Below are 55,397 nucleotides of genomic sequence, written 5' to 3'. Positions count from 1 at the left end.
CGCGGCGGTCATCAGTGCAATACGTGTAATGCGCAGGGTCTGTGCTGTCTTCATGCTCGATCTCCTTGTTGAGGAAGTGACAGCCACTGTTCTGCACATCGCGTGCCAGATCGCCCAAATGACGCGTGGACAGGGCCTCGCGGCGGTTTTCCGCGCCGGGGCCACGTGGGCGACGCGCCCGACCGGTAAAAACACGGCACGCGTTGTAAATCGGCGCACATGGGGAGCCACGCATGCGTTACCTGTATGTCTGACAGATGCCCTAAAGATGCCATAACCCCCACTTTTCCCCCACATTCTCAACCTCCGAGGGCTTGGCACGGCCATTGCGACTCTGGGCCTGCGGCAGCCTCGCCGCGACATGGAGACTAGCAATGGGACAGCAGCAACAGGGGAACCAATCCCAACCGGGCCAGAAGCAGCAAGAGCAGCAGCAACCCGGCCAGCGCGGTAACCAGCAAGGTGGCAGCCAGGACCAACAACGCCAGGGCGGGGGCCAGATGGGCAACCAGGACCAACGCGGTGGCCAGCAGCAACAGGAGTCCGGCCGTCAAGGCCAGCAAGGTGGCGGTCAGCAAGGCGGCCAGCAAGGGCAACAAGGCCAGCAAGGTGGCCAGAAGGACCAGGACAAGAGCCGCCAGCCGTAAGTCGGCTTCCTCTTCGTCTTTTCGGACCCCGCGCGGCATTTCCACGGTTGCCGCAGTGCGCTGAAGTTCAAGGCGCGCAGATAACTCGGGGTCCACCGCCGGGGCACTCGCAAGGGTGCCCCGGCGTCTTTCGTGGGATTCCCTCTATATATATAGGCAGCGCGCCCGGGCGAACCGTCAGGCGAGCCGGCTGGCCACGCGGCCGATGGCCTGCCGCCAGACCTCGCGCTCGCGCGCCAGGTAGTCGGAAGCCTGCGCGCCGGTGAGCGCCAGCGGCTCGGCGCCGTCCTGACCCAGACGTTGCCGCAGAGCCGGCGTGCGCAGCAGCCGCGTGAAGCGGTCCGCCAGCGCCGCGCAGGCGCGCGCGGACATGCTGGGCGCCGCCAGCACGCCGTACCAGGCGTCCTGCCGCATGCCGGGCACGCCGGCCTCCTCGAACGTCGGCACGTTCGGCGCGAGCGGGCTGCGCGCGGCACCGGTCACCGCCAGCGCGCGCACCTTGCCCTGACGCATCAGCGGCAACGCGGCCTGCAGCGTGCTCACCAGCAGCGCCACGTGTCCGCCCTGCAGATCGACCAATGCGCGCGCACTGCCGGGATACGGCACGTGGTTCATCGACACACCCGCCTGCTGGCAGATCAATTCGCCCACCAGATGGGCGCTGGAATGAATGCCGAGGGAAGCGTAGGCCAGTTCGCCGGGGCGCCGACGCGCTTCGGCCAGCCGGGCCTGGAGCGTCTGCGTGGCAGCGGGCGCTTCCGCGGAGGCCAGCAGCACGTGCGGCGTGGTGGCGACGATGGCCACCGGCTGCAACGGCGTGGCCGGCGGCTCGGGCGCGGCGGCCAATAGCGGGCCGATGCTGACCGAGCCTACCGTGCCGAGCAGCAAGGTGCGCGGGCCGGACGTGGCGCGCGCCACCTCGTGCAGGGCGATCTGGCCGGCGGCGCCGGGGCGGTTCTCGACGATGGTGGGCACGCCGTCCGTGGTCAGGCTGTCGGCGACGAGACGGGCGATATGGTCGGCACCCCCGCCGGCGGCATAGCCGACCAGCAGGTGCGTGGTGTCTGCGCCACATGCGGCGCGGGGGAACAGCGGGAGTACCGCCAGTCCGGCCAGTCCCGCCAGACCATGGGTCAGGCGGCGGCGGGCCCGGTCAGGCGGAACCGGAGGGAACGGCATGGATGCAGGGGCGCGAGTCGAATAGCTCGCGGCATGCTAGCACCAGCCCGCCCTGCCCGCCTTGGGGGCAAACCCCGTCTTGCCCAGGCCCTCACAGCTGCGGTGCCCGGCACACGGCGCCCGCCGCGTTGGCGGCTGGTTCCATGCCGAACACCGCTTGCGCGCCGCACTGCGAGCCGAACATGCGCGCCTGATCGTGCCCCACGCCCACCACTTCAAAGGCGCGATGGCGGCTGGTCTGGCCCGGCTTGGCGAGGAATTGCTCGTAGCGCTGGTAGGCGCGCCCGCGCTGGAGGCGCGTGGGGCCTTCGGCCTCGGCGCCGCATGCCTTATCGAGCACACGGTGATTCGGATCGTTATCCTCGCTACCCACCATATAGGTGACCTGCCGCTGCATGTAGCGCTGGTAGAGCGTCATGCCATTGGCGCCCTTGGCGTAGGCCACCATGTCCTGCATGCCGTAGCGGTACTTGTCGTAGTCCGCGCAGGTCGTGGTGCTGTACGGCGCGAAGCGCTTGAGATCAGGCGCCACCGGCCGGTCCGGCGTGAAGTAGAGATAGGACGAGGGATTGGCCACCACGTAGCGCAGATCGATGCCGCCCGCGCGCACGCGCTCGTCCACGTTGTTCAGCACGGCGTAGCGGTGGACGATCTGGGCGCCGCCCGAATGGCCCGCCACGGTGACCTTGTTCACGGCGGGGAAGCGCGACTTGTCCGTGACGAAGGCCAGCAGGTCGTCCAGCACCTGGAGCGAGCTGACGCCGGCGCCGGGGCCGGACACCGCGTCTTCGCCGCCGATCCAGCCTTGCACGGTCCAGACCGGCATGTTGTCGAAGTGCTTGGCGGCATCGGGCGTGCCGGGGAAGTTCGGGGCGATCAGCAGCACCTCTTCCGGCTTGCGGCCGCTGGCCTGGAGCAGTGCGGCGCCGGCTGCGTAGTAATCGTCGCCATTGCGCTGCAGGCCGTGCTGCACGAATACCACCTCGCGAATGCCGCGCAGGTCCGCCGTCAGCGGATGGTTGGCGTAGACCGGGAAGTCATAGCCGGCGCCGCTGCCCAGGTGCACGCGCTGCCATTGGGGCTTGGCGGCGGATGTGACAGGTGCTTCGCCAGAGGCGGAAGGCGCCGGGGGCTGGCTGGCGCAGCCGGCAGCAAGCGCCGCCGTGGCGGCCATCAGCAAGGTGAATCGGGCGAAGCGTGGCGCGCCGGGCATGGTGTCTCCTTGGTCTTATGTCTGCCGTATCCGGCAAAACGCCAATACTAGGCTGGCCGGGCCCGCTCGTAAAATATATGCTTTCGGCATCTGCCATATTCACGACATATCGGACCACCGATGGAACTGAGACACCTGCGTTATTTCCTGGCCGTGGCCGAAACCGGCTCCGTGACCCGCGCCGCCGAGCAGCTGGGCATCCAGCAGCCCCCGCTCTCCCAGCAGTTGAAGGCGCTGGAGACCGAGCTGGGCGTGTCCCTGTTCGACCGCCAGCCGCGCGGCGTGGCCCTTACCGCCGCCGGGACCGCGCTCCATGGCGACGCCGTGGAGTTGTTCGCCCGTATCGAGCAAATGCGCGCGCGCATGCAGCGCATGGCGCGCGGCGACGAAGGCGCGCTGGCCATCGGCTTCACCAGTTCGGCGGCGGCGCACACGCTCACCCCCGAGGTGCTACGCGCGTGCCGGCGGCAGTTTCCGCGCGTGACGCTCTCCCTGACCGAGCGCAACGCGGCCGAAGCCATCGAGCAACTGGCCGATGGCACGCTCAGCGCGGCGCTGCTGCGCGCCCCGGTGCAACACCCGGAAGGCGTGCGCTTCGACCTCCTGCTCGAGGAGGAAATGGTGATCGCCCTGCCGCTGGACCACGCGCTGCTGCGCCGCCGGGCGGCCGAAGGCGTGGCCGCCGGCACGCCGGTGTCACTGCGCGAACTGAAGGGCGATCCGTTCATCCTGGTCCGCCGGCCCGGCGCGCCGGGCATGTACGGCGACCTGCTGCGCGAATGCGAGGCGCTGGGCTTCACGCCGCGCATCGGCGCCGAGGTGGAACGGATGCTGACCAACCTCAATCTGGTGGCGGCTGGCGCCGGCGTGAGCGTGGTGCCGGCGTCGATGGCCGGGCTCAACCGCCACGGCGTGGCCTACTGCCGCATGGTCGAGACCGACCGCCTGCGCGCCCCGCTCACCCTTGGCTACCGGGCCAACGACGCCGACCCGGCCGTTGCGGCGCTGGTGGCGCTGACCCATCGGATTGCGGCCAAGCACAGGAAGGATCGGGACGCGGTGGGCGAGGCGTTGCCGGACTGAAATCGGCCCTTCAGTAATGTCGGCCTTCAACGCGTGACTAGGCGTCCTAGCGCGCCTGGCGCCGCAGGATCACATGCGTAGCCTTCTCCGACGCTACGGATTTCACGCATTGGTATCCCAGCGCCACCAGGTCAACCCCGTCGAACAGCGACTCTCCCCGCCCAAGCAGGACCGGGGAGATTGCAATGTGCAGCTCGTCAATCAGGCCCTCGCAAAGATACTGCCGGATCGTATGCGCCCCACCGCCGATCCGCACGTCCATGCCGGCAGCGGCGTCGCGTGCACGGTCGAGCGCCTCGCGAATGCCGCCTGTTATGAAGTGGAACGTGGTGCCGCCTTCCATCTCGATGGAAGGCCGAGCATGATGGGTCAGGACGAAGACCGGAACGTGGTAAGGCGGACTATCTCCCCACCAGCCTTTCCAGCTTTCGTCCGGCCAATCCCCACGAATGGGTCCGAACATGTTCCGCCCAAGAATCCAGGCGCCGACATTCTGAAAGCTTCGGGCGGCGAAATCGTCGTCAATCCCGGTCGTACCGCCTTCCTTGCCGAACAAGGCTTGCTGGAAGGTGCGTGTCGGGACTAGCCACTGGTGGAGTTCCGTCCCGCCAACGCCGAGCGGATGGCTGAGGTCTTGGTTCGGACCCGCTCCGTATCCGTCGAGCGAAATGGTGAAGCCTTCAACGCGAACGCGTGCCATCGTTTTCCTCCGTGTAGACGCCTGACAGGTGATACATAAGTCATCCTGTTGTTCAGATGCGGGACTGGATCCACAAATTGTGCCATTGGACGGTGCGACGATGCAGCGGAAAAGGACAACGCCTACGCCAAGCGCAGATCCCGCAACATATCAAGCACGTGTTGCGTCGAACGCTCAACGTACCCCGCACGATGTGCAATGCCGAGCCGACGCCACAGCGCCGGGCGCAACGGACGCATGACAATGCGCGTGTCGGGCAATGGCGACGTCGCCTCATGAGGCAACAGCGCGGCGCCGTAACCTGCCGCTACCAGACTCTTGATCGCGTCGTTGTAGTTGAGCTGAATGCGAGGCGCAGGATGACACCCCCCGGCTGCGAACCACTCCGCAGTCAGACGTGAAAGACGCGTGGTCGCGTCATTGAGAATGAGAGGTTGGGCCGCGAGCCAATCAGGCGTGACGCGAGCCGGACACTGCCAATGCGCCGGCACAAAGGCCATCACGGGGTCGCGCCGCCAAGGCTTGATCACGAGTCCAGCCACCGGGGGCTGAGGCAGTGCGACCAGCCCAACGTCCAGCGTCCCATCCGCCAGTCGGGACAAGGTTTCATGTGAAGTCAGCACCGCAACCTGAATGTCGATGGCGGGATGGTGCTGGCGCAGCACTTCAAGCGCTTGCGGCAACAGATGCGCGATCGCGCCAGTCGACGCACCGAGCCGCACGCGCCCTTCGAGCCCTTGCACCTGGCGTTGAATATCATCCAACGCCTGCTCCGCATCGGCCAGCAGTCGACGCGCGCGCTCCACCAGCACCTCCCCTATCGCCGACGGCCTGACATGTCCGCGCTTCCGCGACAGGAGTGGCGCCCCAATGCGGTCTTCCAGTTCAGCGATATGAAGGCTGACCGTTGGCGGCGCCAGGTGCAATGCACGCGCCGCTTCGGCAAATGAGCCGCGGTCTGCAATGGCGACCAGCGTGCGCAGGCGGTCCAGGCTGATCTCTCGCATGTCGGCGTCCAGGTTCAGGAAAACTGAATGTTCAGGTTATGAAATTCAACTTTCTCTATTGTAGTGGTCCACGCAATATGAGGCTTCTCTCTATTTCTTACAACCCAAAGTCAGCGGAGTCTTTCACGTATGAGCTCTCCCGTTGTTTTCATCGATGGCGACCAGGGCACAACCGGCTTGCTCATCCACGAACGGCTCCGTAACCGGACCGACATCAGGCTGATTACGCTTGCTGCTGCGGAGCGCAAGGATTTGCGGCGTCGCGCAGAAGCCATCAACGCCTGCGACATCGCCATCCTCTGTTTGCCGGATGCCGCCGCGCGCGAGGCAGTGGCCACCATCGTCAATCCTGCGGTTCGCGTCATCGACGCAAGCTCCGCCCACCGTACACAGCCGGACTGGACTTACGGATTTCCGGAGATGGCGCCGGGGCAGGCCGAGCGCATTGCCAACGCACGTCGGGTCACCAACCCTGGGTGCTATCCGACCGGTGCGATTGGCCTGCTGCGTCCGTTGGTGCAAGCGGGGCTGATACCGGGCGATTACCCCATCAGCATTCATGCGGTATCGGGCTACTCCGGACGCGGACGCGCCGGCGTGGAGGAATATGAGGGGCCGGGAGCCGCTAACGCGCCTTCATATCAGGTCTATGGCCTGGAACTCGCGCACAAGCACACGCCGGAGATCCAGCAGCACGCCGGGCTCGCGCAGCCGCCCATTTTCGTCCCTGCATACGGAGCGTTCCGCCAGGGCATCGTGCTGACGGTGCCGCTAACGTTGCGGCTGCTGGCACCCGGCGCAAATGGCGCCACGTTGCACGCCTGCCTCGCGCGCCACTATGCCAAGACGGACCACGTACATGTCTTGCCGCTGCAAGAATCGAGCGCCGTAAAGCAGCTGGATCCGCAAATGCTGAACGGCACAAACGACATGCGCTTGAGCGTATTTCCCGGCATGGAGCACGGGCACGTCCTCCTGTCTGCGGTCTTCGATAATCTCGGCAAGGGCGCATCCGGCGCCGCAATTCAAAACCTGGACCTGATGCTCGCGTAGAAGACGCGTCGCGCATTCGTCCAGCATGCGATGAAAAAAAACCGCCGCGAGTCTTGTGAACTCGCGGCGGCTTCTTTGACAGTCGTCAGTGCAACCGATATCAGTAATCCCACTGCACCGGCACGAAGCGGTAGGCATCACCGTTCTTCGCAATATGACCGATGGACGGGAACGCGATGTGCGCGGCGGCCAGCATGGAGCCGGTTTCGGCGGCTTCATCGAGCAGCGCGATGCGGACTTCCGTGGCCACTTCAGGCTCGTGCTCGAAGCCGTTTTGCCATGCGGGATGCTCGAAGCCGACCTCGAAGATCGCGTCGCCGACGAACGTCAGCTTCTCGCCCTTCGATGCGACGTCCACCACGCAGTGTCCCGGCGTGTGGCCACCGGTCACGCGCGCCGACACGCCCGCCGCCACTTGCACGGTCTGGCCGAACTGCACGATGTTCTTGCTGTAGAGTTCCACGAACGTTGCGGCGGCCTTGCGGAGCGCGGGCGGCACCGCTTCCGGCATCACGGTCTTGCTAAAGTCCGGGTTCTTCCAGAACTCCACTTCCGCGGCCGCCACGTGAATGCGCACGTCCGGGCGCAGCTTGGCCTTGACGCCATCCACATTCAGCCCGCCGACGTGGTCCATATGCATATGGGTAATCACGATGTCGGTGATGGCTGCGAGGTCGATGCCAGCCGTTTCCAGGCGCAGCACCGAGCGACCGGCGCGCGAGAAGTATTCGAAACCGTCGCCCACACCGGAGTCGACCAGGATCAGGCGGTCGCCGCTGCGCACGAGGGCGATATTCAGCGCCCAGTCGAACATGTCGCGCTGCAGGAAGCGATCGTCGAACCATTCGTTGCGGTCGGCTTCCTTCACGTTGGTGGACATGGTGGAGGTCGGCAGCGGCAGAACCCCATCGCTGATCAGCAGGACGTCGACGTCACCCACGCGCACGGCGTAGCGGGAAGACACGAGTTCGCCAAAACCTTCTTTGCCAACGTTGGCGATAACCGGCTGCACATTGTGGATTGTTTCGCTCATTTTCAGTAGTCCTGTTGGTTTGCGTGGGGTGAGCCGCGTGAGGCGGCGCGGTGGACGAGAACGACCGCGAAATTCGCGCGCTTCGTTGTGCTCGCGATTCGACCTACCGTGTGACGCAGTGTAGTCAGGCGGAGCCGGCGCCAGTAGTATCGTGAAGGCCCTCAGCATGTTGTCCTGGCGGCAACAATCGCCGGCCTTCGTGAGACACTCGGCTGTATCAACATTTGAATTCGACTATGGCGGATATCGAACGCGAAGCCCTTGGGGTATTAACGCTTGCGCCTCCCGTTGCTTCCGATGGCCTCCCACCGGACGCCACGGGTTTCTCCATCTCCGTGCGGCATGTCACGGTGACGTTGCCGGACGGCAGGACGCTCCTACACGATCTGAATGACACCTTCCAGCGCGAGCGTACCGGCTTGCTCGGCCGGAATGGCGCGGGCAAGAGTGTGCTGGCGAGGGTGTTGGTCGGTTTGTTCCAGCCGGAGACCGGGCAGGTCACGCGCCATGGCACGGTCGCCTACGTGCCGCAGGAAATCGTCCCCGCAAAAGGCGCGACGGTTGCCGATGTCGCCGGATTGACACCAATACTCGATGCGCTGGCGCGAATGGAAGGCGGTACGCCGCATCCCACCGACTTCGATTTACTCGATGGACGGTGGCATATCCGCGCCAGTCTGGAGCAGGCGCTGACGGACAGCGGACTGCCGCACCTGCACCCAAAAGGGCTGGCGGGATCGCTGAGCGGTGGCGAACTCACCCGCGTGGCGTTGATAGGGGCCTTCCTTTCCGACGCCGAGGGCCTGGTCCTCGACGAACCCACGAACCACCTGGATCACACCGCGCGCGAATGGCTGCGTGACAAGTTGCAGCGATGGACCGGCGGCCTGATTCTCGTCAGTCACGACCGGGAATTGCTGGACCTGATGGACCGCATCGTCGAACTGACACCGGGCGGGATGCGCAGTTACGGCGGCAATTACACGCTCTATCAGGCTCAGCGCAGCACCGAAGCGGCGGCGGCGCAGGCTTCGCTCAACCGCGCAAGGACGGATCGCGACGCCGCCGAGCGTGCGGCGCAGCGTCAACATGACGCGCAACAGCGCCGCACCGCACGTCAGACGAAAGGCGCAAAGGACGCGAATCTTCCGGGGATCGCCATGGGCCGCCGCAAGGATGGCGCAGAGGTATTTGCAGGCCGGCAGCGACTTCGCCAGCAGGACGTGCAGTTCAAGCTCGACGAGGCGGTTCAATTGGCAGCACGTCGAATCGAGCCCGACAAAGCTGTCGCACTTATCCTGCCAGCAACTGCCATTGCGGCTGGCAAACGCGTGATCCATCTGGAAGACGCCGTCGCGCCGTTTCCGGAAGACAGTGCGCCCCTTACGCTGACGCTGGCGGGACCCGTGCGCGTCGCCGTGACCGGTCCGAATGGCAGCGGCAAGACAACGTTGCTGAAGATGTTGGCGGGCACCATTGCCCCGGTCTCTGGCATTTGCCAGACCAGCGTGCGCAGCGCATGGCTCGATCAGCGAGCGACCAGCGTGTTGCCACCCCACCTGTCGGTTCTCGAACGCCTGCATGAACTGGAAACGCCGCTGCCGGACGGGGTATTGCGCAGCCATCTTTCGCTGCTGGGCTTGAACGCCGACCTTGTGAACCTGCCGTCCGGTGCGTTGAGCGGCGGTGAGCGACTCAAGGGTGCGCTGGCGTGCGTGCTGTGGAGCACCGAGCCCGCGCAACTGCTATTGCTGGACGAGCCGACCAATCACGTCGATCTGGAATCCATCCAGGCGGTAGAGCAGGCATTGGACGATTATCCCGGCGCCCTGGTCGTGGCCTCTCACGACACACGTTTCCTGCAGTCGCTTCGATTGACGCACCGGCTGGAGTCAGACGGAAGACATTGGAAGTTGATAGCGGAATGAATCGCGGGCGGGGGCCGGCGCTACCGCCCAAAAAGGAGCGCTAAAAGCGGGCCATCAAGGCCCGCCTTTTCGTCATCACCGCATCACATCAATTCAGTAACCCCAGCTCGAACCGTCCCGCCGACGTACCGATCAGCAGGCCACCGTTCGACAGGTACGACGCCACCACCCCGCCCGAGGCGTCGAGCACGCCAGCCACCGGCTGGTTGTAGGTCAGCACGCCCGAGGCGCCGTCGCGCACGATGGCCGTGGCGTTGAGGTCGGCGCTGACCTGGCTGCCATCGGTACCCATCAAGCGATACCGGCCATCGGCCGCGCCCGCCGTCAGCGGTGCCGTGGGCTGCGAGGCGTACACGTTCATCCCGTAGGCCGTGGCCGAGCGCGTGAGGACCAGCGGCACCGGCTTGCCGTTGACGATGCCGCTGATCAGCGACCCGCTCAGCACGCCGTCGCCGGCGGCGATGGTGCCGCCCACGAAGTAGTCGAACGCGTTGCGCGCCGGGTTCCAGACAATGTAGCCCTTGCTGGTGTTGGCGCAGGCCGCGTCATAGACCATGAAACCGCCCGCCGCCGTTGCCGAGCAGGTCTGCCACGTGGCTGCCGACGAGCGCAGCCGTGCCGAGCCGGTACGCAGTGTCACCGCGCCACCCGCCACCGCCGTCTGCACGCCATTGACGTTGTAGATGTCGGCCACCGCCTTGAAGTCCGACGACACGGTCTGGAAGGCCACCAGCGGCAGGAAGCCAGCGCCCGAGAGCGGCCTCACCCCGCCCGCCAGCACCCCGCCGCCGGTGAAGGTGAAGTTGGCGCCGTTCTCGTCGCTGGCATAAGTGCACCCGCCCTGCGAGACAAGCTGGCCGGTGCGCGTCACGCCGGCGGTCCGTTGCAGGCTGGCATCGATCGTCACGGTGTACTGGAGGGTGGCCGGGTCCACACGCACCGACAGTTCCTCGCCGTTGGTATTGCCGCCCTTCCACGTGGTGGCCACGGCCGGCAGGTTCAGGCAGGACTGCACGATGCCCGACGCGCCCTCGCAGGTGAAGTTGATGGACGCGTCCTGGCTGCCCGAGCCCTTGTACTTCGGCCACGCCGGGTACTGGCACAGCGGCCGCGTGCGGCCATAGGTGCCGGCGTTGGTGTCCATCACCGTACGCTGGCCCGGCGCCACGCCCATCTCCACCCAGTTCTCGAGTGCGGTCAGGGAGTTCCACGCCGGCAGGAAGCTGCCCGTGCCATGGCCCATGCCCGGCACCGTGTAGAACGTGATGCCCTGGTCCACCGCCGCCTGCCCCACCCGCGCGATCACGGCCTTGTACCAGGCGATGGTCGAGTTGGGGCTGATGACCTCGTCGGCCAGCCCGTGCAGCAGGATCAGCCGGCCGCCCTTCGCCAGGAACGCGGACAGGTCCGGGTTGGTGGCATCGGTCAGCGCCGAGACGGTCTGCACGCGCGAGGTCCAGCTACCCGGGCTGGCGGGGTCGAAGGTCAGCGCGTCGAACGTGGCGGCGCGGGTGACGAAGTACTTCACCCACTGGTCGCCGGTCAGGTACATGTTCGAATCCGCCGTGGTGGCCGGATTGCCGGGCACCGGCCGCGTGCCGAGGTCACGTGTGGTGAACGGCCCCGCCACCAGCGCGCCTTCCAGGATGTTGTAGCCGCCGGCCACGGTCACGCCGTTGGCCAGCGGGTAGGTCAGCTGGAGCGGCTGCTCGATGGTCTTGACGGTGGCAATCTGCGCATCCGAGAGACAGGTGTCGCCCGTGTCCGTACCGCCGGGGCAGCGCAAATTGGCCAGCACCTGCATCGCGCCCAGACGGCAGCCCTCGACATTGCTGACCACCTTGTCGGCCACGCCGTCCAGCGTGTCGCAGGCGGCCATGGCAGCGGCTTGCACCATCAGCGTCTTGTTGATGTTGAGCCAGCCGGCGCCGCCGTTCAGGTAGAGCGCGCGGCCCACGGCCACGTTGGAGAGGCGCGTGCCGGTGTAGTTGAGCGCCGGCTCGTTGGCGATGACGCCGTCGTAGTCGGCCGGCCAGCGCTGGATGTAGCTCAGCGCATCCCGCCCGCCCGTGGAGGTGCCGAGGAAGTACGCCCGCGTGGGCGCACGGCCATAGCGCTGGCGGATCATCGCCAGGGCCACGTCATGGGTTTTCTTGAGCGTGTCGCCACCATAGTTGGCGAGCTGCTCGTCGTTGGTGGCGAAGCGGCCATCGGTGATGCTGGTGCTCTGGTGGCCGGAATCATCGCCCCAGGTGGCGTAGCCGCGCGCCAGCGGCGCCGGGTCGTCCGGCAGCGCGAAGCGTACGGTCTCGGTGCCGTCGATCAGCGTGCCGTCGAACCCGCCGCCGCCGAACTGGATGCCCTTGCCGTTCCACTGCGTGGGCAGGTTCACCGCGAAGTTGATGTTGGACGCGGCAGCGTCCACGGGAGCGATGGTGCCGCGCACCTGGCAGTACTCGCCGAGCGTGTTGCCGGTGGCATCGGCGACAACCAGCGTAGCCGCCTTGACCGTGGCGCCGCCCGAGGCCAGCGTCAGCGCCGAGGCCGGCAGGCTGGCGCCGTTCAGCGCGTTGCAGGCCTCCAGCGCGCTTAACGTCGGCTGGGCCGGCTGGGTCGGGATGTCGGGGTTGTCAGTGCCGGGGGCGCCGGTGCTGGGCGCCCCGCCCGACGCCGTCGGGGCGTCGTCGCCACCGCCGCACGCGGCCATCAATGCAGTGGCCGCACAGGCGGCCGCCAGCAGCGCCAGGCGCCGCCGGACGTTCGATCCGGATGTCATGTTGTGGTCTCCTCCAAGCGCATGCGGTGCTTGTGCCGCATGTTGGAGCGAGACGGTATCACCGGCTTGGTGCTACGTAAAATATATGTCGGATGGCGCATCCATACTTCATGAATATGGATGGATGGACGTCAGTCCTGCGGCGTAGCCTGGAGCCGGGTGATGTCGAAGCCCTTCGCCTCCAGCCGGCGCAGCAGCGCCTGATAGGCGCCGGAATCCACGGTGGGCGTGCGGGAAAGAATCCAGAGGTAGTCGCGGCCCGGCTCGCTGACGGCAGCAAGCGTGTAGCCGGGGTCGAGGTCGATCACCCAGTAGTCGCCCCAGACCCACGGCAGGAAGGACAGCCACGCCGGGGCGAATCGCACCTCCAGCTTCGGCGTGCCGGCCTCGCCGACCGGCCGAGCCACGCCGGTGGCGTCATCGCTCGTCCCATCCGCCTTGCGGCAGCGGTTCACCACATCGACGCGTCCATCGGACCGCGCCGCGTACTGCGCCGTGGTGTGGCCGGCGCACTGGCGCTGGAAGCGGTTCGGGTATTTGGCGATTTCGTACCACGTGCCCATGTAGCGGGCCACGTCGAGCGAGGCGATGGGCGCCAGCGGCGCGGCCGGCTCGGCGCGCGCCGGGACCAGCGCGGCAGTGGTGAGGGCAACGAGGGCAGCAAGCCCGAGCACGACACGCTTCATGGTGGACCTCCGAGGGGCGATAGCGCCATTGTCGCGTGCCATCGCCGCCCCCTGCTGTCCGCCGGCAGACGACTTGCGCCTCGGCAAGCGTCCTACGCCGGCAGCCCCACGTAGTTCTCGGCCAGCGCCCGGCAGGCAGCCTCGGAGCCGACCAGATAGTCGAGTTCGGCCTGCTGGATGCGATGCGCGAACGCATCGGCATCGGGGAAGCGGTGCAGCAGCGCGGTCATCCACCACGAGAACCGCTCCGCCTTCCACACGCGCCGCAGGCATTTCGCGGAATAGGCGTCGAGTTCGGCCGGATCGCCGTGCTGGTACTGGGCGATCAGCCCGTCGGCGAGGTACAGCACGTCGCTGGCGGCCAGGTTCAGCCCCTTGGCGCCGGTGGGCGGCACGATATGCGCGGCATCGCCCGCCAGGAACAGGCGCCCGAAGCGCATCGGCTCGCAGACGAAGCTGCGCAGCGGTGCGATGCTTTTCTCGATGCTCGGGCCGGTGACCAGCGCCTGCGCGGCGGCGGGGTCGAGCCGGGCGCGCAGTTCATCCCAGAAGCGCGCATCGGACCAGTTCTCCGCGCGCTCCGTGGCCGGCACCTGCACGTAGTAGCGGCTGCGCGTCTTCGACCGCATGCTGCACAGCGCAAACCCGCGTTCGTGGCTGGCGTAGATCAGTTCGTCCGCCACCGGCGGCGTCTCGGACAGCACGCCGAGCCAGCCGAACGGATAGACCCGCTCGAAGATCCGTGTCGATGCCTCCGGCACGCTGGCCCGGCTCACGCCATGGAAGCCATCGCAGCCGGCCACATAGTCGCAGGCCAGTTCGTGCGCGCTGCCGGCGTGGCGGAAGGTCACGCGGGGCCGGTCCGTATCGAAATCGTGCAGGGAGACCTCGGTGGCCTCGTAGACGATGGGCATGCCAGACGCTGCGCGCGCCGCCATCAGGTCCCGCGTGACCTCGGTCTGGCCATACACGGTGACGTCGCGGCCAATCAGCGCGTGGAAGTCGATGCGGTGGCGCGCGCCCTGGTACGACAGCTCGATGCCATGGTGCCGCAGCCCCTCCGCGCGCAGTCGCTGGTCCACGCCGGCGCGCGTGAGCGCATCCACGGTCACCGATTCGAGGATGCCGGCGCGGATGCGCCCCAGCACGTGTTCGGCGCTGCGCTGCTCGATGATGACGTTGTCGATGCCGGCCACGGTAAGCAGTTGCCCGAGCAACAGCCCGGCCGGCCCTGCTCCGATGATCGCCACGCGCGTGGCGCGCGGCATGCCGTTGCCCTGCTGACCCATGGCCTGTCTCCCGATCTGTTTTTTTATGGTGTGCGGCTGACTACCAACTACCGGTCAAGCTCGGCGAAGACCTCCTCCGCCATGTGGAACGCCGAATTCGCCGCCGGCACGCCGCAATAGATCGCGGTCTGCAACAGCACTTCCTTGATCTCGTCGCGCGTGACGCCGTTGTTGGCGGCGGCGCGCAGATGGAGCTTCAACTCCTCCGAGCGATTCAGCGCCACCATCATCGCAATCGTGATCAGGCTGCGCGTATGGCGCGGCAGGCCCTCGCGCGTCCAGATCTCGCCCCAGGCGTAGCGCGTGATCAGGTTCTGGAATTCCTCGGTCAGCGGCGAGATCCGTTGCAGCGAGCGGTCCACGTGGGCGCTGCCCAGCACGTCGCGCCGCACCGAGAGGCCGGCCTCGTAGCGCGCGGCGTCGTCGGTCACCGGGCGGCGGCCGAGGATGAAGTCGAGCAGCGCGGCAGTGAAGCGGCCCGGCTGCTCGCGGTTGGACAGGTGCGCGGCGTGCAGTTCGACATAGATCGCCCCGGGGATGGCGGCGGCGAGTTCGCGGCCCTGCGCCGCCGTGGTCGATGGATCGTCGCTGCCCGCAATCACCAGCACCGGCACGGGGATGGTCTTCACGGCCTCGCGCAGGTCCGCGTCGCGCACGGCGCCGCAGCTACCGGCGTAGCCACGCGGGTCGAGGCCAGCGAGCACCGCGCGCAGGTCATCGAGCGCATGGCCGGCGGTGGCGAGGAAGCCCGGCGTGAACCAGCGTTGCAGCGAGGCATCAGTCAGCGGCGCCATGCCGTCGCGCAGCACCATGTCGATGCGGCTGCTCCAGGCGTCTGCCGTGCCGATCTTGGCCGCCGTGTTGGCCAGCACGATGCGGCTGAAGCGCTCCGGCGCATGCGCGCCCAGCCACATGCCGGTAAGGCCGCCCATCGACAGGCCGCAGAACACGGCCTGCCCGATCTGCAGGGCGTCGAGGATGGCCACCACGTCGCGGCCCAGCACGTCCACCGTGATGGCGCCCTCGGGCGCTGTGGAGCGGCCGTGGCCGCGCACGTCGTAGCGCACCACGCGGAAGCGGCCCGCCAGCGCGGCGGCCTGCGGCTGCCACATCGTGTGATCGGTGCCCAGCGAGTTGGAAAAGACGATGGCGGGCGCGGTGTCCGGGCCATCGACGGTGTAGAACAGCCGGGCGCCGGCGTGGTCGAGATAGGGCAACGTGGTCTCCTTGTCGGTATAGGGTCAGGCGGCGCGCAGGGCCTGCCAGGCGGCCACGGCGGCATCGGCGAAGGCGGCGGACTGCCCGGCGTAGTGCGCCGGGTCGCTGAGGCGGTCCAGTTCGGCGTCATCCAACAGCGTGGCGTGCGCGGGATTGGCGGCGAGCGTGGCGGCCAGCGCCACGCGCAGCGTCTCGCCCTGCTCCCCCGCGCGGCGCGAGGCCGCTTCCACCACGTGGTGCGCCTCCAGCCGGCCAATGCGGCCGCCGAGGGCCAGCATCGCAGCCTCGCCCAGGATCAGGCCGTGTGTCAGGTCGAGATTGGCGCGCATGCGGGCGGCATCCACTTCCAGGCCCGCCGCCACGTCGCCCAGTTGGCGCAGCGCGCCGGCCGCGAGCGTGACGATTTGCGGCAGCGTGTCCCACTCGGCCTGCCAGCCGCCCAGCGCGCGCTCATGCTCCTGCACCATGCCGGCGAGCATCGTCGCCACCAGCGGCGGCACGCGCACGGCCACGGTCAGCACCGCCGCGCAGCCCACCGGGTTGCGCTTGTGCGGCATCGTGCTGGAGCCGCCCCGGCCCGGGCCCGATGGCTCAGCCACCTCGCCCACTTCGGTCTGCATCATCAGCGACAGATCGCGCGCCATCTTGCCGAGCGTGCCCGTGAGCATGCCCAGCGCCGTGGCCACTGCCACCAGTCGGTCACGATGCGCGTGCCACGGCAGCGCGGGCAGGTCCAGGCCCAGCTCGCGGGCGAACTGCGCGGCCACGGCGGGCGCCTTGTCGCCCAGGCTGGCCAGCGTGCCGGCGGCACCGCCGAATTGCAGCACGCGCGCCTGATCGGCGGACTGGCGCAGGCGGATCACGTCGCGGCGCAGCGCATCGAGCCAGCCGCCAGCCTTCAGGCCGAAGGTGGTGGGCAGCGCGTGCTGGAGCCAGGTGCGCGCCACCATCGGCGTGGTCCGGTGGGCGGTGGCCAGCGTCGCGCAGGCATCGCCCAGGCGCAGCAGGTCGGTATCGATGGCCTGCAGGGCATCGGCCAGTTGCAGCATGGCGCCGGTGTCGATGATGTCCTGGCTGGTCGCGCCCCAATGGACGTAGCGGCCAGCCTCGGCATCGCGCCGCGCCACGGCGGCGGTCAACTGCTTTACGAACGGGATGGCGAGGTTGCCGGCGGCGACGGCGGACTGCGCGAGGGCATCAAGGTCGATCACGCCGACATCGGCACAGACTTCGGTGATGACGGCAGCAGCCTGCGCGGGAATCACGCCGCAGTGCGCCTCGGCGCGCGCGAGGGCCGCCTCGGCATCGAGCATGCGCCGCACGGTGCCGGTATCGGAAAAGATCGCGAGCACGGGGGGACTGCCGAACATCGGATCGGTCAGGCGGGAAATTGAGGGCATCGTCGGCGGGGGCGGACCGGTAGGAATGCTCCGATTGTGCGGCAAAACGCCTCGCGGAGGGCGAGGCGTGCCGGGGTCAGATATCGAAGAACACGGTTTCGTCCGCGCCCTGCAGCACCACGTTCCAGCGGTAGCTGCCGGGCGCCGTGGCGTCTGCAACCAGCGTGGCGCGGCGCGCGGGCGGCACCAGGCCGAGCACGCTGTCGGCGGCGTTGGCGGCGGCTTCATCGCCGAAGTACAGCCGCGTGGCCACGTGCTTGACCAGCCCGCGTGTGAACACGGACACCATGATGTGCGGCGCCTGCAGGTCACCGGCGAGATCCGGCACCGGGCCGGGCTTCACCGTGACGAAGCGGAAACCGCCATCCGGGCCGGTCGGCACGCGGCCGAAGCCGGTGAAGCCGGGCACCAGCGGTGCGTCGCCGGTGTCTTCCTCATGCCGATAGCGGCCGGCGGGGTTGGCCTGCCAGATCTCGACCATGCCGTCCGGCACGGGCTCGCCGCGGCCATCGATCACACGGCCCTCGATCACGATGCGCTGCCCGGCCAGGTCGGGGGCATCGGCGGTCAGGTCGGCGCAGTCCAGCGCGGCAAGGCCGATATGGAGGTACGGCCCAACGGTTTGGGAGGCGGTAGCGTAGAGCATGGCCTTACTCCATCGGCGTGGCATCGCGGCCACGCAGCACGATATCGAATTGGTAACCGAGCGCGTATTCGGGCGAGGTGGTCGCCCAGTCGAACGTGGCGATCAGGCGGTCGCGCGCCTTGGCATCGGGCACGCAGTTGAAGATCGGGTCGAACGCGAGCAGCGGGTCGCCGGGGAAATACATCTGCGTGACCAGGCGCGTGGCGTAGGCATTGCCGAACAGCGAAAAGTGAATGTGCTGCGGACGCCACGCGTTGTGATGATTGCGCCAAGGGTAGGCACCCGGCTTGATCGTCTTGAACTGGTAGCGGCCCTGCGCATCGGTCAGGGTGCGGCCATCGCCCGTGAAATTGGGGTCGAGCGGCGCGTCGTGCTGGTCGCGCTTGTGCACATAGCGGCCGGCGGCGTTGGCCTGCCAGATCTCGATCAGCGCGTGCGGCACCGGGCGGCCGTTCTCGTCGAGCACGCGGCCCGTCACGAGAATCCGCTCGCCGATCGGCTCGCCGCCATGGCCGGCGGTCAGGTCGTTGTCACCGTCACGGACGAATTCGGGGCCGAAAGTCGGGCCAGTCAGCTCGGAAATCGATTGCGGCAGCGCGATCAGCGGCTGGGACGGCGCGCGCAGTTGCGTGGACCCATAGGGGTCGAAGCGGTACGGGGGCTGGGTGTCCCAGTACGGGCGACGGTAAGGACCGGGGCGTGGGGGCATCGCGCTGTCTCCGTTTTGGTGTGTGGGGCGAGACTTAGACTGTAAGCACCGCCGGAAGTCATGTAAATTGAGTTTTTGCGTAATTTGAATGACTTTTAGTTATGGATGTATCGGATCCGTCGCCCGATCTGTTCCGCACCCGTATCCGGCTGCGGCACCTGCACTGCTTCGTCACCGTGGCGCAGACCCAGCACCTGGGCCGGGCCGGTGCGCGGCTGGGCCTGACCCAGCCGGCGGTGTCCAAGACGCTGACCGAACTCGAGGAACTGGTCGGCGCCCGGCTGCTGGTGCGCCAGCGCGCCGGCACGGACCTGACGGCGGCGGGCATGCGCTTCCTGCGCCATGCGCTGCGCATCATCGAGGACGTGGACGCGGCGGCGGACAGCCTGGCCGGCGCCGATGCCCCGCGCCACGAACGCATCCGGCTGGGCGCGCTGCCGAGCATCGTGCCGGCGCTGCTGCTCGACGCCGTCGCGCAATTCCGCACCGCGCACCCCGAGGTGGCGCTGGCCGTGCAGACCGGCATGAACCGCACGCTGATCGACCTGCTCAAGGCCGACGTGCTCGACCTCGTCATCGGCCGCATGGACGACCCCGCCGCGATGGAAGGCCTCTGGTTCGAATCGCTCGGCCCGGAGCCGCTGGTGCTGGCCGTGCGCGCGGGCCATCCGCTCGCCGACAACGCGCGCCCGACCATGCGCGAGGTGCTGGCGTGGCCGCTGGTGATTCCCGCCATCGGCTCGATCCCGCGCCACAGCACCGAGAGCCTGCTGGCACGCCACGGCCACACCCTGCCCGAAGGCTGCGTGGAAACCGCCGACGCCTACCTCGGCCGCCTGCTCACGCAGCAGAGCGACACCGTCTGGGCCGCCCCCCTCTCCGCCACCCGCCGCGCCGTCGCCGCCGGCGAAATGGTCCTCCTGCCCGTGGACACCCAAGGCACCGAAGAACCCATCGGCCTCCTCCGCCGCAGCGACCGGACGCTGGAACCGGTGGCGGAGGCATTTGTGGCGGGGATTCGGGGGATTGCGGCGGGGCGGTGAGGGGGGCGTTGCAGGCGAGTTTGTCGCCGCTGGACAACGGACTGCATCAGGATTTGCACGCTTCGTAACAGATCCGCGCGCGTTTGGCCAAATGGGCGCGAAGGCGAACTGATTTAATCGAACATCGGGCCATCACTGAAAGACGCGAGACAACGCATGACTCGAATGGCTTCGCCCGCCATATCGGGGTGACGCGCGCCACGCTGTCGCGCATCGTGAATGGCCATGCGGCCATGACGCCTGATATCTCGATCCGGCTGGAAGAGGCACTGGGCGCGAGCCGAGAGATGTGGAGCGGCATGCAGACGACCTATGACTTGTGGCAGGCTGCGCAGAAGCCCCGCAAGCGCATTCCCCGCATTGCGGGTGCCGAGGGCCAGTCGGTTTGAACTTTGCCCAATCCCCCCGACTCTCACCGTGAAACAAACCCCTGGGAGGCATGGCCATGCGACTGCAAGGCAGGACGGCGGGAGACGGCGCCACGCCCGGGCAGGAGGCTCATGCCGAGCCCCACGCCGAGCCCCACGCCGTGCCGCACGTGGTGGCCCACACCCGCCCGGCGGCGGCCGATGCTGGCGCGCGGCAAGCCAGTTGCGCCGACACGCCTCGCCCCGCGCATTGCCACGCGCTGGCGCCATCGGTCACCCACCTCCCCTGCCCCGGTCCGCGCACGCTCCATGGCTGCGCGGCGGCCGATGCGGTGTCGCCGGCTGAGCGCTACGCCGAACTGTTCGTCGATGTGCAGGCCAGCGGCCTGTTCGCCGACAGCAAGACCTTTCCCGATTGCGTGCCGCTGGTGGCGCCGGAGGTCATCCTGGAGCGCTATCGCGCGCAACGCGAGTCGGCGGATTTCTCGCTCGCGGCCTTCGTGCAGGCGCACTTCGCGCGCGAATCGATTCCGGACGAGCACTACGTCTCCAACCCCGACCATTCCCTGCGCGACCATATCGACGGCCTGTGGCCGGTGCTGACGCGCGAGCCCGCCGAGCATCCGTCGCTCTGCTCGCTGCTGCCGCTGCCGCGCCCCTACGTGGTGCCGGGCGGGCGCTTCCGCGAACTCTATTACTGGGATTCGTATTTCACGATGCTCGGGCTGGCGGCCAGCGGCCGGCATGACCTGCTGCGCGCGATGGCGGACAACTTCGCCTACCTGATCGACACCTACGGGCTGGTGCCCAACGGCACGCGCACGTATTACCTCACCCGCTCGCAGCCGCCCGTGTTCTCCTTGATGACCACGCTGTTCGAGGACCATGCCGTCGAAGCGGCGCACGCCTACCTGCCGCAGTTGAAGCTGGAATATGCGTTCTGGATGGACGGCGCGGCGCATCTGCGGCCCGGCGCGGCCCACCGGCGCGTGGTGCGGCTGCCTGACGGCGCGGTGCTGAACCGCTATTGGGACGACCGCGCCCATCCGCGCGAGGAGGCCTACCTCGAGGACGTGGAGACGGCGCGGCGCAGCGGCCGGCCCCACCATATCGTGTACCGCGACCTGCGTGCGGCGGCCGAGTCAGGCTGGGACTTCAGTTCGCGATGGTGCGATGGCCAGCCCGATGCGACCACCGGGTTTTCCCAGGCGCCGGCGAGCGACCTCGCCACCATCCGCACCACCTGCATCCTGCCCATCGACCTCAACGCCCTGCTCTGGCATGCCGAAATCCGCCTGGCCGCGCTGTGCAACGCCACCGGCGAACCCGATTCCGCCAGGCAATATGCGGAAGCTGCCGAGCGGCGGCGCCACGCCATCTTCGCCACCATGTGGGACGAGGACGCCGGCGCGTTCTTCGATTTCGACTGGCAGCGCGGCAAGCGGCGCGAACTGTTGACGGCGGCCACGCTGATGCCGCTCTACCTGCGGATGGCCACGCCCGCGCAGGCCGCGCGCGTGGCCGACGTGGTGGGCGCCCGGCTGCTCGAGGCAGGGGGCCTGGCTACGACCGAGCGGGACTCCGGCCAGCAGTGGGACCAGCCCAATGGCTGGGCCCCGTTGCAGTGGATCGCCATCCACGGGCTGCGGCGCTACGGCTGCGAGGCGCTGGCCGACGAGATCGCGCACCGCTGGCTCGCCACGGTGGGCAGCCTCTACACCCACGAGTACAAGCTAGTCGAGAAATATCGGCTGGAGCCGCGCATGGACGGCGCAGAGGGCGGCGGCGGCGGCGAATATCCGCTACAGGACGGCTTTGGCTGGACCAACGGCGTGGTAAGCGCGCTGCTCATGGAATACCCCCACCATCCCGCAACGCACAGCGCGGCCGGCCGGCGCGACGCCAACGGGTAACCGCGCCCATCACCCTAACGAGTGATGCCACGCGTGCAGCGGGGCTGGCGGCGCCTTTCGGTGCGCATCATGGAATTTCGTTCTTTTGTTCAGAATCTCGCAGCGCAGCAGCCGAATTTGCGAGCTTTGTCCCCGTTTCCCGCAATAACTCAGCTGAGTTATTGGCGGGCGTAGCAGCGCAGGTCACACTTGCCCCAGGGTCACTCGACACGACCCCAAACGACTTGGCAACTCTTACTACCCCGACGATCCCGCGCGTCGGGGTATTTCTTTGTGGGACCGCTTTTTATGCGCGCAGGTTTTGCCACGCGCCCCCCCCCCCACACGCCGACCTTTCTTGCGCTACATCAGCATCACGGCCCGACCAAGCCGTGATGCCCCAAGCGCACATCCGTGACGGTGCGGTGGCCCACCCCGCGAAGCCGACCGGGCGGGCTACACTGGCGGCTGCCATTTGTTGAGCATTCATTCCGTCCAGTACAGCCGTGTCCAAACCCCTTTCTACCCTTCCTACCCTACCCGCCCTGACCGATTTCCGCGCCGACCCCGCGCCCACGCACGACCGGCCTAGGCCGGATCGCCTTGTCGAGGGCAACCCGGATCGCACCACGTGGACACACTACAGCGCCGCGGCGGGCGATTTCGATTGCGGGATCTGGGCGTGCGAGCCCGGTGCATGGCGCATTGCGTTTCCGGCTGGCAAGGAGGAGTTTTTCCACGTCATCAGCGGCCGGCTGCGGATCACCGACCATGCCGGCGTGACGCGCGAGTTCGGGCCCGGGGATGCCTGCGTGATCCCGGCTGGTTTCGAAGGGGTATTTGAAGTGATCGAGCCCGTGCGCAAGCACTTCGTCGTCCTGGAACGCAACGCGGGCTGACCACGCCCGGAGGAGGTCTGGCCATGCTTCCACGCCGTATCCTGCTGGGTGCCGTGCTCGGCGTGCTGACAGGCGCGGGGCACGCCGCCAGCCCCAGCTTCGACTGCAAGCGGGCCGAAGGCCAGATCGAGCAGATGATCTGCAAGGACGATACGCTGGCGAAGCTCGACAAGGAAACGACGCGCCTGTACGGGCTGGCGCTCGACGCGCGCTCCATGAGCACGAGCCGCAAGAAGACGTTGCTGGCCGAGCAGCGCGGCTGGATCAAGGGCCGCAACGACTGCTGGAAGGCGAGCGACGCACGCGCGTGCACCACCGCCGAATACATCGATCGGATTCACTTGCTGCGGCAGAACTTCGCCGGCCCGCGCACGCAGGACGCCAAGGGCATCACCCGGGGGCCGTTCTCGGTGCGCTGCCCGGGGGCCGACGCGCTGATCCTGGCCACCTTCGTGCAGACCGAACCCGGCTACGCCTACCTGACGTGGCTGGACAAGAAGCTGCTGTTGTCGCAGACGCGCGCGGCGTCGGGTGCCCGCTATGCGGCCACGACCGACGCCGGCGAGGCGATGTTCTGGGACAAGGGCCCCGAGGCGCAGCTTGAGCTACCGGGCAAGCCCGCCATGACTTGCCGCGTGGAGGCCCCGGAATAAGATCCCGGGGCGATCCGAGTCAGTGCGCGCGATGGGCGTCGACGTCCAGCGCCGCCTCGGCGGCATCGCCGGTCTTGCCCTTGTAGTACAGGTGCACGCCGATGGCCAGCGAGTCATGGCGAATCTCGTGCATGGCGCGCCAGGCTTCGGTCGGGTCCTTGAAGACGAGGTAGTGCGCTTCCTGATCCACCAGTTCCGCCACCCGATGCAGGCCGTGGCCGTGCAGCGCGTTGACCAGATGGCCGAGGCTGCGGTGCGTGCGCGCATCGGTGCGCGGATAGAGCATGTGCAGCACCGCCACTTGCTGCGAAGCCATCAGCGCGGAGAACGCGACAACGATGTCCTGATGTTGAATGGCAGTGACCGAGTCCCCCACGGCCGCGCCGGTTTCACGTTGGGCGGGCAGAATGGCTTCGAGCGTCAGGTTCATGGCGGTACCTCCTTGTTGTAACCGAAAGAACTGTCCCACGAAGATTAGGTGGTGATTGCTGCAATGCAATGGACGGGATGGGCAACAGACTGTTCCAGCTAATGTGTCTAATCGCTGCGATAGTCGCGCGTTAACCCGCCATAAGCTTTCAATTCCCTTGCAACGCGCCCTGTCGTTGACGCCCCGTTCCGGTCATTCGCGAAGCGGATCCGTCGATTCGGCGCCTCGCCCTGGCATCCCACCCGCCGGCGGCGTAATTTGTCCTCATCCACCCTTTCCGATGAGGTTCCCGATGCGACACGACGCGATGCACCGCCCGACCCACCCCGCCGACGAGAACGCCATGGCGTACTGGCGCGCCCACCGCATGGTCCGGGCGCTGCGCGGCTGGTATCTGCACCTGCTGATCTACCTCGCCGTGAACGGATGGCTCTGGTTCCGCTTCCTGTTCATGCCGTCGCCCAGCTGGGCGCACCGCTCGCTTGAGGCCGGCTGGCCGTGGCCGCTCACCACCACGCTGGCCTGGGGGCTGGGGCTGACGATCCATGGCCTGCTGGTCTGGTGGCGCGTCTCGCAACGTGGGCGCGACTGGGAGTCCCGCAAGATCGACCAGTTCATGAACCGCGACTAAACCTCCCCTCGCCCGCTACATCTGGCGGAAGCGGTGCACGTAGGCGCGCGAGACCGGCAGTTCGGTCTCGCTTTTGGTTTCCCGATTCTGGAGGCGCACGAACAGCCGCCCGCTGTCATCCCGCCGCGTGCCGGCCACGTATTCCATATTGACGATGGTCGAGCGATGCACCTGCCAGAAGGTGTCCGGGTCGAGTCCTTCCATCAGCTCGGCCAGCGGCGTACGGATCAGGTGCTCGCCGTCGCGCGTATGCACCACCACGTATTTGTCGTCGGCCTGGAAGTACAGCACGTCCTGGATCGGCACGTGGCTGGTGGTGTTGCCCCGGCTCGCCCGCACCCAGCGCAACGGCGGCGCGCCGGCCTCCGGGCGGGCCGGGCCGCGCGTGAGCTGGCTCAGCAACTGCGCCAGCTCCGGCAGCGGCGCCGCCTCCTGGAAGGCCTTGCGCAGCCGCTCCACGGACCGCGCCAGACGTTCGTCCGTCACCGGCTTGACAAGATAGTCCACGGCCTCGCGCTCGAAGGCGTCCAGCGCGTACTGGTCGAAGGCGGTGACGAACACCACCCGCGTATCGGTCTCGATGCCCTGCGCCACCTCCAGCCCGGACAGCCCCGGCATCTTGATATCGAGAAAGGCCACCGTCGGCGCCAGTTGTGCGATGGCCTGCGCGGCCTCCACGCCATTGGCCGCCTCCCCCACGATGCGCAACTCGGGCCACAGCCGCTCCAGCTTGCCGCGCAGGTGCGTGCGCAGGTGTTCCTCGTCATCGGCAATCAAGGCGGTGGGCATCCGGGTCATGGGGTCTCTTCGTTGCGGAAGGGGGCGGACAGCGGAATGTCGATGTGGACGGCCGTGCCGGGCGAGCGCTCCTCGATGCGCACCTGTGCCTCGCCGTCGTAGAGCACGGCCAGCCGGTCGCGCAGGTTGGACAGCCCCACGCCGGCGCTGGCCGATGGGCGGAAGCCCATGCCGTCATCCTCGATCGAAGCCAGCATGCGCTCGCCGCGCCGCGTCAGCCGCACGGTCAGGCGCCCGCCCTCGATCTTCGGTTCCAGCCCGTGCCGGATCGCGTTCTCCACCACCGGCTGCAGCAGCATCGGCGCCAACGGCACCTCGTTCAGCGCCGGGTCCACGTCGATCCGGTACTGGAGCCGCTCGCCCATGCGGATCTTGATCAGGGCGAGGTAGTCGCGCAGCAGCGTGGCCTCCTGCGCCACCGTGCCCTGCGTAGCCCGGCTCGCGGCCAGCGACGCACGCAGGTAGGCGATGAAGTGTTCGAGCATCAGCGTCGCCTTGCGCGGCGCCGGCTCGATCAGGCTCACCACGTTGGCCAGCGTGTTGAACAGGAAATGCGGCTCGATCTGGGCCTGCAGCAGCCGCATCTGCGCCTCCACCAGCTGCTTCTCGGTGGAGATCGTGCGCACCTGCTCGCGCGCCATGTACTCGGCGATCTTGCGCTCCTCCCAGCGGCGGCCGAGCAGGCCCACGCGGCTCCAGACCAGCACGCCATGGGCGGTCAGCCCCAGGCCCCAGCCCAGCAGCGGCGCGCCGGACCAGGGCCGGTGCGAGGCGCCGAACACGTTCCAGAGCACGAGGATGGTGTTGACCACCACGTAGAGCGTCAGGTGGATATAGAAGCCGCGCAGCGCGCGCACGTTGCGGCGGGCTTCCTCATAGGCGCGTTGGTCGGCGGCGGACCGCCACATCTGCGGATCGGAATGGCGCACGGTGGGGGGCTTTGTGGCGGATCGGGAACGCTGGGAGGTTACCACCGGCGCCACCCGGCGCAACAGCCCCACGCGGCGAACCGACGGCGGCGCGGCGTCAGCCGCAATCTGCCGGCGCCAGTGAAGGGAAGCGCCGGCCCTCTCCCCCGACCCCTCTCCCGCAAGCGGGCGAGGGGAGCAAACCGTCGGCACTTGGAAATCTCGCCGTTTTCTCCCCTCTCCCGGAGGGAGAGGGGCCGGGGGAGAGGGTCGGCGTCTCGGACGAAGTCCGGCCCGCTCAATCTCCAAACCGACGCGGATCGTACGGTGCGGCGTCGACATACGTCGCGTCCCCGTCGAACAGCTCGGCCAGCAGCCGGGCGGTGGCCGGCCCAAGCGTCAGCCCCTGATGGCCATGCCCGAAATGGAACCAGAGGCCGGGATGGCGCGGCGCGCGGCCCACCACGGGCAGCATGTCCGCGATGCACGGGCGGGCACCCATCCACGGCTGCGCCTCCACGGGGGCGCCCAGCCGCACCATCTGCGCGGCGATCTGCTCGGCCCGGCCGGACTGGACCGGCGTGGGCGGTGCGTCGCGATGGGCGAACTCCGCGCCCGTGGTCACGCGCAGGCCCTGCCGCATCGGCACCAGCAGCACGCCGTTCTCGGCGTCCAGCACCGGCTTGGACGGCATCGCCTCGGTCGCATAGTGGCGGTGATAGCCGCGTTTTACGAATAGCGGCAGCCGATAGCCCAGCCGCGTGGTCAGATCCGCCGCCCACGGCCCCAGCGCGATTACGGCCTGCGCCGCCTCGACCTTGCCGTCCTCCGTAGACACCTGCCAGCCCGAACCGCTGGCGCGCAGCGTGGCGGCGTCGCCATGGCAGAAGGTGCCGCCCTGCCGCTCGAACAGCGCGGCATAGCGGGCGACCAGTTCGCCGGGATCGCTCACGGTCCATGGGTCGCGCCAGTGGATGGCGCCGGCCAGCACGTCGCGCAGGGCCGGCTCGGCCTGCTGCAGCGCCGCGCGGTCCAGCAGGGCGTGATCGAGCGCATGGTCGGCGGCCACGGCCGTGGCGTCGCGGGCGGCGGCGTCGAACTCGGCTTCGCTGCGGTAGGCCTCCAGCCAGCCATCGTGGCGGACGAGGTCCTGCGCCCCGGCCCGGGCGATCCACGGCGCGTGTTCATCGAGGCAATGGCGGATCAGGGCGCTGTAGGCCGCCACCGTGCCGGCATAGCGCGCGGGCGCCGAGGCATGCCAGTAGCGGGCCAGCGCCGGCACCAGTGCCGGCAGCGCGCGCAGGTGGTAGTGCACGTCGTTGCCCTGCCCCGTGGCCACGCGCAGCAGCGCCTGCCAGTCGCGGGGGAAGGCGTAGGGCCGCACCGCCTCGCGCTGGAGGATGCCGCAATTGCCGTAGGAGGTGGCCCGGCCCGGCGCCTGCCGATCGACCAGACAGACCGCGTGGCCGCGCTGCTGCAAGGCCAGCGCGGTGGAGACGCCCACGATGCCGGCGCCCAGGACGATGACTGCGGAGGAGGAAGGGTTACCGGGCGCGGACGAATCGGTCATATCGAGAGGTATCTATATAGAGGGGGGGGCGGTGTCAGCCACGATTCTGCCAAGGCAGGCCGGGCGGCGGTGCATCCATGATGTGCAATGAATCGAAGACTTGATTGCCGGTTTGGCAATCCATGTCAATCATGGAGATCCCCCATGCCGGTCAGCGAATCAGTCAATTGCTGGAGGAAGGCCCGGGCGGCCTCGGGCAGGTTGCGCTTGGCCAGCGTCTGGATCTCGATATAGCGCTCGTTCATCTCGCGGTCGCGCAGTGGCACGGCGGCGATCAGCCCGGCGGCCAGCCGGCTGCGCACGGACACCTCGCCATAGAACGTGATCGCGCCCCCGCCTGCCGCCGCGAACGACACCAGTGAATCAAGGTAATTGCTGGAAAAGATGGTTTCGTAGTTCAGGCCCTGCCGGCTGCAACTGGTGTCCAGCAACTGGCGCAGCGAGCTGTCCGCGGGCGCCAGCGCCAGCGGGTAGGCCACCACCTGCGAGAGCGAGATCTGGCGCTGGCTGGCCAGCGGATGGTCGGGCGCCATGATGGCCAGCACCGGCGCCGGATGGCGCAGTTCCACCTCGATGCTCGGCTCGGGCAGCCCGCTCAGGGTCACGCCGATATCGGCCTCACCGTCGCGAATGCGGCGCGCCACGTCAGCCTGCGGGCAGACCTCGAGATCGAAGCGGATGCCGGTGTGCTGGGCGCGGAACGCCGCCGCGAGCGAGGGCAGGAACTCGTGCGCCAGCCCGGCCACGCTGGCCAGCCGCACCCGGCCGGCGCGCAGGCCGCGCAGGGCCTGGATGTCGCCGGTCACCCGCTCGATGTCCTGTTGCGTGCGCTTGGCGTAGGCGGCCAGCAATTCGCCCGCCGCATTGGGCACCAGCCCGCGTGCGCGGCGGTCGAACAACAGGGTGTCCAGTTCGGCCTCCAGCCGCGCCACCTGCCGGCTCACGGCGGAGGGCGCCACGTTCAGCTTCAGCGCGGCGTCCTTGACCGACCCCGTCCGCACCACTTCCAGGAAGTAGCGGACGGCGGTTTCCTGCAGGGTGCGATACGACATGGAATCTCCGGGATGACACGTGACATCAACGTCGCCAGTCTAGCGAAGATTGCCGATATGGCAATCGAATATTCGAAAGATTGCGCACACCGCAAGCATGGACCGGCTTACGATGAGATCCAACGAAGCCTGTGACGTGTCCTTTCTCTCTACCGCCGGAGCCTGTTCATGCTTTTCCCCGCCCCCCGTCTTTCGAATCGCTTTTCGCGTGGCCGTCGCCTGACGCTGGCCCCCATGGCCGGCGCCCTCGCGCTCGGCCTGGCCAGCGTGGCCGGCACCGCCGCCGCGCAGGGCGGATATCCGACCAAGCCGATCCAACTCGTGATTCCGTTCCCGCCGGGCGGATCCACTGACGTGATCGGCCGCATCGTCGGCCAGAAGCTCGGTGAACGGCTCGGCCAGACCGTGGTGGTGGACAACCGACCCGGCGCAGGCACCATCGTTGGCGCCAGTTTCGTGGCGAAGGCGGCACCTGACGGCTACACGCTGCTGGTTACCTCCGGCACCACCTTCACGGTCAACCCGGCCATCCACGCCAAGCTGCCGTACGACCCGATCAAGAGCTTCGACCCCGTGGCCCAGGTGGGCGTGACCGGGCTGATCCTGCTGGCCAACCGCGACACGCCGGCCAACAACCTCAAGGAATACGTGGCGATGGTCAAACCCTCGCCGGGCAAGTATTCCTATGGCTCGTTCGGCGCCGGCACCACGGCGCACTTCGCGGGCGAGGCGCTGCAAACCCTCACCGGCACCAAGATGCTCCACGTGCCATACAAGGGCAGCGCGCCGGCCATGACCGACCTGATCGGCGGCCAGATCCCGTTCAGCATGGACACCGTCACCGCCGCCATCCCGCAGGTGAAGGCCGGCAAGGTCAAGGCGATTGCCGTGACCACGGCCAAGCGCTCGGCCCTGCTGCCGGACGTGCCCACGGTGGCCGAGAGCGGCTACCCCGGCATGGACGCCGCCACGTGGCTCGTCATCGTCGCCCCGGCTGGCGTGCCCGCCGAGGTGAAGGCCAAGCTGGAGAAGACCCTCGGCGAAGTGGTGGCGGACCCCGCCACGCGCCAGAAGCTGATCGACAACGGCTTCGAGCCGACCTACGCCACCGGCGCGCAGGTGGCCGCGAAGATCGTCAAGGAAACGCCCCAGATGCGCGCCATCGCGCGCGCCGCCAATATCCAGGCCGAGTAACCCAACCCTGACGCCTGGCTCCGGAGACAGCATGCCCCTGCAAGACAGCCTGCCGACCTTGTCGGCAGTGGAACTGCGCCGCCTGATCGGCAACAAGGAAATCTCGCCCGTCGCACTGCTCGATGCCTGCATCGCGCGGATCGAGGCCTACAACCCGAAGATCAACGCGATTACGGCCACGGACTTCGAGCGCGCCCGCGAGCAGGCGCGCGAAGCCGAACGCGCCGTGATGCGCGGCGAGCCGCTCGGCCTGCTGCACGGCCTGCCGCTCGGCGTGAAGGATCTGGAGGCCACCGCTGGCCTGCTGACCACCTTCGGCTCGCCGCTGTATCGCGGCAATGTGCCGGCGCAGGACAACGTGCTGGTGGCCCGCCTGCGCGCCGCCGGCGCCATCGTCACGGCGAAGACCAACGTGCCCGAGATGGGCGCCGGCGCCAATTCGCGCAACGTGGTCTGGGGCGCCACCGGCAATCCGTTCAATCCGAATCTCAATGCCGGCGGGTCCTCGGGCGGCTCGGCCGCCGCGCTGGCGGCGGACTTCCTGCCGGTCTGCACCGGCTCGGACACGGGCGGCTCGCTGCGCATTCCGGCCGCCAAGTGCGGCGTGGTGGGCTTCCGGCCCTCGCCGGGGCTGGTGCCGAGTTCGCGCAAGCTGCTGGGCTGGACGCCGATCTCGGTGGTCGGCCCGATGGGCCGCACGGTGGCCGATGCCTGCCTGCAGTTGGCCGCCTCGGCCGGAATGTCGGTGACGGACCCGCTGAGTTACGAGAGCGATCCGCTTGGTTTTCTGGTGCCGGCCAACGTCGACCTGGGCTCGCTGCGCGTGGGCTACACCGAGGACTTCGGCTGCTGCGATGTGGATGACAACATCCGCCAGACCTTCCGCGCCAAGATCGCCGCGATGAAGCACCTGTTCCGCACCTGCGAGCCGGTGGCGTTCGATCTGGGCGATGTACACCGTTGCTTCGACGTGCTGCGCGCCGAGAGCTTCGTGGCCGGCATGCACGACGCCTACACGCGCGATCCGTCGAGCCTGGGGCCGAATACCCGTGCGAATTACGAGATGGGCGCGCGCATGTCGCTGGTGGACAGCGCGTGGGCACAGGCCGAGCAGACGCGCATTTTGCAGCGCTTCCAGGCCGCGTATCGGGACTATGACGTGATCCTGTCGCCGACCACGCCGGTCTCCCCGTTCCCGTGGACGCGCCTCTACGCCGACACCGTGGGCGGCCAGCCGCAGGCCAACTACTACCGCTGGCTGGCGCTGACCTATGTGGTCACGCTGACCACGCATCCGTCGATCGCGCTGCCCTGCGGCACCGACCTCGCCGGCATGCCGTTCGGGCTTCAGGTGACGGGTGGCTTCCGCGCGGACCGGCAGACGCTGGGCGTGGCGCAGGCGATGGAAACCGCCTTCGCCACCTCGCCCGCCCTGCGCCGCCCGGTGCCGGACCTGGCCGCGCTGGCCGCGCCCGAACCGGCGCTGCGCTCCATCGTTACCGATCCGCCGTTGTCCGGCGCGACGGAGCCGGCGCGGGACGTTTCGGCGGTTTGATCGACGATTGACCAGACGATTGGATCGACGCTGCCTCCGCCCGGAGGCAGTCGATCAACTGCTCCGCGCTCGGGGCCTGCCGGCGCTCGCGCAGCCGGATCAGGCCCACGGGCGGCAACGCCACCTCCACGTCCAGCGGCAGCACATGGAAGCGCCCTTCCGCCTCCAGCTGCTGCCCCACCGACCTCGCCACGAACCCTGCCGCGCCGCGCTGGGCGACGAAGGTCGTCACGGCCAGATAGGATGACGATTCCATCACATCGGCAGGCGGCTGCTGGCCGTGCCGGAAAAAGGTCTGTTCGATCTTCACGCGCAACGACGCCCACGGCGGCGGCAGCACGCAGGGCATGGCCGCGAGGTCGGCCCAGTCCGGCCGGGCCTTGCCGGCGAGCGGATGACCGGCGCCGACGATAGCCACCATCGGCTCGTCATAGAGCGGCTCGGTCACCAGATCCGGCGCCGCGTAGGCGGGCTCCAGCCGCCCCACGATCACATCCAGTTCGCTCAGGCGCAGGCGCGGCAGCAGGTGCGTCAGGTCGCCCTCCTCCACCAGCACCGTGGCGCGCGGGGACTGCGTCTTGAGCCGCGTGACGGCGCGCGCCAGCAGCACCGGCAGCGCCGCGCCCATCGACCCCACCCGCACCCGGCCGGCGGCGCCGCTGGCCACGGACTCGATCTCGTCGCGCGTGACCTCGTACTGCGCCAGCACCGAACGCGCGAAGCGCACCAGCGATTCCCCCGCCGGCGTGGGCTCCGTGCCGCGCGTGGAGCGCGTGAACAGCGTCATGCCCAGCATCTTCTCCACCTCGGCCAGCACCTTGGACACCGCCGGCTGGCTCACGGCCAGGAACTCGGCCGTGCGGCCCAGATGGCGGAATTCGTCCAGCGCCACCAGCAGTTGCAGGTGGCGCAGCTTGATATTGGAGCGCAGCGCGCGGTCGATATGGGCCATCCGGGCAGTCTATCTAACCTTAAGGTTATGAAGCAATGCCATTTCTTGATTGGATTGTTATGACTGACATGCCCACAATGAGGGCATGGCGATGGCAAAGCACCATCGCCCAGAACGCAAACACAAAAGAGACGGAGACAACATGCCACACGGTATCCCCACCGCTTCCCTCATCGCTTCCCCTTCAGAACTGCCGACCAGTCTCGCCCGCCGCCGGCTGTTGCTGGGCGGTGCGGCCAGCGCCGTGGCGGCTGCCACCGGCACCGCCGGGCTGATCCTGCCGAGCGGCGCCCGCGCCGCGGCGGCCTACCCCGAGCGCCCGATCAAGTTCATCTGCCCGTGGCCCGTGGGCGGCACGGCGGACCAGTCGATGCGCGCGCTGTGCCAGGTGGCGGCCGGCCTGCTCGGCCAGTCGGTGGTGGTGGAAAACCAGGCCGGCGCGTCCGGCATGATCGGCACCAAGGCGCTGGCGCGCGCCAACCCGGACGGCTACACCATCGGCCAGATCCCGATCTCCGTCACGCGCTTCTCCCAGCTTGGCATGCTGCAACTGGACCCGCGCACCGAGCTGACCTATCTGGCGCGCACCTCCGGCCAGACCTTCGGCATCGCCGTGCCGGCCAATTCCCGCTTCCACACGCTGCAGGACGTGATTGCCGCCGCCAAGGCGGACCCGGGCAAGCTGACCTATGCGCACGCCGGCATCGGCGGCGCCACGCACGTGGGCATGGAGCAGTTTGCGATGGCGGCCGGCGTCAAGTTCAACGCCATCGCCTACAAGGGCGGCTCGCAGGCGCTGCAGGACGTGCTGGCCGGTCAGGTGGACCTGCTGGCGGACTCCAGCTCGTGGGCACCGCATGTGGAGGCCGGCAAGCTGCGCCTGCTGGCCACCTGGGGCGAGCAGCGCACGCCGCGCTTCGCCAGCACGCCCACGCTCAAGGAGCTGGGCTACAACGTGGTGGTGGAGGCCCCCAACGGCATCGGCGCGCCCAAGGGCCTGCCGCCGGCCATCGAGAAGAAGCTGCGCGAGGCTTTCCGCGCCGCCGTGGCCAGCAACGAGTTCAAGGCCGTGGCCGCCCGCATCGACGCGCCCGTGATGTACCTCGACGGACCGGACTACAAGAAGTACGTGTCCACGGTCTACGACCAGGAAACCCAGTTGATCCAGCGCCTGAAACTGAAGGAAATGCTTCAGCAGAGCTGACCTGAGCTGATCCCAACGCATTTTTGAACGGCAACGTCCATCGTGAATCCGAACCCCGTCATCCGGCTCCATGCCAACGACAACGTGCTGATCGCGCGCAGCGACCTCACGCTGGGCCAGCCCCTGCCCGACCTGGGCGTGCGCGCCCGCGCGCAGGTGCCGGCCGGCCACAAGATTGCCGCGCGCGCCATTGCCCAGGGCGAGGCCGTGCGCAAGTACGACACCGTGATCGGCGTGGCTGACCGCGACATCGCCGCCGGGGAGCACGTGCACAGCCACAACCTGCGGCTGGTGGACTTCTACCGCGACCCCGAGTTCTGCCGCGACGTGCGCCCAGTGCAGTACGTGCCCGAGGCCGAGCGCGCCACCTTCATGGGCTACGTCCGCCCGGATGGCCGGGTCGGCACGCGCAACTTCATCGGCATCCTGTCCTCGGTGAACTGTTCGGCCACGGTGATCAAGCACATCGCCGCGCACTTCACGCCGGAGCGGCTGGCGGCGTATCCGAATGTCGATGGGGTGGCCGCCTTCGCCCAGAGCAGCGGCTGCGGCATGTCCTCCCCCAGCGAGCATTTCGATGTGCTGCGCCGCACGCTGGCCGGCTACGCGCGCCATCCGAACCTGGCTGGCGTGCTGATCGTCGGGCTCGGCTGCGAGCGCAACCAGGTGGCCTCGCTGGTCGACTCGCAGGGGCTGGTGCCGGGCGAGAACCTCCACACGCTGGTGATGCAGGACACCGGCGGCACGCGCGAAACCATCGCCGCCGGCATCCGGGCGATCGAAGCCATGCTGCCCGCCGCCAATGCCGCCACGCGGCAGCCGGTGCCGGCCAGCCATCTCAAGATCGGGCTGGAATGCGGCGGATCGGACGGCTTCTCGGGCATCACCGCCAACCCGGCGCTCGGCGCGGCCATGGACATCCTGGTGCGCCACGGCGGCACGGCCATCCTCTCCGAGACGCCCGAGATCCACGGCGTGGAATACATGCTCACGCGCCGCGCCGTGACGCCCGAAGTCGGCCAGAAGCTGCTTGACCGCCTCGCCTGGTGGGCGCGCTACACCGCCGGCCACAACGCCCAGTTCAACGGCGTGGTGGGCCACGGCAACCAGCAGGGCGGCCTCGCCAACATCTTTGAGAAATCGCTCGGCTCGGCCATGAAGGGCGGCACCACGCCACTGCAGGCCGTGTACGAGTACGCCGAGCCGATCGATCAGGCCGGCTTCGTCTTCATGGACTCGCCCGGCTACGACCCGGTGGCCGCCACGGGCCAGATCGCCAGCGGCGCCAACCTGATCTGCTTCACCACCGGGCGGGGGTCGATGTTCGGCTCCAAGCCGGCGCCGACGATCAAGCTGGCCTCCAACTCGCCGATGTTCCACCGGCTGGAAGAGGACATGGACATCAACTGCGGCCTCGTGCTCGACGGCGAACTGAGCGTGGCGCAGATGGGCGAGCAGATCTTCGCCCATATCCTGCGCGCCGCCTCCGGCGAAGCCACCAAGAGCGAGCTGCTGGGCCTGGGCGACCATGAATTCGTGCCCTGGCATCTCGGCATCGTCAGCTAACCCTTCATCCACCGTCCCCGCACCCATGCTTGATTCCCTCGCTCAGGCGGACCTGTTGCGTTCGCAGAACCTCGTCGGCCAGGAATGGTCCGATGCCCGCGCCGGCCAGCGGCTGGCCGTGACCAACCCGGCCACCGGCGAGGTCATCGCCAGCGTGCCGGACAGCCACGCCGCCGATGCCGCGCTGGCCGCCGACGCCGCCGCGGCCGCTTTCCCCGCCTGGAGCCGCCGCACCGCCCGGGAGCGCGCGCAGATCATCAAGCGCTGGCACGCGCTGATCCTCGCGCATGAGGCAGATCTGGCCCGCATCATCTCCGCCGAGCAGGGCAAGCCGCTGCACGAGAGCACGGGCGAGGTGCGCTACGGGGCGTCTTACGTCGAATGGTTCGCGGAGGAAGCCACGCGCATCTGCGGCGACGTGATTGCCGAGGCCGTGCCGGGCCGCAAGATGCTGGTGATCAAGGAGCCGGTGGGCGTGGTGGCCGCCATCACGCCGTGGAATTTCCCGCTGGCGATGATCGCGCGCAAGATCGCCCCGGCGCTGGCGGCCGGCTGCACCGTGGTGGCCAAGCCGGCCGAGGACACCCCGCTGACCGCGCTGGCGCTGGTCTGGCTGGCCCAGCAGGCCGGGCTGCCGGCGGGCGTGCTCAATATCGTCACGGCTTCGCGCGAACACACGCCGGCCGTGGTGGATAGCTGGCTGGCCGATCCGCGCGTGCGCAAGATCACCTTCACCGGCTCCACGCCGGTGGGCAAGCATCTGGCCCGCGAGTCGGCCTGCACGCTCAAGAAGCTGTCGCTGGAGCTGGGCGGCAACGCGCCGTTCATCGTCTTCGACGATGCCGACCTGGACGCCGCCGTGGACGGCCTGATGGCCGCCAAGTTCCGCAACGGCGGCCAGACCTGCGTGTGCCCGAACCGCGTCTACGTGCAGGACGCCGTGCATGACGACTTCGTCGCACGGCTGGCCGCCCGCGTGCAGGCGCTGCACGTGGGCCCGGCCACCGAGCCGGCCGCGCAGATCGGCCCGATGATCAACGCCCGCGCCGTGGACAAGATCGACCGCCATGTGCAGGATGCCGTCGCCCATGGCGCGCAGGTGGTCACCGGCGGCACGCGCGTGCGCACCGCCGACGGCCCCCACTACTACGCGCCCACGGTGCTCGTGAACGCCACCCCGGCGATGGCGCTGGCCGGCGAGGAAACCTTCGGCCCGGTGGCGCCGGTGTTCCGCTTCCACGACGAGGACGAGGTGGTCCGCCACGCCAACGACACCCCGTTCGGGCTGGCCGCGTACTTCTATTCGAACGATGTGCGGCGCATCTGGCGCGTGGCRCAGGCGCTGGAAACAGGCATCGTCGGCATCAACGAGGGCGCGCTGGCGTCCGAGGCAGCACCGTTCGGCGGGGTGAAGGAATCCGGCTACGGGCGCGAGGGATCTCGCCACGGCCTGGACGACTACATGCATACTAAGTACCTCTGCCAGGGCCAGCTGCTCTGAGCACCTTGGTCCAAACCGGCCGACCCCATCAAAAGAGGAGATTCCCGATGCCCGCCCACAACCCCTTCAAGGCCGCCCTGGCCGCGCGCCAGGCCCAGATCGGCCTGTGGATGTCCGCCGCCACGCCCTACCTGGCGGAAATCACCGCCACGGCCGGTTTCGACTGGCTGCTGATCGACGGCGAGCACGCGCCCAACGACGTGCGCACCATCCTCCAGACCTTGCAGACGCTGGCGCCCTACCGCTCCCAGCCCGTGGTGCGCGCCGTGGCCGGCGAGACCGCGCTGATCAAGCAGCTGCTGGATGTGGGCGCCCGGACCCTGCTGGTGCCGATGGTCGATACCGCCGAGCAGGCGGCGGCGCTGGTGCGCGCCACGCGCTATCCGCCCTTCGGCGTGCGCGGCGTGGGCAGCGCGGTGGCACGGGTGTCGCAGTGGAGCGCGCGCACGGACTACCTCGACATTGCCGATGACGAAGTCTGCCTGCTGGTGCAGGCCGAGACTGTGGCCGCCATGCAGAATCTGGAGGCGATCTGCGCCGTCGATGGCGTGGACGGCGTGTTTATCGGCCCGGCCGACCTGGCGGCGTCCATGGGCCATCGCGGCAAGCCCGGCCACCCCGAGGTGCAGGCGCAGATCGAAGCCGCCATGCGCACCATCATCGCCAGCGGCAAGGCTGCTGGCACGCTGACGTCCGACCCCGCGCTCGCGCGCCGCTACCTGGAACTGGGCTGCACCTTCGTCGCCACCGGCGTGGACGTGCTGGTCTATGCCAACGCCGCCCGCAAGCTCGCCGCCGAGTTCCTGCCCGACACGGCCACCGCCGCCGCCACGCGCCCCGGCGCCGCCTACTGATTGCCTGATTGCTGATTGCCAGAATTCCAAGCGATGACCGCCCTGCCCTCTCCCGAAACCATCCTCGCCGCGATGCAAGACATCGTCGGCGCCTCCGGCTGCCTGACTGACGCGGCCGACACCGAGTCGTACGTCACCGACTATCGCCGCCTGTATCGCGGCAAGTCGCCCGTGGTGGTGCTGCCGTCCACGACCGAGCAGGTCAGCGCGGTCATGGCGTGGTGCTACGCCCACGAGGTGCCCGTGGTGCCGCAGGGCGGCAACACCTCGCTGATGGGCGGCGCCGTGCCGGACGACAGCGGCACCGCCGTGGTCATCAACCTGCGCCGCATGAACCGCGTGCTGGCCATCGACACGATCAACGACACCATGACCGTGCAGGCCGGCGTGACGCTGGCCGGCGCCCGCGCCGCCGCCGAGGACAGCCAGCGGCTGTTCCCGCTGCGCATCGGCTCGGAGGGCTCCTGCCAGATCGGCGGCAACCTCTCCACCAACGCCGGCGGCACGGCCGTGCTGCGCTACGGCAATATGCGCGATCTCGTGCTGGGCATGGAAGTGGTGCTGCCGGACGGGCGCGTGTTCTCGTCGCTGCGCGGGCTGCGCAAGGACAACACCGGCTACGACCTCAAGCACCTGTTCGTCGGCGCCGAGGGCACGCTGGGCATTATCACGGCCGCCGTGCTGAAGCTGATGCCGCAGCCGCGCGCGTCGGCGGTGGCCTTTATCGCCGTGGAAAGCCCGGACGCCGCCGTGAAGCTGCTCGGCGAAGCGCGCCAGATCGCCGGCCCGGCCGTGACCGCGTTCGAACTGATCTCCGCACCGGCGCTGGAGCTGGTGCTCGAGTACCTGGGCGACACCGCCTCGCCGCTGGCGGAGCGGCACGACTGGATGGTGCTGATCGAGCTGACCTCGGGCGCCGACGAGGCCGCGCTGAACGCCACGCTGATGCAGATCCTGGAAAGCGGCCTGGAGCGCGGCTGGGTCAAGGACGCCGCCGTGGCGGCGAGCGGGGCCGACGCGCAGACCTTCTGGCGCATCCGCGAGGAAATCTCGGACGCCCAGACGCGCACCGGCGGCAGCATCAAGTGCGACGTCTCGGTGCCGCTGTCGCGCATCGCCGAATTCATCGGCAACGCCTCCGCCCGCGTGCTGGCGCTGGAACCGGCCACGCGCATGGTCATCTACGGTCACATGGGCGACGGCAACGTCCACTTCAACCCGCTCCGCCCCAAGGACCGCAGCGCCGCCGACTTCCTCGGCCAGTGGTACAAGCCCGTCTCGGACCTCGTGGACGGCCTGGCCCACGCCGAAAACGGCTCGATCTCGGCCGAACATGGCATCGGCGTGGCCAAGCGCGACGACCTGCGGCAATACAAGTCCCAGGTCGAACTCGAACTGATGTGGCAGGTGAAACGGGCGCTGGACCCGAAGAATTTGCTGAATCCGGGGCGGGTGCTGCCGGGGCTGGGGGAGTAAGGGGCCGCAACCGCCCACTATTCCCGCACAGCTACGCTGGGAATCCCTGCAGGTAGAGGAAAAATGGAAGCTTTGGGCCGCCGTCATTCGACGGCGCCCAATCGCCGGCAAGCCTGCCGTCCTTCATCGAACCCCTGAGAGTTCCTGCAACCCCTCCACCGACGTCATACGCCGTCAGTGCGAGCTTCCCGTCTGTGCTGAGATTGCCCCGCAACGCGAACGACGAGCCGGTCTGATTCAAATCCTTAAGCTCACCACTTAATTCGCTCCCATTCTTCCTCAGGGACATGTCGACAAAGCGGTTCGGGCCGATGTGCCCCGAGAGGTCGTGCTGGCCATCGCGCTTGAGTCCCGTGATCGGCTTGCAGGCAATCGTTCCAATGGGCAGATACGCTTCCTTATCGACCCGTGGCACAAAACATGGTTGTGCGGACGCTGCTTTTTGGCCGCCTACGCTTGAAGCGCGCAGCTTCGGGTCTAGGTGTTTAACTAATCGAACACGTCGGATTTGACTTTTCGGGAGCGCCTCCATCGCATCGAATGACGCGCCGCTGACTTCGGCCTCCGGAAGCTTGGCCATCGATGCCGACCACTTCAAACCGTTTTCTTGCGATGAGACAACAAGATCGATGCGGAGCGAATAAACAGACGAGAATCTCCACCCGGCGCTCGTTCTGATCAATGGAATGAAACGGGTATTTCTGTCATTCTGGAATGCTTCCTTGACGAGTACATATTGCTCGCCGTACTTATAGATATCTACGCTGCTCAGAATGCTGGCATTAAGCTCACCGGCGATCAACTTCCCGCTCCGTTCGACCAGATTTTCCATCTCCTGAATGTATAGTTCACAGGCGGTCACCTCCTCGGAGCACACTGTGGATGCATTGGCGAACGAAGCGGCGCAAGCGAGCAATATGGCCGGAATGATATTTTTCACAGGCACTGTCTCAGTAACGATTCAAATTTCGTCGCATATTCCGCGATGACGGTATCTTTGTCCGTACCATTAATGATCCGGCGTGCCGCAACATAGTCCACGCCGGCGTTATTAATGTAATGGGGCAAACTCTTGCCGGTAAAGGTGCCCCGTATCATGCCTTCGACCATGATCAACACCGCCCTGCGCCATTCCAGGGCCGCATCCGGTTCCGCCAACAGATCGATCTCGGCGACTTCGCAGAACTTCGCGTAGTTTGCCTGCCAGGTAATTTGGACCAGCCCTCTCCCTCGATATTTGTGACCATCGCCGACCTTCGTATTTCCAAGCGCTTTCGCGCGTTTCGGATTGCTGGCACCCGGGCCGGATCCATATTTCATCTCGGCTGCGTCATAGGATAATTCTTCTCGAACGGGGCCAAAGAAAGTCGCCGTTAGGAATTCATATGACTCGAGCCGGGCCGTCGCCAACATATACGCCACATAGTGGATGTTGAACGTACTTCCTTTGGATATATAGAGTTCGTCGAGCCAACCCATAAGGGTCATCAGATTATCTTCCGATGTCCGCGATAGCGCGGGAAGCGTTTGCTTTGCTGCCCCTTTCTCCGGGTACCAACCAAATTTAGACGGATGCGCTTCCTTGTAAAGCGCCACGAACTTTTCGATGTCAATCCGGCGGTGCCGGATGAAGTTTCCGATCACACCGATCGGATGTAGGTGAAAGACCTCTGGCGCCGGTAAAGCGGGGAGGCGGGCACTCACCTCCTCCCACCACGTCAACGCCTGAATTTTCCTGTGTTCGGCCTTCAGGGCGGCGGCGTCTCCACCCTTCTTTTGGATTTCGACAATCAACGCCGACCACTTCCCAGGATTCGCCCATTCACTCTCATGCTGGACGATCAATCGCGAAGCAATGGCAGCGGCCCAGGGATCTTCGGAAGCCCGGCAAAGCTGGCTTGCCGCGTGCGCGCCGTCGCCCGTCACATAGAGCTGGCGACAGAGTTCGCGCATCAACGGGCTCAGCTTATCGATAGCCCCGGCCTCTGGCACCTCCGCCCCGGTGATGTAGTCCAGGTACGCCTGAGGCGTGGCAAAAACGGTGTGAGTACGATCATGTTTCGCATGCAAGAAAGCAAAATCCACCCACTTCTGCGCGAACTCCCGGGAGATCCGTCCCCCGGGAAAATTCTCTTCACGCACCCATCCCGAAATGTCCCGACGACGTACGTCCGCGCTATCCACTTTCCACCACCGAAGCGACTTGCCATCGCAACCGGCCTCCTTCTCCACGCATGGCTTGACCTGCCGTCGAGCCAGTTCTTCGATGGTGTAAACCTGAATGACGTCGGAAATTGGTGGATCCCGGCCTTCCTGGTCCGGGGCCATGAAGAGTTTGGTTTGTCTGTCGATCCGCAGAATCGTGGGCTCTGGCCGTAGGCCGAATTGCTGCCAGGTTGCTGGCTTCGCTGCATGCTCCCTGATCCAGCCTCTACCCGTTTCGATGAAGGCTTGAATGCTGTCGTCACAGAACATCTCGAGGTGGACCATGCGAGCCACCGCCCGCTCAGCGAGCCAATCATTTCGCCCCAGGTGCCCGATGAGTCCGCCCGCGCGGATCGGAATCGGTTTCGACGGCACGACAACTCTATCCACAGCACTTGCAGGCACGAAGGGTTCCACGATGGCACTACCGCTCACCCGTCCTAGGTAGACCCATCCCTTGTGCGCCGCGCCCGGCGCCACGTAGCCACCGACCGCAGGTGCCGCAATTGCCAGTTCGTGTACCTCATCGATCTGGCCCCAGTCGCCGTCCCGCTGCAACAGGCTGAAGTGTGCGCCGCGAGGCAGAATTCCCAACACAGTCCCACCTGCCTTGGTGGCACGGACGCGGAGACCGATCTGCGGCGCGGCTGCCGCCGTCTGGCCGACGCGCCTATCCTGCCGGTCGTTCGTCTTCGGCCCCACTTTGAACCAGGTGGACCAGTACGCCGGACGGCGTAGCGCCTTGTCGGCTTCATAGTCGACAAGGTCTTGCAGATGCATGTAGAGGCTGTAGAAAGTCAGCATGCAGTCCTTCGGGAACTCCATGCGATGGCGCACCAGCGCGAAACCGGTGCTGTACTGCGCGGTGAACGGAGGGTGGCTGGGACCCTGTGGAATTTCGGCCTTCGGATAGTGCTGATTGACGCGCCATGCGACCACTTCCCCATCGGCCATGCATCGGACACCATGCCTCAGATCGAGCGATGTGCCTGCGCCGGCGTCGGAGATATGGATACCTCCGTGCCAAAGGCCCTTCTTGCTGACCGCATAGGGGCCGTCAGGCTCCTTGCGCAATAGCCTAAGAAATTCGTGCTGATCCCTGAAGGCTTCTGAGACCCTGCCAGGGCCTGGCGGTGCCTTTCGGAAGGGAAACGCGAAATTCAGCGTCTTCAGTGGCGTGCCTGTTGATTGTCTGGTTGGTGCTGTTGCCATGGGTGGATTGCGCCATCCCTAGCGGGCCGCGCAAGTGATCTAGCCGTAATGATCCACCATGCTAGGGAGACATGCTCCTATCGCACAATCGCACTTCTCCGAAAACGGTAGTTCCCTGGTCATTGCCATGAAAAAGGCGGGGAGCCACCCCGCCTTTTTTGCGTTACCGAAGGGCGCCCAGGCGCCCTTTTTTCCGGCTTGGACCGACCTGGGCCGGCTTGCCTTAGCGCGGCTTCTTCGTGTCCTTCATGTCCTGCTTGGCGTCGCCGTACGCGGCCTGGGTGCGGCCAGCCACTTGCTGCGCCTTGCCCTTCATTTCCGTCGTGGTCTTGCCGGTCATCTTGCCGGCGACTTCCTTGGCCTTGCCCTTGGCCTCTTCCACACGGCCCTTCACTTGATCCTTGTTCATGGTGAGGTCTCCATCGGTCAGGTTGAGACAGTCCGCGCCCGGATTCCGGTATCCCGGGGGCACGGCGCTAATGGACAGTGTAGGAAGGCTGGCGCCCGGCGGGTGTAGGACTTCTTCCCAATGGGCTGTCGGCGCGGAACCCGCCTAGACGTCGTCGCTGGCGGCGGGCTGCGTGGACGGATCCGCGTCGATCCAAACCTTGGTAGACGCCCCCACGCGCGTGAGCCGCATCTGGTAGGCGTAGCGCTCCGGGTGATACAGGCCCACCAGGAACTGCACGGCCCGGCCGTTGCGGTCGCTGGCCACGCGGGACACGCGCAACAGCGGCACGCCGGGTGCGATGCGCAGGATGCGGGCCACGTCCAGGTCCGCCGCCGCCGCGCCCAGCGTCTGCTCGGCGGAGACCACCTCCACGCCGTGTTGCTCCAGCGCCACGAGCATCGGTGTGTCCTGGAGGGTATGGCGATCGATGGCCACGGCGAGGTCGGCGGGCAGGAAGACCTCGGTATAGGCGATGGGATGGGTCTTGAACTTGCGCACCCGCACCACCTTGAGCACCGGCGCGCCGGGCGGCAGGCCCAGCGCCGCGCTGACCCGGGCGGGGGCGGCCATCTGGCGCCATTCGAGCACGGAAACCCGCGTGCGCAGGCTCATGCTGACGATGTTGTCGAGCAGGCCGCCGCCGTGCGACGTGCCCAGCGCGGCGCCGGGCGGGGCCTCGTGGCGCGCGGACGGCACGGTCGGCACCGTGCCCTTGCCGCGCAGCCGGGCCACCAGCCCCTCCTCCTGCAGCCGCGCCAGCGCAGACCGCACCGTCACGCGCGCCACGCCGAATTCCTCGGCCAACTGACGTTCGCCGGGCATGGGCAGCCCGCTCTCGTAGAAGCCGGCGCGGAGGCGGTCACGCAGGATCAGGCGAACCTGCTGGAACCGGGGCAGCGTGATGTCGACATCGGGCAACATGGCAGGTGGCTTAACAATGTGGCGTAACGAACATCTCGCCACGGTACGCGCGCCGCGCCCCCTCCGCAACCTCGGCAACCTCCCCCTTATTCGTAGCGCTTGCCCAGCGCCAGCATCTCGGGCGTGCCGATCACCTCGTTCAGCTCGGCAAACGTCAGCATCCTGGGCAGGTACGGCGTGGTGGTGCCGTGGGCGGCCAGGCTGCCGAGGTAGTCGCGCAGCGCGAAGCTGAGCGCCCGCGCCGTGCCGCCGGGGAAAATCACGATGCGGAAGCCGATTTCCTCGAGTTCCGCCGCCGGCAGGACCGGCGTCTTGCCCCCTTCGACCATATTGGCCAGCAGCGGCGCGCGGTGGCCGAGCCGGGCGATGGCCGTGCCCATGTCCTCGCGGCTGCGCAGGGCCTCCACGAACAGCACGTCGGCGCCGGCATCGGCGAACATCTCCGCCCGGGCCAGCGCGGGCTCCAGGCCCTCTACCGCCACGGCGTCCGTGCGGGCGACGATCAGCGTGTTGGCGTCACGGCGGGCGTCACAGGCGGCGCGGATCTTGCCGGCCATTTCCTGGGCCGAAATCAGCGTCTTGCCGTCCAGGTGGCCGCAGCGCTTGGGCGCCGCCTGGTCCTCGAACTGGATCGCCGAGGCGCCGGCGCGCTCCAGCACCCGCACGGTCTGCATCACGTTGAGCGCGTTGCCGAAGCCCGTGTCGGCATCGACGATCAGCGGCAGGTCCACCCGTTCGCGGATATTGCGCGTGACCGACGCCACGTCGTCCAGCGACAGGAAGCCGATGTCCGGCCGCCCGAAGCGCGTGTAGGCGATGCTGGCGCCGGACAGGTAGGCGGCCTGGAAGCCGGCCTGCTCCACCAGCAGCGCCGAGAAGGCGTCGTACACGCCCGGTGCGGTGACGATACCCGGCGCCTGCAGCCGTTCCTTGAGATTCATGGTGTTGCCTCCGTGAGGGACTGTCCGATTTGTCGTGCCGCGAGTTTACGCGCGAGATGTGGCACCAGGCCACCATCGCGAATCATGGCGATCAGGTGTGGCGGAATCGATTCGCAGGCGAGCACCGCGCCGGTCTCGGCCACATGCACCCGCGCGGCGTCGATATCGGCATGCACGCGCTGGCCTGGCTGCACCACGCCCGCCTCCGGGCAGATCAGCAGCGGCAGGCCGAGGTTGAAGCCATTGCGATAGAACAGGCCGGCGAACGCGGGCGCCACGACGGCGGCCACGCCCAGGTGGCGCAGCACCTCGACAGCCTGCTCGCGCGAGGATCCGGCACCGAAGTTCCGTCCGCCGATCACCACATCGCCCGGTTGCACCGCCTGCGCGAAGGTGGGATCGAGCGCTTCCAGGCAGTGTTTGGCGATCTCGCCGATGCCGTATTTCATATAGGCGCCGGGCGCCAGCAGGTCGGTATTGACGTCATCGCCGAAGACCCAGGCGCGGCCGAAGACGGGTTTCTGGGGGGCGTTCATGCCATGACCTCGCGGGGATCGGTGATGCGGCCGGCGATGGCCGAGGCTGCCACCGTGTAGGGCGAAGCCAGATAGACCTGCGACGAGGCCGCGCCCATCCGCCCCTTGAAATTACGGGCGGTGGTGCTGATGGCCACGGAATCCTCGCCGAAGCGGTGGGCGCCGTAGCCGGCGCAGGCGCCACAGGCATTGGGCAGCAATTCGGCCCCGGCGGCCTCCAGCGCGCCGAGCGTGCCATCGGCGGCGGCCCGGGCCTGATCGGCCGCGCTGGCCGGCGCCACCAGCAGCCGCACGCCCTTGGCCACGCGCTGGCCGCGCAGCACGTGGGCCGCCATCCGCAAATCCTCGAGCTTGGCGCCGGTGCAGGCGCCGATATAGGCGATATCGACCGAGACATCGGCGAACACGCCGGCGTCATCGGCCCCGGCCGGGCTGTGCGGGCGGGAAACCTGCGGGGCCAGCGCGGCGGCGTCGAAACGGTGCTCGGCCAGGCACGGCGCGTCCGCGTCGGACTGCCAGGCGGCCAGGTCGATCTGGTCAGCATCGGCCACGCCCACGCGGGCGAGCCAGTCCCGCGTAACGGCATCCGGCGCGATCAGGCCGACCTGCGCGCCCAGTTCGACGGTCATATTGGACAGCGTCATGCGCTCCTGCATCGGCAGCGCGCGCACCGCCTCGCCCGTGTACTCCACGGCCTGATACTGGCCGCCATCCATGCCGAGCTGCGTGCACATGCGCAGCATCATGTCCTTGGCCGAAACGCCCGGCTGGAGCCGGCCATGCCAATGCAGGCGGATGGTCTCCGGCACGCGCACCCAGATCTCGCCCGTGACCAGCACGCCCAGCATCTCCGTGGCGCCGATGCCGAACATGTACGCGCCGAACGCGCCGCCGGTGCACGAATGGCTGTCGCCGCCCACCGCGAACATGCCGGGGCGCAGGTAGCCCTTCTCGGGCAGCACCACGTGGCAGATGCCTTCCATGTCGTGGAAGCGCGCCACGCCGGCGGACTTCACCCAGTCCCGCGCGAGCTGGACGATGGCCCGGCTGTCCGCGTCATGGGCGGGCACGTAGTGGTCGGTCACCACCACGACCTTGTCCGGGTCCCAGACCTTGGCACCGAGCTTCTCAAGCATCGGCTTCACGCGCCGGGGACCGCCCGAGTCATGCATCATCGCCAGATCCACGCCACACGTGACGATCTCGCCCGGGGACACATGCTGGCGCCCCGTGGCGCGTGCCAGCAGCTTCTGCGCTAACGTCTGCGGCGCGATCTGCGGCGAATTTTCGGTCATTCCCACTTATTCCACCTTCGTGCCAGACGCCTGAATCACCTTGGCCCAGTGCTGGATATCGTTGCGGACAAACTGTCCAAACTGCTGCGGCGTCATGCTCACCGCCGTGGCCGCCTCGGTCTCCATGCGCTGCCGGTAGGCCGGGTCTTCCACGGCCACGCGCACGGCGCGATAGAGCTGGTCGACCGTGGCCGGCGGCAGCTTGGCCGGGCCGAACAGGCCAAACCACGCGCTCGACTCGAAGCCTTTCACCGTAGCGGCGATGGCCGGCACGCCGGGGAACTGCGGCAGCGGGTCCTTGCTGCTGACGCCGAGGATCTTGATCGCGCCGCTGCGCGCGTGCGGCAGCACGTTCACGGTGCTCGCGAACATCAGGTCCACCGTGCCGCCGAGCAGATCGGTCAGCGCGGGATTGGTGCCCTTGTAGGGGATGTTGAGGATGTCCGTGCCGGTCTGGAGCTTGAACTGCTCGCTGGCCAGATGCAGCGACGAGCCCTGCGCGCCGATGGCGAAACTCAGCTTGCCGGGGTTGCGCTTGGCATAGTCGATCAGGCCGGCCGTGGTGTCGAACGGCGCGTTCTTGCGCGCCACCAGCACGCTGGGCACCCGCGCCACCATGGTGATGGGTGTGAAGTCACGCACGGCATCGAACGGCAGGTTCTTGTAGAGCGAGGCGTTGATCGTGTGGCCGGTGAAGCTCATCAGCAGCGTGCTGCCGTCCGGCGTGCTGCGCGCCACGTACTGCGCCGCGATATTGCCGCCCGCGCCGGGCCGGTTGTCCACCACCACGGTGCGATGGAGCGAGTCCCCCATCGAGCGGGCGATCAGCCGGGCCAGCGCGTCGGTGGTGCCGCCCGCCGGGCTGCCCACGACGATGGTGATGGGCTTGTCCTGCGCCATGGCCAGCGGGGACGCGGTCATCGCCACGGTGGCCACTGCGGCCACGGCGCAATGGCCGAGGAATCGGCCGAGGAATTGTCGTCGATTGGGGTGCACGTCCTGTCTCCGGTGGGTATCGGTGTTATGGAGACTGACTCTAGGGGAGCGGCCGGGGCGGTTCAATGGGACCAGCTGGTCCTATCGGCAGGACCGGCTGTTCCGCTCGAAGTTCCGGGCGGGGTGGCACGCAATCTGCACATGGCGGAGACCTGGCCCGAATGGGCTCACTCACCTGGGAGATTCCATGCTTCATGGCGACGTGCAGGACAAGCACCAGAAAATGCACCGTTTGCGCGGCAAGCCGCGCCGGGTCTGGACCCATCCGCTGATCCTCGGCGGCATCGCGCTGATGCTGGCGGCCTACATCGCCACGTACTGGTAGGGCCGGGTAAGCCTTACAACGTTGGGTAACGGCTACCGCTCATTGGGCCGCGCACCGCGGGCATTGGCGAGCGGGTCGAGGCTCCAGTAGCGCTCCGGCACGCTGATATCGGCCAGTTGCTGGGCATTGAACAGCCGCAACTGGCTCTCGTAGGCTTCCACGGCCTGCGACTTGCGGAGCTGCTGCTGGGACACCGGCAGGTGCACGGGCGCGGCAACCAGGCCCTCCTGCCACCATCCCGCCAGGCGGCTCTGCACCGCGCCGGGCATGCAGCGGTGGATCGCGTCTTCATAGAACAACCACTGCTGGGGGGCGGGGATCAGCGTCTCGGCGTCGCCGGCGGCCAACGCCGACTGGTCTACCGCTACGGCCTCGCGCAGCAGCATGCAGGCGGCGTTCACGAGGACGTGGTCGGGGTGATACACGCCCATCGGCGCGACGATGGTGGCGCGCTGCTGCAAGGACAGCAGGCGGCCAAGGCGCACGGCGATGTCCACCGCGCTGCGCCGCTCGCCGTACTGGCCATCGAGAAAGTCCAGCCAGACCGGCTCGGCACCCAGTCGCCGCAAGGCACGCCCATCCTCCTGCCGCCGCGCTCGCACGGCCTGGGCGCCGCTGGTGAACCCGGCGGCAAGGTCCCATTCCGGCGCATCAAGTGTTGCAGCAGGCTCGCCGGCAAAGACGGTCACGACCAGTGCCGCTGGGCACGCGGCGATCAGGTTGCCGCAACTGAACACGGCATCGTCCAGGTGCGGCGAAATCACGATGATCGAGGCAGGAATGTCCATGGTGTCAGGGCTACGCGCTGTCCGTTCTCGGCTGCGGCGGCCCAGTCCGCATCTCCATCCACGCGTACAGCGCGGAGGCGAAGACCATCGGGATCAGGTAATACAGCGCGCGGTAGACGATCAGCGCCGCCAGCAGCGTGTGCTGGGGCACCTGATTGCCCAGCAGCAGCACGAACACCGTCTCCAGCACGCCGAGGCCGGCGGGAATATGCGCCAGCGCGCCCGCCACGCTGCCAATCAGCAGCACGCTCAGCACTGCCGCCAGGTTGACCTCCTTCGGCAGCAACAGGTTGATGATGGCGGCGAGCGTGATCCAGTTGGTGATCGACAGCGCGCTTTGCAGCAGGGCGAAGCGCAGGCTGGGCAGGCTGAACACGTGCCCGCGAATCTTGATGCGGCGCCGCGTAGCCTTCGCGCAGGCCAGCCAGTACGCCAGCCCGGCGAGGAACATCAGCACGCCCAGGCCACGCAGCGCCAGTTCGCTGATGCCCCAGGCGGGCGGCAGCCCCGGCGGATACAGGCTGAAGACGACGCCGGCGATCAGCATGTAGCCAGTCCAGTTCGTGACGATGGCGATGGTGTAGACGCCAGCGACCTGCGAGCCGCTGACCTCGGCCTTCGAATAGAGCCGCAGCCGCACCCCGAGGCCGCCCACCACGGCGCCGATATTGAGGTTGAAGATGTAGGCGATGAACGCGGTCAGCATCACGCGCACCGTTGAGAGGTGGTGACGCGTGTAGTGGCGGCCGAGCAGGTCGAACGAGGCGTGAAGCAGGAAGCTCACGCACGCCAGCCCGGCGGCTGGCAGCAGCGTGCGGGCATCGTAGCCCTTCAGCGACTGCCACACCTTGGTCCAGTCAATGCCGCCCAGCGCGCGGAAGATCAGCACCGCCACCAGCACGACGAACGCCACGCCGGCCACCCGTTTGACGGCTTTCCAGGGAATGCGCCGGCGCGCCTTGGCGATCATCGTCATGGGCAGTCCTGTTCGCGCGGGGGCGTGGGCACGCCGGCTTGCCAGCCGGACGGGGGCGCGTCCAGCGTCGGCGTCAGCAGCTTGGGCGTATGCGCCGGCAGCCACCCCGCCCAGGCCGGGAAGCGCCGCAGCGCGTGAAAGACCAGCGCCGTGGCCAGCCCTTGCCAGCGCGGGCGGATACCGTCCGGCGTGGCCGGCACTTCCTGGCAGCTGCTTTCCATGCGCGTGCGCAGGTTCTGCTTCAGCGCGGCGGCAAAGTCCGCGTCGCGGATGATGAGGTTGGCTTCGAGGTTCAGGAACAGGCTCAGCGGATCGAGATTGCTCGATCCGACCGTCGCCCAGTCGTCATCGACCACGGCGACCTTGCCGTGCAAGGGCCGCTCGCAGTACTCGAAAATGCGCACGCCAGCCTCGCGCAGGTGGGCGTACAGCATGTCCACGGTGCGCTTGACCCACATCATGTCCGGGTTGCCCTGGACGATCAGCTGCACGTCCACGCCGCGCCGGGCGGCATCGCAGATCGCCTGGAGCAAACGGTAACCGGGCAGGAAATAGGCGTTGGCGATGATCAGCTCGCGCTCCGCACCACGGATGGCCAGCAGGTATTGGCGCTCGATGTCGCGGCGGTGGCGGTCGTTGTCACGCGTGACGAGGAGCGCGGTGCCGGGGCCAGCGGGCGCGCCAGCCTCGCTCACCCGGCGTACCGGACGCCGGGGCGGCGCCTTCGGGCCGGGTGAGCTGGCGTGGATGGCGTCCAGCAGGAACTCGTGGATTTCGCGCGCGGCGGGGCCTTGCACCTCGACCGCATAGTCCTGCTTGGCCAGCGGGCCGGAATCGATCAGGTGCTGGACCGAGACGTTGATGCCGCCGACAAAGGCCACGCTGGCATCCACGGCGACCAGCTTGCGGTGCAGGCGCCGGAACAGGTTGGTACGCATGCCAACCAACCTCCGGCGGGGCGAGAACAGATGGACGACCACGCCGGCCTCCACCAGTCCGCCCAGGAATGCGGGCGACAGATCGGCCGAGCCGAAGCCGTCGACCGTCAGCGCCACGCTGATGCCCCGGCGCGCCGCCGCGATCAGCGCGTCGCGCAGCGGCTGGCCGACCTCGTCATCGAACAAGATGAAGGTCTCCAGCAGCACGCTTTGCTGCGCGCCTTCGATGGCCGCCAGTACCCTCGGGAAGTATTCTTCCCCGTTTTCGAGTAGGCGGAACTGATTTCCGGTTGTCCATGTGGGGCCCATCTCAGGCACCAAGCACGAACGGTGCCTGCGGGCGACGGGCCGCGCCGGGCCTTGCGGAACAAGGCGCTGGCACGGGAAAGTGGCAAGAACGTTGCAGCGATTACCGGGTGGGGCTACCTGTGGCTGCAATTGAGCGCTGGAGCGGACGTCACTTTTCGAGATCGACGTGCAGGTAGGCTAGAAGGCGTTCGGGCGCGGGCGGAGGGTTGTCGATACGGCGTCCCAGAGGGCCAGCGCCTGCGCCTCGGTGAAAGCGGCTGGCGTTGACGGATCTTCACGCGAGGCAGGTCCACGATTGCGCATCGTCAGCGCGAAGTAAGGCGTGTCCGGGCTGCCGTCCGTCGCGCCGATCTCCAGCCGGAACAGATGTTCCTGCTCCCCTGCCGTGCCCGTCGGCCTGCCGATCAGCCATTCCTCGCCCAGTTCCATGGGCAGCCTGACGACGCCCTTCCGCAGGGTGCGCCAGCCGTCCGGTGCACCCGTGGCCGCATCGAACCCGTCTCGCTCAAGCAGCGACGGGGCTTCATGCAGGCTGGAATGCGTGAGGATGTGGAACGAGACGCCGGGGTAGGACGGCAGATCGAAGCGCACATCGACATACTCGTACGGCCTGGATTTGCCCAGCAGATAGCCGCCGGGAATGCAGAGCGCGGGCTTCGTCGGAACACTGCCGGCGGGGAGACCTCGAAAGCTGTCCAGCATGTTCAGCACTTCAAAGCGGCGCTGGGGAACGTTGTTCTTGACCGTCACGTTGCCAACGAGCGGGTTGGCGGACTGGTCCGGGTCGGTGAAATCCCAGGCCTCGCGCTGGATCTGGATGCGGACGCCGTTCTCCCAGCGATAGCCTTCCAGCGTCCGCCTGGCCGGATCGGCGTCTACCGCGCCTCGGTGCATGAAGTAGCCTGGCTGCCCGTCTGGCGACGTCGTGTTCGCGTACAGGAAGGGATCGGCATCGACGCTCTTCACGGCCTTGAGTTCGGCGCCGCGCTTGGCGATCTCTGCCTGAAAGGCGTCGATGGCCATGGCTTGCGTGGAGATCATGATGCCGCGAATCTTCGTCGTGCCGCGCGTCGTCATGCCCGGCGGCATCTCCAGCAGGTAGCGTCCGACGCAATGGGGAATGAGCTTGTGGGTCAGCGCATCCACGGCCTGTTGTTCCGGCATGGACATCGTGGGGGCCTTGCCACAGGCCCCGAGCGCCAGGGTGGCGCAGAGTGTGAGGGCTGCTGCGGCGCGCGCTTTCACATGCACTCCACCGTCAGAAGGCATTCGGTCGGGGCCGCAGGGTTCGGGAGATGGCGTCCCAGACCGCGAGGGCCTCGGCGTCCGTCAGCGATGCACGTTCGAGCGGACGATAGTCCGGAAGCGGATTCGCTGTATCCATTTCGAGCCGCACGAAAGGCGTCAGTACATCGTCCGCGAGCGCGTTCCCCTCCAGCGCAAAGAGGTGCCCGTGCACTTCCGTGGTGGGTCTTGGGCCTTCCAACAGCCATTCTTCTGCGTCGACGCCGGTCAATGCGACCTTCCCTTTACGCACCGTTCGCCCGCCCTTGATCTGCGACAACGCCTGCTCGATCTGACGATGCCTCTGCAGAAGCGAGTCCCTTTCAACGACACTTGAGTCCGTCAGAATGGTGAAACCGAGATCCTCATGGCTTGCAAGACGGAACCTCGACTTTGTGCGTTCCTCCTCGCGCGCCTTGCCGCGGATGTATCCGCGAGGGAGACATAATCCAGGCTCCGTTGGAATCTCGTCATCGGCCCGGCCCCGGAAATTCGTGAGCAGTTCAAAGACATGATTGGCCTTTGTCGGCACACTGTTCTTGACATCCATACGCTGCACGATCGGGTCATCCGCCTGATCGGGGCTGCTGAAATCTGACGCCTCCAGCGTGACCTTGACGCGAACCCCATTCTCCCAACGATAGCCTTCCAGAATCCGGTTTGCGATGTGGCTGCGTTCCGAACCCCGGTGCATGAAGTAGCGGGAGTGCTCATCCCACGCGGGCACGTTGAGATAGAGAAAAGGATGCGCATCCATGCTCTTCACCGCCTTGAGTTCGGCTTCGCGCGCGGAGATCTCCTCGTTGAATGCATCGAGGGGCATGATCTTCGTCTCGAGCCGTGCGCTTTCCACAGTGGCGGACCCTTTGACCGTCACGCCGGCGGGCAAATCGATAAGATGGCGTCCCACACAACGCGGGATTAGGTTGGTAGTCAGGGCATTCACTGTCTGTTGTTCCTGAGCCGTCAATGAAGGGGATTTCGCACAAGCCGGCAGCACAAGCGCTACGCCCGCGAGCGCGCTGATCACCACATATCGTTTCATCATCGCGGCACGCTCAGAAGGCATTCGGCCGGGGCCGCAGGGTTCGGGAGATGGCGTCCCAGACCGCGAGGGCCTCGGCGTCGGTCAGCGATGCACGTTCGAGCTTTTCATCGCTTGGGAGTGGGTTCGCTGTCTCCATATTGAGTCGTACGAACGGTGCCAGAACATCATCTGAGCCTGCGTTTCCTTCGAGCGTAAAGACGTGCCCGTGCACTTCCGTAACCGGCCTTGGCCCCATCATCAGCGATTCCTCGGCGTCCACATCGCGCAAGACGACCTTTCCTCTTCGGATCGTTCGTCCGCCATCAGTCTTTGACAACGCCTCCTCGATCTGCCGATGCCGCTGCAGCAGCGTATCCCTTTCAACGAGACGCGAATCCGTCCGAATGGTGAATAGAACGTCCTGATGGTTTGCCAGCCGGAACCTCGACTTTGACCGTTCCTCGCCGCGCGCCTTGCCGCGGATGAAGCCACGAGGAAAACACAACCCCGGCTCCGCTGGGATCTCGTCCTCGGCGCGAGCGCGAAAATTCGTGAGCAGTTCAAAGACATGGTTGGCCTTTGGCCGGACGTCGTTCTTGACTTCCATACGCTGCACGATCGGGTCATCCGCCTGATCGGGGCTGGTAAAATCGGACGCCTCCAGCAGCACCTTGACACGGACCCCATTCTCCCAACGATAGCCCTCCAGAATCCGGTTTGCGATGTGGCTGCGTTCCGAACCCCGGTGCATAAAATAGCGGGAGTGCTCATCCCACGCGGGCAGATTGAGATAGAGAAATGGATGCGCATCCATGCTCTTCACCGCCTTGAGTTCCGCTTCCCGCGCGGAGATTTCCTTGTTGAATGCATCAAGGGACATGATCTTCGTCTCGATTCGTGCGTCTTCCACGGTGGCGGAGCCTGTGACCGAAGTTCCTGCGGGCAGGTCGATGAGATGGCGTCCCACACAACGCGGGATTAGGTTGGTAGTCAGGGCATTCACCGTCTGTTGTTCCTGAGGCGTCAATGGAGGGGTCTTCCCACAAGCCGGTAGCGCAAGCGAAAAGATCACGATAAGTAGCGATGAGAAGCGTTTCATTTGCGATAGGCCATTGAAGTTTGTTTCACGGCATCCGTGATCTTGACGATCGACCATACGGTGAATAGCTGGAGTGGCAAGACCTTGTACGCGGCTTCGTGCTCGATCCCTCGGTAAGCCAGGCAGACCTTTGCTTTCTCCCGTGGCGCTGCGCCGGACCGGCGCGGGACGGTGCCGTCGCCATCTTCGTCCGCGCCGTTCAGGTCGAAGGCGACGCGCAATGGGTTTCCGGCACTGCGCGTGAGGATCGAGATGCTTCCCACGCCTGTGTCACCCGTAACCGTTCCCTCGGCAAGGTCGTCAATGGCGCGCGGCCCGAAGCGCGGCGCAGCATGCCGCCGCCGCCATGTGACCTCTCCCCAGGTCTTGTGTGCGGTATCGTCGCCGTAGAACGCATACGTATTCGGGTGATATCGGTTCGCGATGGCACGATGGAATGGGCGGACTAGCTTCTGAACGGTTTGCACGTACCGTTGCCAGTCCTTGTCGACGGTCTTTTTGTACTTATCAAGCGGATTGATCAGATTTTCATCGCATAGCGCCCACCACTTGCCCCGCACGGTGTAGATCTCGTTATAGGGATCGGATCGTGGAAGCGAGACCATGCGGTTGCCATCACGGATCTTCAACCAATGCGTGCCGTACTCGGGCGTCGGCAGCAATTGCAGGGGTCCGGGAGCCTGAGCGAAAACCGCCGTCACTTCTGCAGCCTTCCTACCGATAACGGTGCCCGCCGAGCCTTCTGTACCGGCTTTCACGCGCTTGTAGGCGACCGCCGCACCGGTAGCCGGCATGACCCCATTCACTACCCCAAGGATGACTTCGTTGCCGCCCATCGATTCAGTGAAGTAGCGCCCGACAAGCCCCCCCATCGAATGCGTGACGAGGATGGCGCGGTCGCACATGAATCCCTTGCTCCGGTAGAAGGCCATGAAGGCATTGACTCTGGCCCCCAGGCGCTTTGCCGAATCTTCGTTGGAC

At 67.2% G+C, this 55,397-nt stretch carries 52 protein-coding genes and 1 pseudogene (2 of these 53 only partly in view); 18 read left to right on the top strand and 35 right to left on the bottom strand.

The window, feature by feature from the left end:
* The 4 genes from AC1DFU_RS02350 to AC1DFU_RS02335 form a co-directional block, all read right to left on the bottom strand.
* Positions 1-54: the 5' portion of a BON domain-containing protein gene (locus tag AC1DFU_RS02350; protein WP_092301422.1), read on the bottom strand. It extends 441 nt beyond the left edge of the window; only the first 54 of its 495 coding nucleotides appear in the window; its start codon is at positions 52-54; the stop codon falls past the left edge of the window.
* A gap of 314 nt (positions 55-368) precedes the next feature.
* The gene (locus AC1DFU_RS02345; RefSeq protein ID WP_441592552.1) at positions 369-692 is read right to left on the bottom strand and encodes a hypothetical protein; all 324 of its coding nucleotides are present in this window, start codon (positions 690-692) and stop codon (positions 369-371) included.
* Positions 693-824: 132 nt separating this feature from the next.
* A complete protein-coding gene (locus tag AC1DFU_RS02340; RefSeq protein WP_441592551.1) occupies positions 825-1,826 on the bottom strand; it encodes a tripartite tricarboxylate transporter substrate binding protein in 1,002 nt (333 codons plus the stop codon).
* Between the two features lie 91 nt (positions 1,827-1,917).
* A complete protein-coding gene (locus AC1DFU_RS02335) occupies positions 1,918-3,039 on the bottom strand; it encodes a hypothetical protein (RefSeq protein WP_441592550.1) in 1,122 nt (373 codons plus the stop codon).
* A 120-nt stretch (positions 3,040-3,159) separates the two neighbouring features.
* Here AC1DFU_RS02335 and AC1DFU_RS02330 point away from each other — a divergent pair, with 120 nt between their 5' ends.
* Positions 3,160-4,122 carry a LysR family transcriptional regulator gene (locus tag AC1DFU_RS02330; RefSeq protein ID WP_441592549.1) on the top strand — a complete coding sequence of 321 codons (963 nt, stop codon included), beginning with the start codon at positions 3,160-3,162 and terminating at the stop codon, positions 4,120-4,122.
* A gap of 46 nt (positions 4,123-4,168) precedes the next feature.
* Here AC1DFU_RS02330 and AC1DFU_RS02325 read toward each other — a convergent pair whose 3' ends face one another.
* Complete coding sequence (locus tag AC1DFU_RS02325; RefSeq protein WP_441592548.1) at positions 4,169-4,822, bottom strand: dihydrofolate reductase family protein; 654 nt, start codon at positions 4,820-4,822, stop codon at positions 4,169-4,171.
* Positions 4,823-4,944: 122 nt separating this feature from the next.
* Complete coding sequence (locus AC1DFU_RS02320) at positions 4,945-5,829, bottom strand: LysR family transcriptional regulator (RefSeq protein WP_441592547.1); 885 nt, start codon at positions 5,827-5,829, stop codon at positions 4,945-4,947.
* 129 nt (positions 5,830-5,958) lie between these two features.
* Between AC1DFU_RS02320 and argC the strand changes: the two genes are divergently transcribed.
* On the top strand, positions 5,959-6,882 hold the full coding sequence (gene argC, locus AC1DFU_RS02315; RefSeq protein WP_441592546.1) for an N-acetyl-gamma-glutamyl-phosphate reductase: 924 nt from the start codon (positions 5,959-5,961) through the stop codon (positions 6,880-6,882).
* A gap of 100 nt (positions 6,883-6,982) precedes the next feature.
* Here the strand turns inward: argC and AC1DFU_RS02310 are convergent, their stop codons facing one another.
* Positions 6,983-7,915 (bottom strand): MBL fold metallo-hydrolase, encoded by a 933-nt coding sequence (locus AC1DFU_RS02310; protein ID WP_092301443.1) that lies wholly within the window; start codon positions 7,913-7,915, stop codon positions 6,983-6,985.
* A 236-nt stretch (positions 7,916-8,151) separates the two neighbouring features.
* Here AC1DFU_RS02310 and AC1DFU_RS02305 point away from each other — a divergent pair.
* Positions 8,152-8,766: pseudogene (locus AC1DFU_RS02305) on the top strand (ATP-binding cassette domain-containing protein); the annotation flags it as partial.
* A gap of 75 nt (positions 8,767-8,841) precedes the next feature.
* Positions 8,842-9,843 carry an ATP-binding cassette domain-containing protein gene (locus tag AC1DFU_RS02300; protein ID WP_477159849.1) on the top strand — a complete coding sequence of 334 codons (1,002 nt, stop codon included), beginning with the start codon at positions 8,842-8,844 and terminating at the stop codon, positions 9,841-9,843.
* 88 nt (positions 9,844-9,931) lie between these two features.
* On the opposite strand, the gene AC1DFU_RS02295 is transcribed toward AC1DFU_RS02300, so the two are convergent.
* The 7 genes from AC1DFU_RS02295 to pcaH form a co-directional block, all read right to left on the bottom strand.
* Positions 9,932-12,619, bottom strand: a complete 2,688-nt coding sequence (locus AC1DFU_RS02295; protein WP_441592544.1) for a tannase/feruloyl esterase family alpha/beta hydrolase — start codon at positions 12,617-12,619, stop codon at positions 9,932-9,934.
* A 131-nt stretch (positions 12,620-12,750) separates the two neighbouring features.
* The gene (locus AC1DFU_RS02290; RefSeq protein WP_441592543.1) at positions 12,751-13,305 is read right to left on the bottom strand and encodes a lipocalin family protein; all 555 of its coding nucleotides are present in this window, start codon (positions 13,303-13,305) and stop codon (positions 12,751-12,753) included.
* A gap of 92 nt (positions 13,306-13,397) precedes the next feature.
* On the bottom strand, positions 13,398-14,594 hold the full coding sequence (gene pobA / locus AC1DFU_RS02285; protein ID WP_441592542.1) for a 4-hydroxybenzoate 3-monooxygenase: 1,197 nt from the start codon (positions 14,592-14,594) through the stop codon (positions 13,398-13,400).
* Positions 14,595-14,641: 47 nt separating this feature from the next.
* Entirely contained in the window at positions 14,642-15,811 is a 1,170-nt protein-coding gene (gene pcaDC, locus AC1DFU_RS02280) for a bifunctional 3-oxoadipate enol-lactonase/4-carboxymuconolactone decarboxylase PcaDC (RefSeq protein ID WP_441592541.1), read from the bottom strand.
* 24 nt (positions 15,812-15,835) lie between these two features.
* On the bottom strand, positions 15,836-17,212 hold the full coding sequence (locus tag AC1DFU_RS02275) for a 3-carboxy-cis,cis-muconate cycloisomerase (RefSeq protein WP_441592540.1): 1,377 nt from the start codon (positions 17,210-17,212) through the stop codon (positions 15,836-15,838).
* A 76-nt stretch (positions 17,213-17,288) separates the two neighbouring features.
* Positions 17,289-17,858, bottom strand: coding sequence for a protocatechuate 3,4-dioxygenase subunit alpha (pcaG, locus tag AC1DFU_RS02270; RefSeq protein ID WP_092301458.1), 570 nt, complete (start codon positions 17,856-17,858; stop codon positions 17,289-17,291).
* A 4-nt stretch (positions 17,859-17,862) separates the two neighbouring features.
* Positions 17,863-18,567, bottom strand: coding sequence for a protocatechuate 3,4-dioxygenase subunit beta (gene pcaH / locus AC1DFU_RS02265; RefSeq protein WP_092301461.1), 705 nt, complete (start codon positions 18,565-18,567; stop codon positions 17,863-17,865).
* A 101-nt stretch (positions 18,568-18,668) separates the two neighbouring features.
* Here pcaH and AC1DFU_RS02260 point away from each other — a divergent pair, with 101 nt between their 5' ends.
* From AC1DFU_RS02260 to AC1DFU_RS02240, 5 genes are all read left to right on the top strand, one after another.
* Positions 18,669-19,610, top strand: a complete 942-nt coding sequence (locus AC1DFU_RS02260) for a LysR substrate-binding domain-containing protein (RefSeq protein ID WP_092301464.1) — start codon at positions 18,669-18,671, stop codon at positions 19,608-19,610.
* A gap of 83 nt (positions 19,611-19,693) precedes the next feature.
* A complete protein-coding gene (locus AC1DFU_RS02255; protein WP_255370996.1) occupies positions 19,694-19,999 on the top strand; it encodes a HigA family addiction module antitoxin in 306 nt (101 codons plus the stop codon).
* A gap of 56 nt (positions 20,000-20,055) precedes the next feature.
* Complete coding sequence (gene treF, locus AC1DFU_RS02250) at positions 20,056-21,891, top strand: alpha,alpha-trehalase TreF (RefSeq protein ID WP_441592539.1); 1,836 nt, start codon at positions 20,056-20,058, stop codon at positions 21,889-21,891.
* 485 nt (positions 21,892-22,376) lie between these two features.
* A complete protein-coding gene (locus AC1DFU_RS02245; RefSeq protein ID WP_255370997.1) occupies positions 22,377-22,769 on the top strand; it encodes a cupin domain-containing protein in 393 nt (130 codons plus the stop codon).
* Positions 22,770-22,792: 23 nt separating this feature from the next.
* Positions 22,793-23,422 (top strand): MliC family protein, encoded by a 630-nt coding sequence (locus tag AC1DFU_RS02240; RefSeq protein WP_441592538.1) that lies wholly within the window; start codon positions 22,793-22,795, stop codon positions 23,420-23,422.
* Between the two features lie 19 nt (positions 23,423-23,441).
* Here AC1DFU_RS02240 and AC1DFU_RS02235 read toward each other — a convergent pair whose 3' ends face one another.
* The gene (locus AC1DFU_RS02235) at positions 23,442-23,852 is read right to left on the bottom strand and encodes a hypothetical protein (RefSeq protein ID WP_092301472.1); all 411 of its coding nucleotides are present in this window, start codon (positions 23,850-23,852) and stop codon (positions 23,442-23,444) included.
* A 292-nt stretch (positions 23,853-24,144) separates the two neighbouring features.
* Between AC1DFU_RS02235 and AC1DFU_RS02230 the strand changes: the two genes are divergently transcribed.
* On the top strand, positions 24,145-24,483 hold the full coding sequence (locus AC1DFU_RS02230) for a 2TM domain-containing protein (RefSeq protein WP_092301475.1): 339 nt from the start codon (positions 24,145-24,147) through the stop codon (positions 24,481-24,483).
* Between the two features lie 15 nt (positions 24,484-24,498).
* Here AC1DFU_RS02230 and AC1DFU_RS02225 read toward each other — a convergent pair whose 3' ends face one another.
* From AC1DFU_RS02225 to AC1DFU_RS02210, 4 genes are all read right to left on the bottom strand, one after another.
* The gene (locus tag AC1DFU_RS02225; protein WP_441592574.1) at positions 24,499-25,272 is read right to left on the bottom strand and encodes a LytR/AlgR family response regulator transcription factor; all 774 of its coding nucleotides are present in this window, start codon (positions 25,270-25,272) and stop codon (positions 24,499-24,501) included.
* A 5-nt stretch (positions 25,273-25,277) separates the two neighbouring features.
* A complete protein-coding gene (locus AC1DFU_RS02220) occupies positions 25,278-26,189 on the bottom strand; it encodes a sensor histidine kinase (protein ID WP_441592537.1) in 912 nt (303 codons plus the stop codon).
* A gap of 298 nt (positions 26,190-26,487) precedes the next feature.
* Positions 26,488-27,759, bottom strand: coding sequence for an NAD(P)/FAD-dependent oxidoreductase (locus AC1DFU_RS02215; RefSeq protein WP_441592536.1), 1,272 nt, complete (start codon positions 27,757-27,759; stop codon positions 26,488-26,490).
* A gap of 125 nt (positions 27,760-27,884) precedes the next feature.
* Complete coding sequence (locus AC1DFU_RS02210) at positions 27,885-28,811, bottom strand: LysR family transcriptional regulator (protein WP_092301484.1); 927 nt, start codon at positions 28,809-28,811, stop codon at positions 27,885-27,887.
* Positions 28,812-29,045: 234 nt separating this feature from the next.
* Between AC1DFU_RS02210 and AC1DFU_RS02205 the strand changes: the two genes are divergently transcribed.
* Together AC1DFU_RS02205 and AC1DFU_RS02200 are read left to right on the top strand one after the other, a co-directional pair.
* Positions 29,046-30,005, top strand: coding sequence for a Bug family tripartite tricarboxylate transporter substrate binding protein (locus tag AC1DFU_RS02205; RefSeq protein WP_092301487.1), 960 nt, complete (start codon positions 29,046-29,048; stop codon positions 30,003-30,005).
* Between the two features lie 31 nt (positions 30,006-30,036).
* On the top strand, positions 30,037-31,560 hold the full coding sequence (locus tag AC1DFU_RS02200; protein ID WP_441592535.1) for an amidase: 1,524 nt from the start codon (positions 30,037-30,039) through the stop codon (positions 31,558-31,560).
* Here the strand turns inward: AC1DFU_RS02200 and AC1DFU_RS02195 are convergent.
* Positions 31,502-32,512 carry a LysR substrate-binding domain-containing protein gene (locus AC1DFU_RS02195; protein WP_441592534.1) on the bottom strand — a complete coding sequence of 337 codons (1,011 nt, stop codon included), beginning with the start codon at positions 32,510-32,512 and terminating at the stop codon, positions 31,502-31,504. The two genes, AC1DFU_RS02200 and AC1DFU_RS02195, sit on opposite strands and share 59 nt — an antisense overlap.
* Before the next feature lie 142 nt (positions 32,513-32,654).
* Between AC1DFU_RS02195 and AC1DFU_RS02190 the strand changes: the two genes are divergently transcribed.
* The 5 genes from AC1DFU_RS02190 to AC1DFU_RS02170 are packed head-to-tail and all read left to right on the top strand — an operon-like array spanning position 32,655 to position 39,113.
* The gene (locus AC1DFU_RS02190; protein ID WP_441592533.1) at positions 32,655-33,716 is read left to right on the top strand and encodes a tripartite tricarboxylate transporter substrate binding protein; all 1,062 of its coding nucleotides are present in this window, start codon (positions 32,655-32,657) and stop codon (positions 33,714-33,716) included.
* A gap of 42 nt (positions 33,717-33,758) precedes the next feature.
* Positions 33,759-35,282: a UxaA family hydrolase gene (locus tag AC1DFU_RS02185; protein ID WP_441592532.1), complete on the top strand. Its 1,524-nt coding sequence runs from the start codon at positions 33,759-33,761 to the stop codon at positions 35,280-35,282.
* Between the two features lie 25 nt (positions 35,283-35,307).
* On the top strand, positions 35,308-36,783 hold the full coding sequence (locus tag AC1DFU_RS02180; protein WP_092301503.1) for an NAD-dependent succinate-semialdehyde dehydrogenase: 1,476 nt from the start codon (positions 35,308-35,310) through the stop codon (positions 36,781-36,783).
* Between the two features lie 47 nt (positions 36,784-36,830).
* The gene (gene hpaI, locus AC1DFU_RS02175) at positions 36,831-37,637 is read left to right on the top strand and encodes a 4-hydroxy-2-oxoheptanedioate aldolase (protein ID WP_092301506.1); all 807 of its coding nucleotides are present in this window, start codon (positions 36,831-36,833) and stop codon (positions 37,635-37,637) included.
* Positions 37,638-37,670: 33 nt separating this feature from the next.
* On the top strand, positions 37,671-39,113 hold the full coding sequence (locus AC1DFU_RS02170; RefSeq protein WP_441592531.1) for an FAD-binding oxidoreductase: 1,443 nt from the start codon (positions 37,671-37,673) through the stop codon (positions 39,111-39,113).
* Positions 39,114-39,144: 31 nt separating this feature from the next.
* Here the strand turns inward: AC1DFU_RS02170 and AC1DFU_RS02165 are convergent, their stop codons facing one another.
* The 8 genes from AC1DFU_RS02165 to AC1DFU_RS02130 form a co-directional block, all read right to left on the bottom strand.
* Positions 39,145-40,053 carry a hypothetical protein gene (locus AC1DFU_RS02165; protein ID WP_441592530.1) on the bottom strand — a complete coding sequence of 303 codons (909 nt, stop codon included), beginning with the start codon at positions 40,051-40,053 and terminating at the stop codon, positions 39,145-39,147.
* Positions 40,050-42,530: a chitinase gene (locus AC1DFU_RS02160; RefSeq protein WP_441592529.1), complete on the bottom strand. Its 2,481-nt coding sequence runs from the start codon at positions 42,528-42,530 to the stop codon at positions 40,050-40,052. The genes AC1DFU_RS02165 and AC1DFU_RS02160 overlap by 4 nt, the downstream gene beginning before the upstream one ends.
* 223 nt (positions 42,531-42,753) lie before the next feature.
* Entirely contained in the window at positions 42,754-42,939 is a 186-nt protein-coding gene (locus AC1DFU_RS02155) for a CsbD family protein (protein ID WP_092301512.1), read from the bottom strand.
* Positions 42,940-43,083: 144 nt separating this feature from the next.
* Positions 43,084-43,902, bottom strand: coding sequence for a GntR family transcriptional regulator (locus AC1DFU_RS02150; protein ID WP_441592528.1), 819 nt, complete (start codon positions 43,900-43,902; stop codon positions 43,084-43,086).
* Positions 43,903-43,988: 86 nt separating this feature from the next.
* Positions 43,989-44,843 carry an isocitrate lyase/PEP mutase family protein gene (locus AC1DFU_RS02145; protein ID WP_441592527.1) on the bottom strand — a complete coding sequence of 285 codons (855 nt, stop codon included), beginning with the start codon at positions 44,841-44,843 and terminating at the stop codon, positions 43,989-43,991.
* A complete protein-coding gene (locus AC1DFU_RS02140) occupies positions 44,840-45,379 on the bottom strand; it encodes a LeuD/DmdB family oxidoreductase small subunit (RefSeq protein WP_441592526.1) in 540 nt (179 codons plus the stop codon). The genes AC1DFU_RS02145 and AC1DFU_RS02140 overlap by 4 nt, the downstream gene beginning before the upstream one ends.
* Entirely contained in the window at positions 45,376-46,674 is a 1,299-nt protein-coding gene (locus tag AC1DFU_RS02135) for a 3-isopropylmalate dehydratase large subunit (RefSeq protein WP_441592525.1), read from the bottom strand. Before AC1DFU_RS02135 ends, AC1DFU_RS02140 begins: the two co-directional genes overlap by 4 nt.
* Positions 46,675-46,680: 6 nt before the next feature.
* Positions 46,681-47,595: a tripartite tricarboxylate transporter substrate binding protein gene (locus AC1DFU_RS02130; protein ID WP_092301578.1), complete on the bottom strand. Its 915-nt coding sequence runs from the start codon at positions 47,593-47,595 to the stop codon at positions 46,681-46,683.
* 262 nt (positions 47,596-47,857) lie between these two features.
* On the opposite strand from AC1DFU_RS02130, the gene AC1DFU_RS02125 reads away from it, so the two are divergent.
* Positions 47,858-47,995, top strand: a complete 138-nt coding sequence (locus AC1DFU_RS02125; RefSeq protein ID WP_441592524.1) for a hypothetical protein — start codon at positions 47,858-47,860, stop codon at positions 47,993-47,995.
* Positions 47,996-48,027: 32 nt separating this feature from the next.
* On the opposite strand, the gene AC1DFU_RS02120 is transcribed toward AC1DFU_RS02125, so the two are convergent.
* The 7 genes from AC1DFU_RS02120 to AC1DFU_RS02090 all read right to left on the bottom strand — a co-directional run.
* Positions 48,028-48,783, bottom strand: a complete 756-nt coding sequence (locus AC1DFU_RS02120; RefSeq protein ID WP_441592523.1) for a PIG-L deacetylase family protein — start codon at positions 48,781-48,783, stop codon at positions 48,028-48,030.
* Between the two features lie 10 nt (positions 48,784-48,793).
* Positions 48,794-49,759 carry a lysylphosphatidylglycerol synthase domain-containing protein gene (locus AC1DFU_RS02115; RefSeq protein ID WP_092301527.1) on the bottom strand — a complete coding sequence of 322 codons (966 nt, stop codon included), beginning with the start codon at positions 49,757-49,759 and terminating at the stop codon, positions 48,794-48,796.
* A complete protein-coding gene (clsB, locus tag AC1DFU_RS02110; RefSeq protein ID WP_441592522.1) occupies positions 49,756-51,006 on the bottom strand; it encodes a cardiolipin synthase ClsB in 1,251 nt (416 codons plus the stop codon). Before clsB ends, AC1DFU_RS02115 begins: the two co-directional genes overlap by 4 nt.
* 177 nt (positions 51,007-51,183) lie before the next feature.
* A complete protein-coding gene (locus tag AC1DFU_RS02105) occupies positions 51,184-52,251 on the bottom strand; it encodes a T6SS immunity protein Tli4 family protein (RefSeq protein WP_143093945.1) in 1,068 nt (355 codons plus the stop codon).
* 13 nt (positions 52,252-52,264) lie between these two features.
* The gene (locus AC1DFU_RS02100) at positions 52,265-53,338 is read right to left on the bottom strand and encodes a T6SS immunity protein Tli4 family protein (RefSeq protein ID WP_441592521.1); all 1,074 of its coding nucleotides are present in this window, start codon (positions 53,336-53,338) and stop codon (positions 52,265-52,267) included.
* A 10-nt stretch (positions 53,339-53,348) separates the two neighbouring features.
* A complete protein-coding gene (locus tag AC1DFU_RS02095; RefSeq protein WP_441592520.1) occupies positions 53,349-54,416 on the bottom strand; it encodes a T6SS immunity protein Tli4 family protein in 1,068 nt (355 codons plus the stop codon).
* Positions 54,413-55,397, bottom strand: the 3' portion of a protein-coding gene (locus tag AC1DFU_RS02090) for a lipase family alpha/beta hydrolase (protein WP_211943371.1). Its footprint extends 563 nt past the window's final position; only the last 985 of its 1,548 coding nucleotides appear in the window; its start codon lies beyond the right edge, outside the window — the gene reads right to left on this strand; its stop codon occupies positions 54,413-54,415. The genes AC1DFU_RS02095 and AC1DFU_RS02090 overlap by 4 nt, the downstream gene beginning before the upstream one ends.

The organism is Cupriavidus sp. 10L45 (genome assembly GCF_056395225.1).
Note: the sequence above shows the minus strand (reverse complement) of the source record. Positions and strands in the feature narration are given on the sequence as shown.

Excerpts from the sequence above, each read along its gene's own strand:
- AC1DFU_RS02340 (WP_441592551.1), bottom strand. The coding sequence starts at position 1,826 with ATGCCGTTCCCTCCGGTTCCGCCTGACCGGGCCCGCCGCCGCCTGACC.
- AC1DFU_RS02335 (WP_441592550.1), bottom strand. The coding sequence starts at position 3,039 with ATGCCCGGCGCGCCACGCTTCGCCCGATTCACCTTGCTGATGGCCGCC.
- AC1DFU_RS02330 (WP_441592549.1), top strand. The coding sequence starts at position 3,160 with ATGGAACTGAGACACCTGCGTTATTTCCTGGCCGTGGCCGAAACCGGC.
- AC1DFU_RS02325 (WP_441592548.1), bottom strand. The coding sequence starts at position 4,822 with ATGGCACGCGTTCGCGTTGAAGGCTTCACCATTTCGCTCGACGGATAC.
- AC1DFU_RS02320 (WP_441592547.1), bottom strand. The coding sequence starts at position 5,829 with ATGCGAGAGATCAGCCTGGACCGCCTGCGCACGCTGGTCGCCATTGCA.
- argC (WP_441592546.1), top strand. The coding sequence starts at position 5,959 with ATGAGCTCTCCCGTTGTTTTCATCGATGGCGACCAGGGCACAACCGGC.
- AC1DFU_RS02310 (WP_092301443.1), bottom strand. The coding sequence starts at position 7,915 with ATGAGCGAAACAATCCACAATGTGCAGCCGGTTATCGCCAACGTTGGC.
- AC1DFU_RS02300 (WP_477159849.1), top strand. The coding sequence starts at position 8,842 with ATGGACCGCATCGTCGAACTGACACCGGGCGGGATGCGCAGTTACGGC.
- AC1DFU_RS02295 (WP_441592544.1), bottom strand. The coding sequence starts at position 12,619 with ATGACATCCGGATCGAACGTCCGGCGGCGCCTGGCGCTGCTGGCGGCC.
- AC1DFU_RS02290 (WP_441592543.1), bottom strand. The coding sequence starts at position 13,305 with ATGAAGCGTGTCGTGCTCGGGCTTGCTGCCCTCGTTGCCCTCACCACT.
- pobA (WP_441592542.1), bottom strand. The coding sequence starts at position 14,594 with ATGGGTCAGCAGGGCAACGGCATGCCGCGCGCCACGCGCGTGGCGATC.
- AC1DFU_RS02275 (WP_441592540.1), bottom strand. The coding sequence starts at position 17,212 with ATGCCCTCAATTTCCCGCCTGACCGATCCGATGTTCGGCAGTCCCCCC.
- pcaG (WP_092301458.1), bottom strand. The coding sequence starts at position 17,858 with ATGCTCTACGCTACCGCCTCCCAAACCGTTGGGCCGTACCTCCATATC.
- pcaH (WP_092301461.1), bottom strand. The coding sequence starts at position 18,567 with ATGCCCCCACGCCCCGGTCCTTACCGTCGCCCGTACTGGGACACCCAG.
- AC1DFU_RS02260 (WP_092301464.1), top strand. The coding sequence starts at position 18,669 with ATGGATGTATCGGATCCGTCGCCCGATCTGTTCCGCACCCGTATCCGG.
- treF (WP_441592539.1), top strand. The coding sequence starts at position 20,056 with ATGCGACTGCAAGGCAGGACGGCGGGAGACGGCGCCACGCCCGGGCAG.
- AC1DFU_RS02240 (WP_441592538.1), top strand. The coding sequence starts at position 22,793 with ATGCTTCCACGCCGTATCCTGCTGGGTGCCGTGCTCGGCGTGCTGACA.
- AC1DFU_RS02235 (WP_092301472.1), bottom strand. The coding sequence starts at position 23,852 with ATGAACCTGACGCTCGAAGCCATTCTGCCCGCCCAACGTGAAACCGGC.
- AC1DFU_RS02230 (WP_092301475.1), top strand. The coding sequence starts at position 24,145 with ATGCGACACGACGCGATGCACCGCCCGACCCACCCCGCCGACGAGAAC.
- AC1DFU_RS02225 (WP_441592574.1), bottom strand. The coding sequence starts at position 25,272 with ATGCCCACCGCCTTGATTGCCGATGACGAGGAACACCTGCGCACGCAC.
- AC1DFU_RS02220 (WP_441592537.1), bottom strand. The coding sequence starts at position 26,189 with ATGTGGCGGTCCGCCGCCGACCAACGCGCCTATGAGGAAGCCCGCCGC.
- AC1DFU_RS02215 (WP_441592536.1), bottom strand. The coding sequence starts at position 27,759 with ATGACCGATTCGTCCGCGCCCGGTAACCCTTCCTCCTCCGCAGTCATC.
- AC1DFU_RS02210 (WP_092301484.1), bottom strand. The coding sequence starts at position 28,811 with ATGTCGTATCGCACCCTGCAGGAAACCGCCGTCCGCTACTTCCTGGAA.
- AC1DFU_RS02205 (WP_092301487.1), top strand. The coding sequence starts at position 29,046 with ATGGCCGGCGCCCTCGCGCTCGGCCTGGCCAGCGTGGCCGGCACCGCC.
- AC1DFU_RS02200 (WP_441592535.1), top strand. The coding sequence starts at position 30,037 with ATGCCCCTGCAAGACAGCCTGCCGACCTTGTCGGCAGTGGAACTGCGC.
- AC1DFU_RS02195 (WP_441592534.1), bottom strand. The coding sequence starts at position 32,512 with ATGGCCCATATCGACCGCGCGCTGCGCTCCAATATCAAGCTGCGCCAC.
- AC1DFU_RS02190 (WP_441592533.1), top strand. The coding sequence starts at position 32,655 with ATGCCACACGGTATCCCCACCGCTTCCCTCATCGCTTCCCCTTCAGAA.
- hpaI (WP_092301506.1), top strand. The coding sequence starts at position 36,831 with ATGCCCGCCCACAACCCCTTCAAGGCCGCCCTGGCCGCGCGCCAGGCC.
- AC1DFU_RS02170 (WP_441592531.1), top strand. The coding sequence starts at position 37,671 with ATGACCGCCCTGCCCTCTCCCGAAACCATCCTCGCCGCGATGCAAGAC.
- AC1DFU_RS02160 (WP_441592529.1), bottom strand. The coding sequence starts at position 42,530 with ATGGCAACAGCACCAACCAGACAATCAACAGGCACGCCACTGAAGACG.
- AC1DFU_RS02155 (WP_092301512.1), bottom strand. The coding sequence starts at position 42,939 with ATGAACAAGGATCAAGTGAAGGGCCGTGTGGAAGAGGCCAAGGGCAAG.
- AC1DFU_RS02150 (WP_441592528.1), bottom strand. The coding sequence starts at position 43,902 with ATGTTGCCCGATGTCGACATCACGCTGCCCCGGTTCCAGCAGGTTCGC.
- AC1DFU_RS02145 (WP_441592527.1), bottom strand. The coding sequence starts at position 44,843 with ATGAATCTCAAGGAACGGCTGCAGGCGCCGGGTATCGTCACCGCACCG.
- AC1DFU_RS02140 (WP_441592526.1), bottom strand. The coding sequence starts at position 45,379 with ATGAACGCCCCCCAGAAACCCGTCTTCGGCCGCGCCTGGGTCTTCGGC.
- AC1DFU_RS02135 (WP_441592525.1), bottom strand. The coding sequence starts at position 46,674 with ATGACCGAAAATTCGCCGCAGATCGCGCCGCAGACGTTAGCGCAGAAG.
- AC1DFU_RS02130 (WP_092301578.1), bottom strand. The coding sequence starts at position 47,595 with ATGACCGCGTCCCCGCTGGCCATGGCGCAGGACAAGCCCATCACCATC.
- AC1DFU_RS02125 (WP_441592524.1), top strand. The coding sequence starts at position 47,858 with ATGCTTCATGGCGACGTGCAGGACAAGCACCAGAAAATGCACCGTTTG.
- AC1DFU_RS02120 (WP_441592523.1), bottom strand. The coding sequence starts at position 48,783 with ATGGACATTCCTGCCTCGATCATCGTGATTTCGCCGCACCTGGACGAT.
- AC1DFU_RS02115 (WP_092301527.1), bottom strand. The coding sequence starts at position 49,759 with ATGACGATGATCGCCAAGGCGCGCCGGCGCATTCCCTGGAAAGCCGTC.
- clsB (WP_441592522.1), bottom strand. The coding sequence starts at position 51,006 with ATGGGCCCCACATGGACAACCGGAAATCAGTTCCGCCTACTCGAAAAC.
- AC1DFU_RS02100 (WP_441592521.1), bottom strand. The coding sequence starts at position 53,338 with ATGATGAAACGATATGTGGTGATCAGCGCGCTCGCGGGCGTAGCGCTT.
- AC1DFU_RS02095 (WP_441592520.1), bottom strand. The coding sequence starts at position 54,416 with ATGAAACGCTTCTCATCGCTACTTATCGTGATCTTTTCGCTTGCGCTA.